This is a genomic window from Streptomyces sp. LS1784 (assembly GCF_020103755.1).
Classification (GTDB): Bacteria; Actinomycetota; Actinomycetes; order Streptomycetales; family Streptomycetaceae; genus Kitasatospora.
The window spans coordinates 1-57,671 of sequence record NZ_JAHSQD010000003.1; the positions used below are offsets into that span (position 1 = coordinate 1).

Annotated in this window: 40 protein-coding genes (1 of these 40 running past the window's edge); 16 read left to right on the forward strand and 24 right to left on the reverse strand. The window is 72.0% G+C overall.

Annotation, left to right across the window (positions count from 1 at the left end; genetic code table 11):
• The 6 genes from KS423_RS00765 to KS423_RS00790 form a co-directional block, all read right to left on the reverse strand.
• Positions 1 to 402: hypothetical protein (locus KS423_RS00765; RefSeq protein WP_224273557.1), on the reverse strand; the 402-nt coding region annotated here is incomplete at its 3' end.
• 178 nt (positions 403 to 580) lie between these two features.
• Positions 581 to 1,351 carry a sigma 54 modulation/S30EA ribosomal C-terminal domain-containing protein gene (locus tag KS423_RS00770; RefSeq protein WP_224273559.1) on the reverse strand — a complete coding sequence of 257 codons (771 nt, stop codon included), beginning with the start codon at positions 1,349 to 1,351 and terminating at the stop codon, positions 581 to 583.
• A 21-nt stretch (positions 1,352 to 1,372) separates the two neighbouring features.
• On the reverse strand, positions 1,373 to 2,368 hold the full coding sequence (locus tag KS423_RS00775) for a carbamate kinase (RefSeq protein ID WP_224273561.1): 996 nt from the start codon (positions 2,366 to 2,368) through the stop codon (positions 1,373 to 1,375).
• 2 nt (positions 2,369 to 2,370) lie between these two features.
• Positions 2,371 to 3,375, reverse strand: a complete 1,005-nt coding sequence (gene argF / locus KS423_RS00780) for an ornithine carbamoyltransferase (protein WP_224273564.1) — start codon at positions 3,373 to 3,375, stop codon at positions 2,371 to 2,373.
• A gap of 19 nt (positions 3,376 to 3,394) precedes the next feature.
• On the reverse strand, positions 3,395 to 4,618 hold the full coding sequence (locus KS423_RS00785; protein ID WP_224273566.1) for an arginine deiminase: 1,224 nt from the start codon (positions 4,616 to 4,618) through the stop codon (positions 3,395 to 3,397).
• A 19-nt stretch (positions 4,619 to 4,637) separates the two neighbouring features.
• Positions 4,638 to 6,050, reverse strand: coding sequence for an APC family permease (locus KS423_RS00790; protein ID WP_374119886.1), 1,413 nt, complete (start codon positions 6,048 to 6,050; stop codon positions 4,638 to 4,640).
• Positions 6,051 to 6,511: 461 nt separating this feature from the next.
• Between KS423_RS00790 and KS423_RS00795 the strand changes: the two genes are divergently transcribed.
• Positions 6,512 to 7,393, forward strand: a complete 882-nt coding sequence (locus KS423_RS00795) for a universal stress protein (RefSeq protein WP_224273570.1) — start codon at positions 6,512 to 6,514, stop codon at positions 7,391 to 7,393.
• Between the two features lie 53 nt (positions 7,394 to 7,446).
• Entirely contained in the window at positions 7,447 to 8,082 is a 636-nt protein-coding gene (locus KS423_RS00800; RefSeq protein ID WP_224273578.1) for a hypothetical protein, read from the forward strand.
• Between the two features lie 199 nt (positions 8,083 to 8,281).
• On the opposite strand, the gene KS423_RS00805 is transcribed toward KS423_RS00800, so the two are convergent.
• From KS423_RS00805 to KS423_RS00825, 5 genes are all read right to left on the reverse strand, one after another.
• On the reverse strand, positions 8,282 to 8,728 hold the full coding sequence (locus KS423_RS00805) for a pyridoxamine 5'-phosphate oxidase family protein (RefSeq protein ID WP_224273728.1): 447 nt from the start codon (positions 8,726 to 8,728) through the stop codon (positions 8,282 to 8,284).
• Positions 8,729 to 8,796: 68 nt separating this feature from the next.
• Entirely contained in the window at positions 8,797 to 9,516 is a 720-nt protein-coding gene (locus KS423_RS00810) for a sigma 54 modulation/S30EA ribosomal C-terminal domain-containing protein (RefSeq protein ID WP_224273580.1), read from the reverse strand.
• A gap of 217 nt (positions 9,517 to 9,733) precedes the next feature.
• Entirely contained in the window at positions 9,734 to 10,447 is a 714-nt protein-coding gene (locus KS423_RS00815) for a VIT1/CCC1 transporter family protein (RefSeq protein ID WP_224273589.1), read from the reverse strand.
• 137 nt (positions 10,448 to 10,584) lie between these two features.
• Complete coding sequence (locus KS423_RS00820) at positions 10,585 to 13,347, reverse strand: HAD-IC family P-type ATPase (protein WP_224273591.1); 2,763 nt, start codon at positions 13,345 to 13,347, stop codon at positions 10,585 to 10,587.
• Between the two features lie 68 nt (positions 13,348 to 13,415).
• The gene (locus KS423_RS00825; RefSeq protein WP_374119885.1) at positions 13,416 to 14,333 is read right to left on the reverse strand and encodes a polyphosphate kinase 2 family protein; all 918 of its coding nucleotides are present in this window, start codon (positions 14,331 to 14,333) and stop codon (positions 13,416 to 13,418) included.
• A gap of 412 nt (positions 14,334 to 14,745) precedes the next feature.
• Between KS423_RS00825 and KS423_RS00830 the strand changes: the two genes are divergently transcribed.
• The 3 genes from KS423_RS00830 (at position 14,746) to KS423_RS00840 (ending at position 17,084) form a co-directional block, all read left to right on the forward strand.
• Positions 14,746 to 15,735 (forward strand): ATP-binding cassette domain-containing protein, encoded by a 990-nt coding sequence (locus tag KS423_RS00830; RefSeq protein ID WP_224273594.1) that lies wholly within the window; start codon positions 14,746 to 14,748, stop codon positions 15,733 to 15,735.
• 2 nt (positions 15,736 to 15,737) lie between these two features.
• Positions 15,738 to 16,505, forward strand: coding sequence for an ABC transporter permease (locus KS423_RS00835; RefSeq protein WP_263454333.1), 768 nt, complete (start codon positions 15,738 to 15,740; stop codon positions 16,503 to 16,505).
• A gap of 141 nt (positions 16,506 to 16,646) precedes the next feature.
• Positions 16,647 to 17,084, forward strand: a complete 438-nt coding sequence (locus KS423_RS00840; protein ID WP_224273598.1) for a MarR family winged helix-turn-helix transcriptional regulator — start codon at positions 16,647 to 16,649, stop codon at positions 17,082 to 17,084.
• Positions 17,085 to 17,236: 152 nt separating this feature from the next.
• Here the strand turns inward: KS423_RS00840 and KS423_RS00845 are convergent, their stop codons facing one another.
• The 10 genes from KS423_RS00845 to KS423_RS00890 form a co-directional block, all read right to left on the reverse strand.
• The gene (locus tag KS423_RS00845; protein ID WP_308020117.1) at positions 17,237 to 18,928 is read right to left on the reverse strand and encodes an ABC transporter ATP-binding protein; all 1,692 of its coding nucleotides are present in this window, start codon (positions 18,926 to 18,928) and stop codon (positions 17,237 to 17,239) included.
• A gap of 41 nt (positions 18,929 to 18,969) precedes the next feature.
• Positions 18,970 to 19,959: an ABC transporter permease gene (locus KS423_RS00850; RefSeq protein ID WP_224273600.1), complete on the reverse strand. Its 990-nt coding sequence runs from the start codon at positions 19,957 to 19,959 to the stop codon at positions 18,970 to 18,972.
• Positions 19,956 to 20,996, reverse strand: coding sequence for an ABC transporter permease (locus KS423_RS00855; protein ID WP_224273602.1), 1,041 nt, complete (start codon positions 20,994 to 20,996; stop codon positions 19,956 to 19,958). The genes KS423_RS00850 and KS423_RS00855 overlap by 4 nt, the downstream gene beginning before the upstream one ends.
• Before the next feature lie 32 nt (positions 20,997 to 21,028).
• On the reverse strand, positions 21,029 to 22,747 hold the full coding sequence (locus KS423_RS00860) for an ABC transporter substrate-binding protein (protein WP_224273604.1): 1,719 nt from the start codon (positions 22,745 to 22,747) through the stop codon (positions 21,029 to 21,031).
• 146 nt (positions 22,748 to 22,893) lie between these two features.
• On the reverse strand, positions 22,894 to 23,124 hold the full coding sequence (locus KS423_RS00865) for a hypothetical protein (RefSeq protein ID WP_224273606.1): 231 nt from the start codon (positions 23,122 to 23,124) through the stop codon (positions 22,894 to 22,896).
• A 264-nt stretch (positions 23,125 to 23,388) separates the two neighbouring features.
• A complete protein-coding gene (locus KS423_RS00870) occupies positions 23,389 to 24,117 on the reverse strand; it encodes a nicotinamide mononucleotide transporter family protein (protein WP_224273608.1) in 729 nt (242 codons plus the stop codon).
• Between the two features lie 187 nt (positions 24,118 to 24,304).
• Positions 24,305 to 24,730: a riboflavin kinase gene (locus KS423_RS00875; protein WP_224273610.1), complete on the reverse strand. Its 426-nt coding sequence runs from the start codon at positions 24,728 to 24,730 to the stop codon at positions 24,305 to 24,307.
• The gene (locus KS423_RS00880; RefSeq protein ID WP_224273612.1) at positions 24,723 to 25,280 is read right to left on the reverse strand and encodes a flavin reductase family protein; all 558 of its coding nucleotides are present in this window, start codon (positions 25,278 to 25,280) and stop codon (positions 24,723 to 24,725) included. The genes KS423_RS00875 and KS423_RS00880 overlap by 8 nt, the downstream gene beginning before the upstream one ends.
• A 35-nt stretch (positions 25,281 to 25,315) precedes the next feature.
• Positions 25,316 to 26,662, reverse strand: a complete 1,347-nt coding sequence (locus KS423_RS00885) for an NtaA/DmoA family FMN-dependent monooxygenase (protein ID WP_224273614.1) — start codon at positions 26,660 to 26,662, stop codon at positions 25,316 to 25,318.
• A gap of 83 nt (positions 26,663 to 26,745) precedes the next feature.
• Positions 26,746 to 27,681 carry a ribokinase gene (locus tag KS423_RS00890; protein ID WP_224273623.1) on the reverse strand — a complete coding sequence of 312 codons (936 nt, stop codon included), beginning with the start codon at positions 27,679 to 27,681 and terminating at the stop codon, positions 26,746 to 26,748.
• Between the two features lie 124 nt (positions 27,682 to 27,805).
• Here KS423_RS00890 and KS423_RS00895 point away from each other — a divergent pair, with 124 nt between their 5' ends.
• Positions 27,806 to 28,798, forward strand: coding sequence for a LacI family DNA-binding transcriptional regulator (locus KS423_RS00895; protein ID WP_224273625.1), 993 nt, complete (start codon positions 27,806 to 27,808; stop codon positions 28,796 to 28,798).
• A 164-nt stretch (positions 28,799 to 28,962) separates the two neighbouring features.
• Here KS423_RS00895 and KS423_RS00900 read toward each other — a convergent pair whose 3' ends face one another.
• Positions 28,963 to 30,309: an MFS transporter gene (locus tag KS423_RS00900; RefSeq protein WP_224273627.1), complete on the reverse strand. Its 1,347-nt coding sequence runs from the start codon at positions 30,307 to 30,309 to the stop codon at positions 28,963 to 28,965.
• Between the two features lie 1,237 nt (positions 30,310 to 31,546).
• Here KS423_RS00900 and KS423_RS00905 point away from each other — a divergent pair.
• The 9 genes from KS423_RS00905 to KS423_RS00945 all read left to right on the forward strand — a co-directional run bounded on the left by KS423_RS00905 (position 31,547) and on the right by KS423_RS00945 (position 56,067).
• Positions 31,547 to 37,585 (forward strand): type I polyketide synthase, encoded by a 6,039-nt coding sequence (locus KS423_RS00905; protein WP_224273629.1) that lies wholly within the window; start codon positions 31,547 to 31,549, stop codon positions 37,583 to 37,585.
• Positions 37,582 to 39,402, forward strand: a complete 1,821-nt coding sequence (locus tag KS423_RS00910; protein WP_224273638.1) for an amino acid adenylation domain-containing protein — start codon at positions 37,582 to 37,584, stop codon at positions 39,400 to 39,402. Before KS423_RS00905 ends, KS423_RS00910 begins: the two co-directional genes overlap by 4 nt.
• A gap of 36 nt (positions 39,403 to 39,438) precedes the next feature.
• Positions 39,439 to 41,220, forward strand: a complete 1,782-nt coding sequence (locus KS423_RS00915; RefSeq protein WP_224273640.1) for a type I polyketide synthase — start codon at positions 39,439 to 39,441, stop codon at positions 41,218 to 41,220.
• A complete protein-coding gene (locus KS423_RS00920) occupies positions 41,217 to 42,455 on the forward strand; it encodes a cytochrome P450 (protein ID WP_224273642.1) in 1,239 nt (412 codons plus the stop codon). Before KS423_RS00915 ends, KS423_RS00920 begins: the two co-directional genes overlap by 4 nt.
• On the forward strand, positions 42,452 to 43,147 hold the full coding sequence (locus KS423_RS00925; protein WP_224273644.1) for a formyltransferase family protein: 696 nt from the start codon (positions 42,452 to 42,454) through the stop codon (positions 43,145 to 43,147). Before KS423_RS00920 ends, KS423_RS00925 begins: the two co-directional genes overlap by 4 nt.
• Before the next feature lie 575 nt (positions 43,148 to 43,722).
• Positions 43,723 to 48,120, forward strand: a complete 4,398-nt coding sequence (locus KS423_RS47835; RefSeq protein ID WP_224273646.1) for a LamG-like jellyroll fold domain-containing protein — start codon at positions 43,723 to 43,725, stop codon at positions 48,118 to 48,120.
• An 89-nt stretch (positions 48,121 to 48,209) separates the two neighbouring features.
• The gene (locus tag KS423_RS00935) at positions 48,210 to 54,668 is read left to right on the forward strand and encodes an RHS repeat domain-containing protein (protein WP_224273648.1); all 6,459 of its coding nucleotides are present in this window, start codon (positions 48,210 to 48,212) and stop codon (positions 54,666 to 54,668) included.
• Between the two features lie 23 nt (positions 54,669 to 54,691).
• Positions 54,692 to 55,333, forward strand: coding sequence for a hypothetical protein (locus tag KS423_RS00940; RefSeq protein WP_224273649.1), 642 nt, complete (start codon positions 54,692 to 54,694; stop codon positions 55,331 to 55,333).
• A gap of 140 nt (positions 55,334 to 55,473) precedes the next feature.
• Positions 55,474 to 56,067 (forward strand): DUF4291 domain-containing protein, encoded by a 594-nt coding sequence (locus tag KS423_RS00945; RefSeq protein ID WP_224273653.1) that lies wholly within the window; start codon positions 55,474 to 55,476, stop codon positions 56,065 to 56,067.
• A gap of 7 nt (positions 56,068 to 56,074) precedes the next feature.
• On the opposite strand, the gene KS423_RS47840 is transcribed toward KS423_RS00945, so the two are convergent.
• A complete protein-coding gene (locus tag KS423_RS47840; RefSeq protein WP_308020115.1) occupies positions 56,075 to 56,215 on the reverse strand; it encodes a DUF397 domain-containing protein in 141 nt (46 codons plus the stop codon).
• Positions 56,175 to 57,125 carry a helix-turn-helix transcriptional regulator gene (locus KS423_RS00955; RefSeq protein WP_308020116.1) on the reverse strand — a complete coding sequence of 317 codons (951 nt, stop codon included), beginning with the start codon at positions 57,123 to 57,125 and terminating at the stop codon, positions 56,175 to 56,177. Before KS423_RS00955 ends, KS423_RS47840 begins: the two co-directional genes overlap by 41 nt.
• Before the next feature lie 156 nt (positions 57,126 to 57,281).
• Here KS423_RS00955 and KS423_RS00960 point away from each other — a divergent pair, with 156 nt between their 5' ends.
• Positions 57,282 to 57,671, forward strand: the 5' portion of a protein-coding gene (locus KS423_RS00960; RefSeq protein WP_224273657.1) for an ATP-binding protein. It continues 39 nt past the right edge of the window; the window shows 390 of its 429 coding nt (coding positions 1–390); its start codon is at positions 57,282 to 57,284; its stop codon lies off the right edge, out of view.

Here is a 57,671-nt window from a genome sequence, read left to right on the forward strand (position 1 = left end):
GGCCGGAGCCGGGTGCGCGGCGGTGGTGCGGCGCGCGGCAGGGGCGGCGGGCGCGGTCGAGGGATCGTCACCGCCCGGCACGACCCGCTCGATCCGCAGCACCAGGTTGCGGCCCTGCCGGTCGCCCGCCCGGTCCTGGTTACGGCTGTGCACGACCTGCGTCAGCACGCCCCGGACCTCCTGCCACCGGCTCTGCACCGCACGGACGTTGGGGTACCACTCGCCCTGGTCCCGGTGCTCCAGGTCGAGCTGCCAGCTCTCCGCCTCCACGAAGTGGACGGCGCCGACCTCGCCCGGGATCTCCACCGGAGCGGCACCCCGGACGGTCACCACCGCCCGCTGCGGGAACCGCCCCTCCACCGCCGTCACCGTGATCCGGCTCGACCCCTGGTACCAGGCCATCGCTGTCCTCCTCGTCCGTTCCTCGGGCCGGCTGCCGACCGCCCTCAGCCGGTAGCACGGACGGCGCCCCCTCCGGGGTTCGACAGAACCGCGTCCGGTCTGAACCCGCCGGCCCACGGCTTCCGTTCAGCGGGGCCCGGTCGGGTCCCGCGACCGACCGGGCCCCGCCCCTCGTTCCCTACTCCGCGGGGGTGATGACGCCATAGTGGCCGTCGTACCGGTGGTACAGGACGTTGCCGCGCCCGGTCTCGCTGTTGGTGAAGAAGACGAACGGCAGGCCGCTGAGGTCGAGCCGCGACACGGCGCCGGCGACGGTCAGTTCGGGCACCGCGTCGGTGCTCACCGAGATGCCCGGCTCGGTCTCCGGCGCCGGTCCGGCCGAGGCGATCCGGTACTCCCCCGCCGCCCCGTCGTGGTGGACGACGCTGTCGCAGCCCGTCACCGCGTCGGTGTACAGGTGGAAGTCGTAGTCCATCGCGTCCAGGTCGAACACCGCCGCCCACGTGGTCTGACGCGTGAAGCTGTAGCTCTTGTGCCGCACGATGCGGCGCTCCTCGGCATCCAGCACCCGGCGCTGCGGCCGGTGTTCCTGCCCGGCGACGGGCCGCTCGGCGTGCTGGCGGTGGTGCCGGTGGTGGGTCCGGACCCGGGCGATCCTGGCGTTCAGCCGGTCCTGGAGCAGGTCGACGGCTTCCTGCATGGTGGCGGCGGCGACGTGGGCGCGCACGGGCCGGCCGTTCAGGTCGAGCGTGGCCTGGGCGGTCGACGGCTTGGCCACGGCGTGGTTGGGCTCCTGGGTGAGCTTCACCCGGACGGCGAGGACCGGTTCGTCGGTCTTCTCCAGGACGGCGAGCAGCTTCGTCCTGGCGTAGTCGGGCGCGGCCAGGGTGACCTCGCCGCGGGTCGTCACCGTGATGGCGGGGGCGGGTCGGGTCTGCAGTCGGTTCATCGTGGTTCCCTTCCTGGTGCGTCAGACCGTGGTGTGCGTTTCGGCGGGGTCGTGGGCCGGGGTTCCGGCCGGCAGGACCTCGTGCTCCGGCTTCGCTCCTCCGGGGGCGGTCCGGACGGTGGTGCCGGTGGTTCCGAGGAGCGTGCCCAGCGCGTTGTCCAGCGGGCCGATGGCGGCGATCCGGCCGGTCTGCTCGGCGAAGGTGGCGGCGGCGTCGGCCTTGGGCCGCATCGAGCCCTCGGGCAGGTCCAGTGCGCGCAGCCGCTCGGGGGTGGCGGTGACCAGCGGGCCCGGGTGGGCCGTGCCGTAGTGGGTGAACACGTGGGTGACGTCGGTGAGGATCAACAGCGCGTCGGCGTCGAGCTGTCGGGCGAGCAGGGCGGCGGTGAGGTCCTTGTCCACGACCGCTTCGACGCCGCGCAGCCGGCTGGTGTACGGGTCGCGGGTCACCGGGATGCCTCCGCCGCCGGCGGCGATCACCACGGCGCCGGTCGCCAGCAGGGTGCGGACCGCCGGTACCTCGACGATCGCCTTCGGCTGCGGGGAGGGAACCACGCGGCGCAGTCGCGCGCCGTCGCGCGCGGTGGTCCAGCCGCGCTCGGTCTCCATCGTCCTGGCCTGCTGGTCGGTGAGTTGCCCGCCGATGAACTTGCCCGGCCGTCGGAAGGCCGGATCGTGGGGGTCGACCTCGGTGTGGGTCACCAGTGCGGTGACGGCGCGGCCCGGCAGCCGGTCCATGAGCTCGCGGGCGAGCAGGGTGCCGATCATGCCCTGGGTCTGGGCTCCGAGGACGTCCAGCGGGTACGGCACGGTGAGCGCCGGGTCGGCCTCGCTCTCCGCGGCGAGCAGGCCGATCTGTGGACCGTTGCCGTGGGTGATCACCACCTCGTGCCCGGCGGTGACGAGTTCGGCGAGCGATCGGGCCGCGTCGTGGACGTGGTGCTGCTGGACGGCGGCATCGGGGTGCTCGCCCCGCTGGAGCAGGGCGTTCCCACCGAGGGCGGCGACGATGCGCATGGTCACTTCCTCCCCAGGGTGGCGACGAGGACCGCCTTGATGGTGTGCATGCGGTTCTCGGCCTGGTCGAAGACCAGCGAGGCGGGCGACTCGAAGACCTCGTCGGTGACTTCGAGGCCGTCGAGCCCGTGTTCCTCGGCGAGTTCGGCACCGAGGTCGGTGCGACGGTCGTGCAGGGCGGGCAGGCAGTGCAGGAAGGCGGTGTCCGGGTTGCCGGTCGCCGCCATCGTCTTGGCGTTGACCTGGTACGGCAGCAGCCGGGCGATCCGCTCGGGCCACTGGGCGTGGTCCTCCCCCATCGACACCCACACGTCGGTGTAGAGGTAGTCCGCGCCGCGCACGGCCTCCTCGACCTCGTCGCTGAGGGTGATCCGGGCGCCGCTGTCCCGGGCGAGCCGCCGGCATTCATCGACGAGCAGCGGGTCGGGCCACAGCTCGCGCGGAGCGGCGACGCGCACGTCCATGCCAAGCAGACTCCCCATCATGAGCAGGGAGTTGGCGGTGTTGTTGCGGGCGTCACCGAGGTAGCAGAAGGAGATCTCCTCCACCGGCTTTCCGCTGTGCTCGCGCATGGTGAAGACGTCGCACAGGCTCTGCGTGGGGTGGCAGGCGTCGGTCAGGCCGTTGTACACGGGGACGCCGGCGTGGCGGGCGAGTTCGGTGACGGCGTCCTGGTCGAAGCCGCGGTACTCGATGCCGTCGTACATCCGGCCGAGGACCCGGGCGGTGTCGGCGATGGTCTCCTTGTGGCCGATGTGCGACCCGTCCGGGCCCAGGTAGGTGGTCATGGCGCCCTGGTCGGCCGCCGCGACCTCGAAGGCGCAGCGGGTCCGGGTGGAGGCCTTCTCGAAGATCAGGGCGATCCTGCGGCCGGTCAGCCGGGGCGTTTCGGTGCCCGCGCGCCGGGCGGCCTTCAGCTCGGCGGCGAGGTCGAGGAGGTGGTGGATCTCGGCGGCGGTGAAGTCGAGTTCGCGCAGGTAGTGGCGGCCGTTCAGGTCGACGGTCATGGCAGGTTCTCCTTGCCGGTCAGTTGGCGGGGTCGCGCTGGACGGGGCAGCTCATGCAGCGCGGGCCGCCGCGGCCGCGGCCGAGCTCGGAGCCCGCGATGGTGACGATCTCGATGCCCTGCTTGCGCAGGTAGGTGTTGGTGGTGGTGTTGCGCTCGTAGCCGACGACGACGCCGGGTTCGAGGGCGAGGAAGTTGCTGCCGTCGTCCCACTGCTCGCGCTCGGCGGCGCGGGCGTCCTGGTCGGCGGACAGGAAGCGGACCTTGTCCAGGCCGAGGGCCTCGGCGAGGGAGGCGGCGAGGTCGGTGTCGGGGGTGACGTCGAAGCCGGCCTGGCGCTCGGGGGCCGGGGTGAGGGTCCACGAGCGCAACTGGTCGGCCAGGCCCGGGTAGAGCGCGAAGGTGTCCCGGTCGATCATCGTCATCACCGTGTCCAGGTGCATGAACGCCCGGCTCTCCGGCAGCCGCACGGCGATCAGCCGGTGCGCGGTGTTGGTCAGGAACAGTTGCCGGGCGAGGTTCTCGACTGCCGGTGCGGTGGTGCGCTCTCCCATGCCGACCATGACGACGCCCGGGGCGATCACGTGGACGTCCCCGCCCTCCACGCTGAGCCCCGGCGCGGTGGTGGTGCCGTCGAGCAGCGGGGGTGCGGTCTCGGCGAACAGCGGGTGGAAGCGGTAGATCGCGGCGGTGTGCAGGGTCTCCCGCCGGCGGGCCGGCTTCGCCATCGGGTTGAGGCTGTACCGGGCGCCGATCCAGCAGGAGTTGTCGCGCGGGAAGAGGTGGTTGGGCAGCGGCGGGAGGGCGAAGTCCTGGTCGCCGAGGGTGTTCCACACCAGGCTGTGCGGGCTCCTCAGCGGCAGGTCGTCCTTGAGGACGCCGCCGATCAGGTACTCGGCGAGCGTGGCGCCGTCGAGCTGTTCGCTCAGCTCGCGCAGCGGCTCGACCAGGGCGGGGCCGACGATGGCCGGGGTGGCAACCTGGCCGAGCAGCCAGGACCGGGCGGGGGCCAGGTCGAGGGTCTCGGCGAGCAGGTCGGCGTAGTGGTGCACGCGCACGCCGTGGTCGCGCAGCACCTGGGCGAAGGCGTCGTGCTCCTCGCGGGCGCGCTTGGCCCACAGGATGTCGTCGAACAGCAGCTCGTCGACGTTGCGCGGGGTCAGCCGGGCCAGCTCCAGGCCCGGTCGGTGCAGGATCACCTGGTGCAGGCGGCCGGCTTCGGAATCGACACGCAGGGTGGACATCGGTGGCGCTCCTCGGAGTTCAGTGGGGGTGGCGCGGGGTCAGCGCGCGGCGGAGGATGGTCGGAAGGCCGACGGGCCGGGCGGTGCGGGCCGCCTTCAGCGGCGGCTCGTGGCGGGCCGGCCCGGTGCCGGTGGCCGGGGCGGCGGTGCCGGTGGAAGCCGCCGTGGCGGGTCGGGCGTGCGGTCGCTTGAGCCAGATGTAGACCGGGATGCCGAGCAGGACGGTGAACAGGCCGTAGTAGACGGTCTGGTAGCCGCTGCCCTGGATCGACCAGTACGAGAAGGCCAGCGCCAGGACGGTGACGGCGACGTCCCGGGCGAAGCGGCGCCGGTCCAGCTCCTCTCGACCGTGCCTCGCCAGCCAGTACAGCTGGGCGGCGGCCGAGACCAGGTACGGGATCACGGCGGTGAGCACGCTCAGCAGCACGATCTCGGTGAACACCTGGGTGAAGCGGGTGTAGCTGATCACGGTGAGCACCGACGCGAGGACCGTCGCCGAGACGATGCCGAAGACGGGTGTCTCGCCGCGGCCGCGGGTACCGGCGAAGGCTGCCGGGAACAGTCCGTCGCGTGCGGCGGCCATCGGCATCTCCGCGCAGATCATCGTCCAGCCGTTCAGCGCCCCGAGCCCGGAGACGATCGCGGCGACGGCGACCAGGTTCCCGGCCCAGCTGCCGCCCGCGATGCTGTTCATCGCGTCCGTGAACGGTGCTACGGAGGAGCCGAGTTGAGCATGCGGGACGGTGCCGAACACGGCCAGGGTGCCGAGCAGGTAGATCGCCGCACAGGCCAGCGTGCCGTACACCGTGGCCCGGGGCACGTTGCGCTTCGGGTCCCGCACCCGCCCGGCCGCCACCGAGGCGGTCTCCAGGCCGATGTAGCTGAACAGCGCGATCGCCCCGGCCGCCGAGATCGCGCCCAGTGCCGAGCCGCCACTGGCGTTGAAGGCCCCGAAGTTGCCGGACTTCACGAACAGCAGCCCGGCTGTGGCCATGAAGGCCAGCGGCAGGAACTTCAGCACCGTGGTGACCACCTGGAAGGCCCCGATGCTGCGCACGCCGGCCAGGTTCACGATCGCCGGAAGCCACAGGCCCGCCAGGGCGATCGCGATCGAAGCCCCGGTGTGGTGGCCCTTGTTGACGAACACCTCGACGTAGCCGACCCAGGCCACCGCGATGGCCGCGTTCCCAGCCCAGGCGGTGATCCAGTACGACCAGGCGGTCAGGAAGCCCGCGAACTCACCGAACGCCTCGCGGGCGTAGACGTACGGCCCGCCACTGCCCGGCACCCGCTCCGACAGCCGCCCGAAGGTCACCGCCAACGCCAGCGCCCCGACGGTCACCAGCACGAACGCCACCAGCGCGACCGGCCCGTACGGCGCGAGCGCGGACGGCAGTGCGAACACGCCGGTGCCGATGATGCTGCCCACCACCAGCGCCGTCGCCGCCGGCAACCCGAAGGACGGGCTCCGCCCCTGTGGGCCGTCTTCCGGCGTGCTCGCCGGTGGTCTTCCGCGGTCCTCTACGGACATCAGACGCTCCTTCCCCAGATGCTCAACCGGGTGGACGGGCCCCGGCCTCGCCGTGTCCCGTCGTAGAAGATCCTCGAACCGGCGAGCGGCGCGTCCCATGGGCCAACGGTCCCGCTCCCCGCACCGGCGGTCCCGGTTTCCCCGCCCGATGGTCCCGGGCCCCGGACCGCGCCGCGCACCGGCGCATGTCGTATGCCGCATGGCACTTGGCGCAGACGCGCTGCCGGATCCGTCCCGGTCGGGACCACCGGCCCACCGACAGGTTCCGTCCGGCCCTGGGGTTCCGCGAGGCCCGACGGGAGATTGGTGCTCACCGGGCGACGGTCGTGCCCGGCCCCCGGCCCGACTTCAAGGGAGCACCCGTGACGACGCGACACGTCCTGGCCGGCCTCGACGGCTCACCGCGGAGCGAGAGCGCCGCCATGTGGGCGGCGGCGCAGGCCCAGCGGCTCGGAGCGCCCCTGCGCCTCCTGCACGTCTGGCCCTGGCTGAGCGACGAGAACCTGGACCGGGCCGAGCCCGGGGACCTCCGGCCCGCCGCGCTCGACGCCCTCGCCCGTGTCGCCGACCGGATCCGCCTCGCCCACCCGGACCTGACGGTGGAGACCGCGGTGCGGCCCGACGACCCGGTGGACGGGCTGGTCGCCGAAGCTCGGGAGCAGGAGCTGCTGGTGCTCGGCTCCCGGGGCCTCGGGGGATTCGCCGGCCTGCTCGTCGGCTCGGTCTCCCTCGCCGTGGCCGCCCGCGCGACCGTTCCGACGGTCCTCGTCCGCGAGGCGGCGGCGCCCCTCCCCGTCGGGAACGCCGGAACCTCCGGTGAGGTCGTGGTCGGGCTCGACTCCTCCGAGCCCGGGGAGGCCGTCCTCGCATTCGCCTTCGCCGAGGCGGAACGCCGCGGTGCCACACTGCGCGCCGTCCACGGCTGGGAACCGCTCTCCGCCTGGTCCTACGGCAGCATGATGCCGCCCCCGATGGACATCCCCGGACAGGAGCGCACGGAGGCGGCCCTGCTCTCACAGCACCTCGCGGACCACCGCAGGAGGCATCCGGACGTGGCAATCGTCGAGGACGTCCGGCTCGGCGGCGGGGCGAAGGCCCTCCTGGACGCGGCGGCTGCCGGTGCCGAGCTGGTCGTCATCGGCCGGCGCGAGCGCCGGCATCGCCTCGGCATGCTGCTCGGACCCGTCGCCCACGCCGTGCTCCATCACTCCACGGCGCCGGTGGCCGTGGTTCCCCATCCGTGAGGACGGACCGCACCCGCCGTCGTCCACCAGGCAGTTGGAGAAGGAGTATCGACATGACCGCCGTTTCCGGGCCGCCCGGTCCGGTCCCGCGCTTGCGCAACCACCTGCGGCAGGCGTTCCGGCGGGGCGGCAACCCGCTGGTCCGCCCGATCGACCGCGCACGCAGCCGGGCCCTGCTGCTGGCCGCGCTCGGCATCGGGCTGGCCCTGCCCTGCTGCGCCGGTGCGGCGACGGCCGAGTTCGTCTCGGCCCGGCACCGGGACTCCGTGACGGCCACCCGCCTGCACGGCGTCCAGGCGGTCGCGCTCACCCCGGCACACCGGCGGATCGAGCCCGGCACCGGAAGGACGCGGTACGAGGCCGACGCCGTATGGACCTCCCCCGACGGCCGCAGCACCACCGGAACCGTCGCCGTTCCCGCCGGCACCGTCGTCGGCGCGGCCGTCGGGATCCGGGTCGACGACACCGGCCGGTCCGTCCCCGCCCCTCCCGGGACGGTCCGTGCCGCCGCCGAAGCGGCCTGCCTCGGGCTCCTCGCGTTCGGCGGCCTCGCCGCTCTCGTCATCGCCGGCCTCAGCATCCGTCTGATGGTCCTCGACCGCCGGGCCGACCAGGCCTGGCAGCACTCCTGGATGCTTCTGGAGCCCCTCTGGAGCGGCCGCACCCCACGCGACAACCGAGCGGGCTGACACCACCGGCCGCGTCCGCGGACGAACCACGCCGGCGACGCCCGGCATCCGGCACCCGGATGGGGACGGCATCATGCCCGAACAGCCGTCGGCGACGACGCCGCCGGCCACGGCCCTCAGCCGTGGCGGACCTCCGGGCGCCGCGCCCCAACAGGGCCGGGAACCGTTCCCCTTCCCGCGGTCGCGGACCGGACGGGCCCTACGTCGGACGGCCGGGCCGCTGCCGGGTGGCGCCGCCCGCCTCGGGTCCGGCGGCGAGGAGGAAGCCGGTGACGAGCTCGGGGCGGATGCGCACGACGTGGTGCATCGCGGCGTCCACCCAGGGGGTGGCCAACTCCTCGTAGCGCCGCACCTCGGCCGGGTCGGAGACGAGCTCCGCGTAGCCGGTGGCGACGACGCTCCACCCCAGGTGGGTGTCGAGGTCGATGGCGTCGGCCTCGTACGCGACGACCGGGCCGGGCGCGCCGGGTACGTCCGCGACGGAGGTCAGGGCGGCGCCCTCGTGGGTGCGGATGATGATCGCGCCGTCGGCGACGACGTGGTTGACCGGCCGGATGGCCGGCAGGGCGTCCTTGGTGAAGACGACCCGGCCGAGCGGCACGCCGGCGAGCAGACGCAGGCAGTCCTTCCGTTCCAGCGGCACCATGTGCCGGGCGGCGACGGCCGGCCGGGGCCGCAGTCGTGTCCTGAGGTGCCGGCGGACGGCTTTGTCCCTCACGGCCGGCCCGCGATCAGGCCGAGGTGGCCTTCGAAGCGGCGGTACAGGACACGGCCCCGCCCGGTGGCGGGATCGGCGTAGAACAGGAACGGCAGTTGCGCGTCCTCGATGCGGTTCACCGCCTGCTCGTCCGTCAGGTGCCGGGCGCCGACGGGGCTGAGGGTGAGCGGTGCGGTGGACCGGCGGGGCGGGGCGGCGGCAACGATACGGGCCAGGCGGTATCCGGTCGGCCCGGTGCGGTAGACGACGGCGTCGGTCTCGGTGGCCGGGTCGGTGAACAGGTGGATGTCGTAGTCCATCGCGTCCAGCGTGCGGATCGCAGCGTCCGGTGAACACCACACCAGCGACGGCGACTTGACGCGGGTGATCAGCCGGGCCCCGTCCCGGGGGGCCGTGTCCCCGGGCGGGACGGGGCGGGGCCAGGGCCGGGGTTTCCAGGTCCCGGTGACGGCCGCGATGCGTCGGCGCAGCTGCTCACCGATACGGTCCACGGCCTCGGTGAAGTCCTGCGCCGCCTCCTGGACCCGAACCCGCCGGCCGTCCACCTCGGCGTTCACCTGCGCCAGCACGCCCGATCCGGTGGCCGACAGCTTGACCTTCAGCGCCTCGACCAGCGCGTTGGCGCTCTGGGAGGCCGCCGCGATCCTCGCGCGTCCCTCCGCCAGCACCTCGCGCGGGATGCCCCCGAAGGCCACCACTGCGATCTCCGTGCTCATGCCCGTCCTTCTTCTGATGTCCGGCCCCGATCCGATGCACGCCTACGCTGCGCGCAAGCCGGACCTGCCACAAGGGTCGAACGGCCCCATCGCCCGGGGTGCTTGTCGTCGACGCCGCGTGGCATCGTCCATCGGCGACCTCACGATGTGCCTCGGCGTGACGCGGAAGGCGCCCCACGGCCCGATGTCAGAGCGCCGGCTCCTCGGCGACGGCGGTTCAGACGCCGGAGACATGGGCGATCTGGCCGACGGCGGCCGTGACCGCCATGGCGAGGCCGCCGCCGATGACAACACGGGCGGCGGGCCCCAGCACGGTGGTGCCGGCGGCGCGAGCGCCCAGTACGCCGGCGAGGGCGAGGCCGCAGAGGGTGACGACGACGATCAGCCACAGGCGGGCCGTGCTGGAGGACGCGAGGAGGCCGAGGAAGGGGAGGAGTCCGCCGACGAGGAAACTGGCGGCGGAGGCGAGGGCGGCCTGGAGGGGGTTGGCGGCGGTCTGTTCGTTGTGGCCGAGTTCGTCGCGCAGGTGGGCCTGTAGCGGGTCGGCCGCATGCAGGGCCTCGGCCACCTGGCGGGCGAGGTCGCGGGGGACGCCGCGGTTCTCGTAGATGGCGGTGAGTTCGGCGAGTTCGGCTTCGGGGGCTTCGGCGAGTTCACGGGCTTCCTTGGCGCGGTCGGCGGTCTCGACGTCGACCTGGGAGCTGACGGAGACGTACTCGCCCGCGGCCATGGACATGGCCCCTGCCGACAGGCCTGCCAGGCCTCCGGTGACCACGGTGGAGGTGCTCACGCCACTGGCGGCCAGGCCGACCATGAGGCTGGCGATGGAGACCAGGCCGTCGTTGGCGCCGAGCACGGCGGCGCGCAGCCAACCGGCCCGGGAGGCGGTGTGCGTCTCGGGGTGAGGGGCGAACCGGTCGTGTCGGGTCATCGGGCGGGATGCTCCTGCCTGCTCGTCGAGGCCGTTGTCACGAATCCGACGCGGTGATGTCCAGCTCGACGTTCGCCTGGGTGTTGGGGACGAACCACCGTACCGGCTCCGGCTGTTCGGCCGACTCCGGAACACCGTCACGGACGGGAGGCGATCGCCGCCCCGCCACGGGCGGCCGGCAGTCTGCGGGCCACGAACTTGCCCAGCTCCCACAGCAGCAGGAGCGCGACGGCGGCCAGCAGGGCCCATCCGAACTGTCGGGCGTCGATGTCGGTGGTTCCGAGGATGCGGTGGAACACGTCCATCTGGGTGACCAGCACCGCCAGGACGAACTCGCCCAGGGCCGCCAGGTTCATCTGCTTGCTGTCGAAGGTGCTGACGGTCAGCGCGGAGCCGCGCTCACTGCGGCACTCGTAGGCCGCCACGATCAGGCAGAGCGCGAAGGCGGTGAACGCGATCGAGTTGCCGACGTGCGTGCTGTGGTAGTGCGCCTCGCCCAGCTTGGTCAGCCCGAGCAGGGCGACCGTGACGGCCAGCCCGGCGAGTCCGACGGTGATCACCACGGGCCTGGTCAGCACCGTCTCGCCGCGCGGGCGCGGGGTGCGCCGCATCAGACCGGGGCTCTCCTGGTCGAAGCCCAGGGCGAAGCCGAACGGGGCGTTGACCACGAAGTGGACCCACAGGACCTGCGCCGGGGTGAACGGTTCACCCGCGGCGATGTTCAGGAGCGCGGCTCCGAGGAAGGTCAGCACGAACGTCACCAGCAGCACCAGGACGAACCGGATGTACTTGGTGAGGTTGTCGTAGAGCTTCCGGCCCTCCTCCACGGCGTAGACGATGGTGGCGAAGTCGTCGTCGGCGAGGACCATGCGGCTCGCGTTCTTCGCCGCGTCGGTGCCGCTGCCCATGGCGATGCCGATGTCGGCGGCCTTGATCGCCGGCGCGTCGTTGACGCCGTCGCCGGTCATGGCGACCACGTCGCCCTTCTGCTTGAGCGTGGCGGCGAGCAGCACCTTGTGCTCGGGCGCGACCCGGCCGACCACGCCGATGCCGTCGATCCGGGCCAGTCGCTCGTGCTCCGGCAGGGCGGCGAAGTCGGCGCCGAGGACGGCCTCACCCTCGATGCCGAGTTGGCGGGCGATGGCCGCTCCGGTGGTGACGTCGTCGCCCGTCACCATGCGGACCCGGATGTGGGCGGCCTGCGCGCTGGCGACCGCGGCCCGTGACTCCTCTCGCGGCGGGTCGACCATGGCCACCAGGCTGGTCATCCGCAGATCCTCGACGAACGCCAGCAGGTCGCCGTCCGGGTCGAAGTCCGCCGGGTCCAGGTCCCGGACGGCCCCGGCCATCACCCGCAGTCCTTCGCCGCCCATCCGCTCGGTCTGCGCCTGGGCGCGTGCGCTGAGGTCCGCGTCCCAGGGGATGACGACGCCCTCCGAGAGGGCCGAGGAGGCGCGGGCCATGACCGCGGGGGCCGCGCCCTTCACGAAGCACCGCACCACCGCCCGGCCGTCCGCGTCCTTTGCCTCGTTGAAGCTGGCCATCAGCTTGTAGCTCGGGTCGAACGGCAGCGTGGCGAGCCGGGGGAAACGCTCCCGGCTGGCCTCGATGTCCAGCCCGGCCTTGTGGCCGAGAACGAGCAGGGCGCCCTCGGTCGGGTCGCCGACGACCTCGCCGTCGACCAGTTTCGCGTCGTTGGCGACCAGGTAGGGCAGGACGGCGTCCTCGATGCTCGGGGCGGAGCCCGCCGCGTGGTGGATCCGCCCGTCGAGGCGGTAGCCGGTGCCGGAGACGGTGTAGCGGTCGGTGGGGCTGAGCACCTCCACGACCGTCATCTGGTTCATCGTCAGGGTGCCGGTCTTGTCGGAGTTGATGGCCGACGTGAAGCCGAGGGTCTCGACGGACGGCAGTTCCTTCACGATCGCGTGCCGCCTGGCCAGGTTGAGGCTGCCGACGGAGAGGATGACCTGGCTGACCGTCGGCAACGCCTCCGGGATGGCCGCGATGGCCAGCGAGACCGCACTGACGAAGAGGGCGTCCCACGCCTGGTCGCGGCTGCGGCCGAGCGCGAACATCACGACCATGGTCAGGCCGGCCGCCCCCGCGATCCACAGCGTCAGGGTGTTGAGCTCCCTGGTGAGCGGCGACTGCTCCCTCTCGGTCGCCGACAGCATCCCGGAGATCTTGCCCAGTTCGGTGTCGGCGCCCGTCGCGGTGATGACGAGCAGTCCGCTGCCGTGGGTGACCGGGGTGTTCATGAACGCCATGTTGGTCTGGTCGCCCGGGCCCAGCCGATCGGCCGGCAGTGTGCCGGCGTTCTTGGCGGCGGGGACGCTCTCGCCGGTCAGCGCCGACTCGTCGATCTGCAGCGCGCTGGCCTCGACGATCCGTCCGTCCGCCGGGACCTCGTCGCCCGCCGCGACGAGCACCACGTCGCCCACGACCAGCTGTTCGGCCGGGACCTCCGCCTCCGTCCCGTCCCGCCGCACCCGCGCGGTGGCCTTCATCATCGACCTCAGCGCGTTCATCGCGCTCTCGGCCTTGCCCTCCTGCCGCAGACCGACCACCGCGTTGAACAGCGTCAGGACGATCAGCAGGACCCCGGTGGTCCACTCCTTGATCGCCAGCGAGACCACCGCCGCCGCCACCAGGATGATCTGCATGTAGCTGCGGTACTGGTCGAGGAAGCGCAGCCAGTCGGGCCTCGGCTTCTCCTCGGGCAACGCGTTCGGCCCGTTCGCGGCGAGCAGTTCGGCCGCCCGGGCGGCGGTGAGCCCGGTCGCCGGATCCACCCCGAGCGAGGACGCGACCTCCCGGGGAGGACGCGCGTACCAGGGGTCCGGGGACTCCTGCGGGCCTGACGGCCCAACCTGCTCCGCCACCTTCACTTGCTCCGCCATCCTCACTCCTCAAGATCCGGGAACGTCCACCCGGGCGTCGGTCGGTCCGGCGCGCCTGCGCGGACGGGTCACGCGCGGCCGCCTCGGGGGGCCTCGCCCTCCAGCCGGCGCTTGGCCGCGCGCAGTTCCTTCCGGGCCTGCTCGTCGACCGTGGGGAACTGCGGATCGATCTCGATCAGCGTGTGCGCGAGCACCGCCGCCGAGCAGATGCGCGCGAACCACTTGCGGTCGGCCGGCACGACGTACCAGGGCGCCCACGGCGTGCTCGTGGCCGACAGCATGTCGGAGAACGCCTCCTGGTAGTCGTCCCAGCGCTCACGCTCGCGGATGTCGGCCTCGGAGAACTTCCAGTTCTTCTCGGGCAGGTCGATCCGCGCCAGGAAGCGGCTGCGCTGCTCCTCCTTGGAGAGGTTCAGGAAGACCTTCACCACCTTGATCCCGTTGTCGGTGAGGTAGCGCTCCCAGTCGTTGATCTCCCGGTACCTGCGGTGCCAGACCCCCGGGCCCTTCGCCTCCTCCGGCAGCTTCTGCCGGTCGAGGTTGTCCGGATGGACACGCACCACGAGGACCTCCTCGTAGTGCGACCGGTTGAAGATCCCGATGTCCCCGCGCGACGGGAGCCGCTGCGCGTACCGCCACAGGAAGTCGTGGTCGAGCTCCTCCGCGGAGGGAACCTTGAAGCTGCTCACGTGGACGCCCTGCGGATTCACCCCGCTCATGACGTGACGGATCGTTCCGTCCTTCCCGCCGGCGTCGAGCGCCTGGAGGCAGAACAGCACTCCGTAGGTGTCCTGGGCGGCCAGCCGTGCCTGGTACTCCGAGAGCAGCGACACGCCGGTGTGCAGCAGCTCCACGCCCTCGCGCTTCTTCATGCCCGCCTTGTACCGGGGGTCGAAGTCCTCCGCGAGGTTCACCCGCGACCCCGGCTTCACCCGCAGCGGCTTGATGAACTTCGCAATGCGCCTGGCCGTTCGTCCGTCCGACATCGCCTGTACCAGTTCCTCTCGGGTCCGGCGGGCATCGCGAGGCCTGCCGCGCCGCCCCGCTGCGCACCGACGTCCTCGACACGGCGGAACCGGGACCGACCAGCACGGAGAGTGCTACCTGCCACGCTGTGGCCCCCGGATGGCCGTGTCAATCCGACGGCGTCCTTCCGGGCCGGGCCCACCCGCGCTGCCCGGCGGGCGCGATTCCGGCCGGATCGCTCGTGCGGCATCCGCGTGTGGCAACGCCCGGGACTGTCAGCAGACCTGACAAAGACGTTATTGACGCTTCTAAGCTCTCAGAAGTCAAGAGCCCAGGGCCTGACTTCTCCTCCGCATGCCCGGGGCCGTTCCGGTCGGCCCGCACGGCAGCCGTGACCTCCGCACCCCCTCCATGCCCTCGTACGGGAGACTCATGATCCACACCCACGGACTCACCCGAAGGTTCCGCGTCAGAGGAGAGACCGTCGACGCGGTACGCGGTCTCGATCTCGACATCGAGGCCGGTTCCGTGGTGGCCTTCCTCGGCCCGAACGGCGCCGGGAAGACCACCAGCCTGCGGATGCTGACCACCCTGCTCGCCCCGACCGCGGGCACCGCCACCGTCGCCGGGCACGACGTCATGGCCGACCCCGCCGGGGTGCGCCGCCGGATCGGCTACCTCGGCCAGGGCAACAGCGCCGGTACCGACTTCCGGGTCGTCGACGAACTCGTCACCCAGGGCCGCGCCCACGGCCTGAGTCGCGCCGGGTCCCGCGTCCGGGCCGAACGTCTCCTGGACGCCCTCGAACTGGAAGGGCTGGCCCGGCGGACGGTGGGCACCCTCTCCGGGGGCCAGCGCCGTCGGCTCGACATCGCCATGGCCCTGGTCCACGAACCGGACCTGCTCTTCCTCGACGAGCCCACCACCGGGCTCGACCCGCACAGCCGCGCCGACATCCGGGAACACGTGCTGTGCCTGCACAAGGAGCTCGGCACCACCATCGTCTTCACCACCCACTACCTGGAGGAGGCCGACCTCTGGGCCGGGCGGGTCCTGGTCGTCGACCACGGCCGGGTGATCGCCGACGGCTCCCCCGAGCGCCTCAAGAACGATCTCGCCGGTGACCTCATCACCTTCACGACCGCCGAGCCTGCCGACACCGGCCCGGCCGCGGCCCGGGCCCGCGCCCTGCGGGCCGTCCGGGACGTGACCGTCGACGACCGGGAGGTGCGGGTGCGGGCCTGCGACGGCGACGTCCGGCTGCCGGAGCTGCTGCGTGACCTCGACGCGGCCGGGATCCGGGTGCACAGCACCCGGCTGGACCGCCCGACCCTGGACGACGTCTTCCTCGCCCTGACCGGCCGCACCCTCCCGGAGGGCGCTGGCGCCGGCATCCCGACCACCTCGCACCGGGGAGCGTGACCTTGAAGGTACTCACCGACACCCGCACCGTGTTCGCCCGCGAACTCGGGCCCGAGCTGCGCCGGCCCGCCGGTCTGCTCTTCACGATGATGCTGCCGTTCCTGCTGCTCGCCCTCTTCGCGCCGCTGCTCCCGGGCGAGGCCGGCGGACCGGCGGGTGCGGGCTCGCCCTGGCAGTGGTTCGTGCCCGGCATGCTCGTCCTGCTCGGCCTGTCCGCCACCGCGGGAGCGGGCGCCTCACTGCTCGGCGAGATGTCCTCGGGCGCCTTCGAGCGGCTGCTCGTCACGCCGCTCAACCGGGCCGCCATGCTCGTCGGACGGACCCTCAAGGAGGTCGTGGTCCTACTCGCGCAGGCCCTGCTGATCCTCCTCCTGCTCCTGCCGACCGACTTCCGGCTGCACCTGCCGGGCGCCCTGGCCGGAATGATGCTGCTGAGCGTCTTCGGCGTCGGTATCGGCGCGCTGTCCTTCACCCTGGCGCTCCACTCCCGTCGGCAGCAGACCCTGTTCTACGGGGTGCAGCAGGTGGTCTTCTTCCCCCTGCTGCTGCTCTCCGGAGTCCTGCTGCCGATCACCCGGGAGGCCGCGCCGGCCTGGCTCTACGTGCTGAGCCGGATCAACCCGGTGACGCACGTGGTCGAGGCCGAACGTGCCCTCTTCGACGGCCGTTTGACCGAGTCGGGCGTGCTGTACGGATTCGTCGCGGCCGCCGCCGTCGCGGCGCTGGGTGTCGTGGCCGGGATCCGCGGCATGCGCAGAGCCTCCCTGTGAATCCCGTCCTGCCGCACCCGTCGACCTGGCGCCGCGGTCCCGGCCTGCCCGCCGGAGAAGCCGACCACCACGTCACCAAGGGACATGACGTACCGTCGGCGACGGAATGACCACGGTCTCCCCCGGTTGAGGTGAACCGCCTTGAGGACCCACATCCCCTATCTCCTGGCCGCGGCCAGCACGGTGGCGACGCGCCGCGCGGACCAGCGCCTGCGCGACTACGATTTGACGCTTCGTCAATATGGTCTGCTCGTCCAGCTTTTCCTCGAACCCGGACTGACCATGGCCGATCTGGCCCGCCAACTCGGCATCGCCCGGCAGTCGGTGCACCGGCTCGTCGACGAGCTGGTCGAGGCCGACCACGTGCGCCGGCGCCCCGGAGCCGATGATCGCTCACGACGACTGGAGCTCACCGACACGGCGCACTACATGCTGACCCGGATCGACGGCCCGCTCGAACGGGTGGAGGCGGAACTGCTCGGCGATCTCGGCCCGGACGAGGTCGAGACCCTGCGCGGGCTCCTCCAGCGCGTGCTGGCACATGCCACCGACGACGAGGCCTGGCTGCCCTCCCGATGACGCCGTCGCACGGATGCCCGCCGCGCTGCCGGGAACGGGCGTTGAGGGGCGAGGCCCACGTCTTCGTACCGGCGCCCCGGGTCCTGACAAGCCCGACGGGTGGAGCCTCCGACGTGCGTCGGAGGCTCCACCCGTGATGGCGCGGGGGCCGGTCAGGCGCCGGCGGACGCCAGTCGGGCGTGCCGGCGGGCGGTCGCCTCGGCGGGGTCGAGCACCGGGACGGCGGCCAGCAGGCCCTTGGTGTAGTCGTGCCGGGGTGAGTCGTACACGGCGTCGGCGTCGCCCTGTTCCACGATCCGCCCGGCCCGCATGACCGCGACGCGGTCGCTCACCTGCCGGACCACGGCGAGGTCGTGGGCGATGAAGACCAGCGCGAGGCCGAGGTCGCGCTGCAGCTCGCCCAGCAGCTCGACCACCTGAGCCTGGGTGGTGACGTCCAGCGCGGAGACCGGCTCGTCGCAGACGATCAGTCGCGGCCGGGGCGCCAGCGCCCGGGCGATGCCGACCCGCTGCCGCTGCCCGCCGGAGAACTCGTGCGGGTAGCGGTGGTACCAGTCGGCGTCGAGCCCGACGCGTTCGAGGAGATCGCCGACCCGGGTGCGGATGCGGCGCTCGTCGCTCTCGCCCGCGACGCGCAGCGGGTCGGCGACGGACTCCCCGATGCTGCGGCGCGGGTTGAGCGAGGAGACCGGGTCCTGGAAGACCATCTGCAACTCCCGTCGGATCGGGCGCAGTTCCTTCTCCCCGAGCGCTCCGATGTCCCGGCCGCGATAGTGGAGCCGTCCGCCGGTCGGCTCCAGCAGCCGGACGAGCATCCGTCCGAGCGTGGTCTTCCCGGAGCCGGACTCGCCCACGATGCCCAGCGTCTCGCCGGCCCGCACGGTGAGCGATACCCCGTCCACGGCGGTCACGGGGGCGGCGCGCCGGGCGAGGCCGCCGCGGGTGGCGAACTCCCGGCGCAGGTCGACGGCTTCGAGCAGGACGTCGCCCTCGACGGGCCCGGTGGAACCGGCAGGCCCGGCGAGGGCCTCCGGGGCGTCGACCCGCGGCACCGCCGACAGCAGCGCGCGGGTGTACGGCTCGCGCGGAGCGCCCAACACCTCGGTGACCGGGCCGTGTTCCACCGCCCGGCCGTCCTTCATCACCAGCACCCGGTCGACGCTCCCGGCGACCACGCCCAGGTCGTGGGTGACCAGGACCAGCCCGGCCCCGGTCTCGGCGCGCAACTCGTGCAGCAGGTCGAGGATCTGGGCCTGGACGGTGACGTCCAGCGCGGTCGTCGGCTCGTCGGCGACCAGCAGCCGCGGCTCGCAGGCCAGCGCCATCGCGATCAGCACCCGCTGGCGCATGCCGCCGCTGAACTCGTGCGGACGCGACCGCGAGCGGCGTGCCGCGTCGGCGATGCCGACGCGGTCGAGCACCTCGACGGCCCGGGCCCTGGCATCCCGGCGGGAGACGTCCCGGTGCACCCGTACGACCTCGGCGATCTGGTCCCCCACCGCGTAGTACGGGTCGAGGGCGGAGAGCGGGTCCTGGAACACCATGGCCGCCAACCCGCCGCGCAGGCGCCGGAGTTCCTCGCCCTCGGCGGTGACGGCGTCGACGCCGGCGACCCGGACCGAGCCGCCGATCCGGGCGCCGGTCCCGCGGTGCAGGCCGAGCAGTCCGTAGGCGACGGTGCTCTTGCCGGAGCCGGACTCGCCGACGATGCCCAGCGCCTGCCCGGCCTCCAGGGTGAAGCCCACGCCGTCGACGGCGCGGACGTGGCCGTCGCCGACCGGGAAGTCGACGACCAGGTCCCGGACGTCGACCAGGGGTCCGGCGCTCGGCGGTCCGGCGACCAGGCGTGCGGCGCTCAGGGGTTCGGCACTCAGGGGCACGGCGCTCACGTCAGGACCACCCTTCGGTCGGACACCGCGTAGAGCACGTCCGCGATGACGTTGGCGAGGACCACGCAGAACCCGGTGACGAGGGTGAGGCCCACGACGGTCGGCAGGTCGATCAGTCCGACCGAGGTGACCAGCAGCTTGCCGAGCCCCGGGAGGCCGAAGAGCGACTCGGTCAGCACGGCGGACCCGAACATCGTCCCGAGGTCGATGGCGGTGAGCGCGATCACCGGGGTGAGCGCGCCGCGCAGCGCGTGCCTGGTCACCAGGCTCCGTTCGCTGACGCCGTACGCCCTGAAGGTCCGGATGTGGTCGTCGGCGAGGGCCTCCAGCATGGACGAGCGGGTCAGCCGGGCGTACTTGGCGGACTCGATGAGGGCGAGCGAGACCCAGGGCAGCAGCAGGCCCCAGAACCACTGCTGCGGGTCCTCGGTGAGCGGCACGTAGCTCGGGAACGGCAGCCACTGGAGCTGGGCGCACAGGACGATGAGCAGCACCAGGCCGATGATGAACACCGGGACGGAGCTGCCGGCCAGCGTCAGCCCGGTCAGCAGGCGCTCGCCGAGCCGGCCCCGGCGCAGCGCGGAGACCAGCCCGGCGCCGACCCCGAGGACCAGCCAGACCACCATCGCGCCGAGCGCCAGCGAGGCCGTGACCGGGAGCCGGGCGGAGATCATGTCGGTGACCTGCTCGCCGCTGCGGTAGGAGACGCCGAGGCAGGGCGCCGGGCAGTGCAGCAGGCCCGTTCCGGCGCTGAAGTCGCGGCCGGCGACGATGCCCTGGAGGAAGTGGGCGTACTGCAGGTGGACGGGCGCGTCGAGGCCAAGGCGTTCGCGCACCTGGGCGACCTGGGCGGGGCTGCACTTCTCGCCGCAGGCCAGCTGGGCGGGGTCGCCGGGGGCGATGTAGAAGACCGCGTAGACGATCAGGGAGAGCGCGAGCAGGACGCCGAGCATGCCGACGGCCTTGCGGAGCAGGAAGCGGGTCATGCGGTGGCCTCCTCGGTGGTGCTCGAAGGACGGGCGTCCGAGGCGGGCCGGTCCGCCGGCGAACCGGCGCTGCCGCGCGCCGTACCGACCCGCAGCCGGGAGGCCGCGCGGGGGTCGAGCTCGGTGCGGACGGCATCGCCGAGCACGGTGAAGGCGAGCACGGTGACGAACAGCAGCGCCGACGGGAGCAGCACGTACATCGGGTCCGCACGGAACCAGGTGGTCGCGCCGGAGAGCATCTGGCCCCACGACGAGGTCGGCGGCTTGACGCCCACACCGAGGAAGGACAGCCCGGCCTCGGCCATCACGTTGGACGGCAGCAGGACCGCCGCGTAGGTGATGACCGGCGCGGCCAGGGAGGGCAGCAGCTCCCGGCGGGCGATCCGCCACCGGGTGGCGCCGGCCAGCCGGGCCGCGGCCACGTAGTCGAGCTGCCGGAGGCTGAGCGTCTGCGCCCGGACCAGCCGGGAGGTGCCGCCCCAGCCCAGCAGCCCGATGACCAGGGTCAGCAGGAGCGGGCGGGGGAAGCCGGAGGGCACGACCGCCATCAGCGAGATGGCGAAGACCAGCGAGGGCAGCGCGAGCATCACCTCGGTGGTGTTGCCGATCAGCTGGTCGAGCACCCGGCTGCCGAGGCCCGCGGCCAGCCCGAGCAGGACGCCGATCGCGACCTGGACGAGGGTGGCGCCGACGGCGACGAGCAGCGAGATCCTGGCGCCGTCGACCAGTCGGGCGAACACGTCGCGCCCGGTGCCCGGTTCGACGCCGAGCCAGTGCTCGGCGCTGACACCGCCGAAGGAGCCGTTGGGCACCCCGCCGGCCGCCGAGTCGAGCAGGTCGTTGTGGTAGCTGGTGGGGTCCTGGCCTTCGATCGCGCCGAGCAGCGGTGCCGCCGCCGCGATCAGGACGAGCAGGACGATGACGAGGCCGGCGGCGAGGACGGCGCGCCGCGCGAGCAGCCGCCGCCACACCTGTCGCCCCCCGGCGGCCGGGGAGGCCGCGAGGCCCTCCCCGGCTCTGGGTTCCTGTGGAGCCATGGTTGTCCGATCGATCCGTCCGTCGCCGTCCGCTACTTGACCGCGACCTGGGAGATGTCGAGCACGCCGGTCCAGTCGCTGATGACGATGTTGCGGACGTCCTTGCCGGACAGCCGCTTGTAGACGGGGTGGAACAGCGGGACGGTGAGGGCCTGCTCGCCGATCCGCTTGTCCAGGGCGCCCCAGCGCTTGGCGGCCTCGGCGTGGTCGGTGATCTTGTTGATCTGGTCGATCTCGTCGTTCACCGACGGGTCGTCCAGCTGCGCGGAGTTGAAGTTGTAGCCGTCGGTGACGATCTGCCGGCCGTCGAAGATCGGCGCGAGGAAGGGGCCGCCGGACGGCCAGTCGGCGCCCCAGCCGGAGAGGAAGAGGCCGGGCTCGGTGCTGACGGTGTGGATCGTCTTGGAGTACCTGGTGGAGTCCAGGGCCTCCAGCTGGACGGTGATCCCCGCCGCCTTCAGGCCGTCCTGGACGGCGGTGGCCAGGTCCGGGCCGTAGCCCTTGCCCGTGGCGCTGGAGTGGGTGAGCGTGATGGTCAGACCGTCCGGGTAACCGGCCTCCTTCAGCAGCTCCTTGGCCTTCTCCGGGTTGCCGGTGGCGCCGGCCGGGAACGGGTCGTACGGCGTGTACCCGAACGTCTCCTGGTTGGGCAGGTAGGTGGTGGCGGCCTCGGCGAGCGAGGAGCCGCCGGCGGCGTTGACGACCGAGGTGCGGTTGATCGCGTAGGCGACGGCCTGCCGGACCCTGGGGTTGTCGAAGGGCTTGACCTTGGGGTTGAACGCCAGGTAGTTGACGTAGCCGAAGTGGCCGGTGCCCACGCGTGCGGCGAGGGCCTTGTCGTCCTTCACCTGGGCGAGTTCGGAGGGGCCGAGGTTGGTGTCGGTGGTGACGGCGGCCGCGTCGGCGCCGGTGCCGGCGGAGAGCCGCTGGTTGATCACCGCCGGGTCGAGCCCGGACTGCACGTCGATGGTGTCCGGGTACGCCTTGCGCTGGTCGTCCGTCGCCGCAGACCAGTTGGGGTTGCGCGTGAGGACGAGGTGGGCACCGTCGTTCTCGTTCTTGACGACCTGGTAGGGGCCGGAGGAGACGGGGTGCTCCTGGTACTTCGTCCCGGTGTCCTTCGCCTTCGGGACGGGTGCGAACTGCGTCTGGGTGGCCAGGTACGGGAAGTCGCCCTCGGGCTTGGCGAGATGGAAGACGATGGTCTTCTCGTCCGGGGTCTCGATGGCGCTCAGACCGCCACCGTCCTTGTACGGACCCTGGTAGTCCGCGGCGCCGACCAGCCAGTCCCTCAGGAACGGTGCGCCACCGGAGAGTTCGGGAGCGAACGACCTCTCGATGCCGTACTTGATGTCGGCGGTGGTGATCGGCGAGCCGTCCTCGTACGTGAGGCCGTCCTTGAGCCGGTAGGTCCACACCGTCGCACCCTCCGACGGGGTGCCGGTGTCGGTGGCGAGGTCCGGGACCACCTTGGTGCCGGCCGCGCCGTCGGCCCGGTTGCGGGTGGTGAGGGTGCGGAAGACCAGGGAGGGCACGTTGCCGCCGCCGGAGGTGTAGAGCCGTGCGGGGTCGAACTGGTCCTGCGGGTTCTGGTTGAGGACGGTGAGGGTGCCGCCCTGCTGCGGCGCGGCGCCCTTGTCGGCGCCTCCACCGCCGTCGGCCTTCGGTCCGCACGCCGCCACTCCGACGACCAGGGCGACGGTGACGGTCGCCGCGGCGAGGCGGCGGGGGGTGAAGGTGGTTCGAGACATCGGAAAGGGGGCCTTTCGCTACCGATGGTGCACGGAGGAAGGCGGGCGACAGTGAGGCCTTGGGAAGAGTGAGCGGCACCGCGCCCGCAGGAAGGGGCGACGCCCCGACGCGGCGATCACCGCAAAACGCGTCGGGACAGGCGGATTCAGCGACAGAGATTGTCGGAAACGCAGTGCGCGGCCACGCCGATCAGCGCCAGCTCGATGGCGGCGCACTCGATCGGGTGGCGGTCAGACATGCCGAGAAGACTGTATGAATTTAAGTGGGATGTCAAAATCCCCGACACCATCCGGCCTTCGCCGGCGCGTTTCGGAACGGCGGCTCGCGGCCGTGCGGTAAACACCGCCCCCACCGCCCGGGTGAGTTCCGTGAACACCGCGCCGCCCCCACACGGGCGCCACCCGCCTCCTTCGACAGGACGCCGGTCAGCGCGCCCTGCCCCCACCGCGCGCCGTGCCGGCCCGGGAGCCGAGGAGGGACGAGAGCACGGCAGCGGCGTGCGGATTCTGCTGCCGGGACCGCTGGAGCTGCGACCCGCCGAGGGCACGGCCGTCCACGCCGGAGGCGCCGGCGCGGGCCGGGCCCCGGAGAAGGGGTCCGGCCCGCGGGCGGAGTGCGGTGCGCTTGTGGTGACTTACCGTCAGTCGGCCGCCCCGGCCCGGGAAACGGGGCTGCCGCCCGTGCGGGCGTCGTCCCGGCCCTCGACCAGGACGGCGGGCTCCAGCGGCGAGGCGATCTCCTGCGGTCTGCTGCGGGACGCCCAGTCGCGGATGCCGAGCAGCACCATCACGAAGAAGATCCCGTAGACGATGCCGGAGAAGTACAGCTCGGAGTGGACCGCGAGCGGCACGCCCACCAGGTCGACGGCCAGCCAGACGAACCAGAACTCCACGTAGCGGCGGGCCTGGCTGTACATGGCGAGGATCGAACCGACGAAGATCCAGGCGTCCGCGAGCACCATCCACCACGGCGCCCCGGGGTAGAACGAGGCGTCCGTCCCCTTCAGCACCGCACCGAACGCGGCCGTCCCCAGCACCATCGCGGCCATCAGCACCGCGCGTTCCCGCCCGGACGCCCAGCGGACGTTGATGGTGCCTTCCTGCTCCCGGCTGCGCTTCCAGGTCGCCCAGCCCCAGGAGGCCGAGACGATGATGACGATCTGCCGGGCGGCGTTGCCGCCGAGGTGCACGTTCAGGCTGGCGATCAGCAGCAGCACCGAGCCGAGGATCTGCACCGGCCAGGCCACCAGCGAGCGCCGCAGGGCCAGCCAGACGGTGGCGAGCGCCAGGATGTTGCCCAGGAAGTCGGACCAGTAGACGGGGAGGCCGAAGAAGTCGAACTGCTCGTTCAGCCAGTGGAACGCGCTCATGACTCACACCTTTGTTCGTGCGGAGCGAGGTGGGGGAAGGGGCGGTCGGCCCCGCCGAAGCGGGGTGCGGGGCCGACCGGGCTCGGGGCGCGGGGCGCGCGCAGTCGTGAGGGGGGCGGGTGTGCGCGCCGGCAGGTGAAGGGTGGTGGTGCCGGTGGATCAGGAGGGGAAGGGCGGCACCGGTGGATCAGGAGAGGGCGGCGAGGACGTGCCGTCCGTGCTCGGAGTCCAGCAGGGTCTCGGAGCGGCGGACGTCCTCCCGGGCGGCGAGCAGCAGCTCGTCGACGGAGGCGAACCTCTCGGTGTCCCGGATCCGGGCGACGAACCACAGGTCGACGCGCTCGCCGTACAGGTCGCCCGGGGCGTCGTGGCAGTACACCTCGGTGTGGATCTCGGAGGTGTCGCAGAAGGTGGGGTTGGTGCCGATGCTGATCGTCGCGCGGTGCACGGTGCCCGTCGCGCGGCGGGCCAGCCAGCCGCTGTAGATCGCGGGCGGCGGGACGGGCGCACCGGGGTCGGAGGCGATGTTGGCGGTGGGGAAGCCCAGCCCCCGCCCCCGGCCGGCACCGTGCACCACGGTGCCGGACAGGGGGGTCGTCGGAGCGTCAGCCATGGGGGGTGAGCTCACGGAACTGGCTGGTGTGGAAGACCAGCGGCTCCACCCCGGGGAACAGCTCGACGGTGAGCAGCTCCATCAGGACGATCTCGTGGTCGCCGCCGTCGTACACCGCGTTCACCCGGGCGGTCTGCCACAGCGCCGCGTCGTGGATCAGCACAGCGCCGTCCGGCGTCGCCTGCCACCCGGTGCCGTCGAAGCGGTCGCCCTCGCGGGAGGCGAGCCGTCGGCAGAGCGCGCCCTGGCCACGGCTGAGCACGCTCAGCCCCAGGACCGGCGCCTCCGTCAGCCTCGGCCAGGTGGTCGAGGTGCGGGCCACGCTGACGGCGACCATCGGCGGCTCCAGCGAGATCGACACGAAGGAGCTCACCGCGAGCCCGACCGGTTCGCCGTCGCGCAGCGCGCCGAGCGCGACCACCCCGGTGGGGTAGGCCCCGAACGCCTGGCGCAGCGCCGCGGCGTTCAGCTCCGCCGTGTGCGGTACGACCGCGTTCGGTTCCGCGGACGCGGCGGCGGGCGGGTTCGGATGGTGGGCGGGAGTGACCATGGTCGTCGCCGTCCTCTCGTCGCGAGTGGGGTGGTTCAGTGCCGGTACTGCGCGGCCGGGTGGCTGGCCGGCAGCGCCCGGTCGGACGCGCCGGTGAGCCGCTCGCGCAGCGACTCGCCGGCCGCGTACTCGCCGCGGAAGACGCCGCGGGCGCGCAGGATCGGCAGCACCGACTCGACGAACTCCGTGGTGGAGGCCGGCTGCACGGTCGGGGAGAGCAGGAAGCCGTCCAGGTCGGCGCCCTCCGCCAGGGCACAGATCTCGTCGGCGATCTCCTCGGCGGTGCCGACCACCGGACGGGCGCCGACGCCGTGGGTGTGCCAGTCGGCGAGGACGTCACCGACGGTCTTGCCGGCGAACCGGGCGACCTGGGTCTGCGACATCTCGGTGGACAGCTCCGACATCGGGGTGTCCGGCGCGTACGAGGACAGGTCGAGGCCGGTGAACATGGCGTAGCTGGCGACGGTGACCTCCGGACGCTGGGCGTCCAGGACACGCTGCCAACGGCGTTCGGCGTCCGCGGTGGTGGCGCCGACCACGCAGGAGAACGCCGACATCACCTTGACCTCGTCGGCCCGGCGGCCCGCCCGTACGGCCTCCTCGCGGATCGCCGCGGTGTGCCCGGCGAGCTGCTGCACCGAGCCGCTGCCGACGAACATGCACTCCCCGTGCCGCCCGCCGACCCGGCGGCCTGCCGGGGAGGCGCCGGCCTGGAACAGCACCGGGGTGCCCTGCGGGGAACGGGCGGTGTTGCCGTAGCCGTGCGAGCGGAAGTACGGACCCTCGTGCTCGACCAGGTGCACCTTGGCCGGGTCGGCGAACCGGCCGTCCTTGTCCTTCTCCAGGGCGTCCGGCTCCCAGGCGCCCTCCCAGTACTTGTAGACCAGGTCGAGGAAGTCCTCGGCCATCGTGTACCGGTCGTCGTGCGCCACCATGTCCATGCCGAAGGCCTTGACCGCGGTGTCGGCCGTGCCCGTGGTCACGATGTTCCAGCCGAGCCGGCCGCCGGACAACTGGTCCAGGGTGGCCAGCCTGCGGGCGAACGCGTACGGCGGCTCCACCAGCACCGAGCCGGTCACCACCAGTCCCAGGTCGGTGGTGCCGGCCAGCAGCGCCGAGGCGACCACGAACGGGTCCAGGCGCGGCAGGTCCAGGGTCTCCTCGGTGGCGATCGGCGGGCGCACCCCGTTGATCTCCGACCAACCCCAGGCGTCGGCCAGGAACAGGAAGTCAAGCTTGGCGTCCTCGCAGATCTGCGCGATCTCGCGCCAGTACCCGAGGGTGTCGAACAGGTGCCGGCGGCTGTCGGGGTGGCGCCAGGTGGCGGTGCCGCTCGCGTTGGTCTGGGCGTTCTCGAACAGTCCGAGCTTGAGGTTGCGCATGGGTGTTCTCCGTTGAACCGATGGTGCGGGGGGGAGGTGGGGAAGCCGAAGGTGCGTCAGGACGCCGGGGAACCGAAAGTACGTCAGGACGCGGCGGGAACCGCGGGAACGCCGGGGGCGGCGGCCGCGTCGAGCTGTGCCGCGGACGGCATGGAGGACTGGGCGCCGAGACCGGTCACGGCCAGCGAGGCCGCGCGGACGGCGCGGCGGGCGGCGGCCGGCAGGTCGGAGCCCCGGGCGAGGGAGTCGGCGAGGGCTCCGCAGAAGGTGTCGCCGGCGCCGACGGTGTCGACGGCGTCCACGACGGGGGCCGGCAGGTGCACGGCGGGGCGGCCGGGCTGCTTGATCAGCGCCCCGTCCGCGCCGAGCGTCACCACCACGGCCCGGCAGGGCAGCGCGGCCCGTTCCAGCAGCTCACGCGCCCCGTCCGGGCCGGCGGGCGGCTCCGCGCCGAGCAGGGTGGCGAGTTCGCCGAGGTTGGGGACGAGGACGTCGACGGCGGACAGCACCTCCGGGGCGACCGGCCGGGCCGGGGCCGGGTTGAGGACGACCGTGCCGCCCTGCTCCCGGGCCCGCAGCACGGCCGCGGCGACCACCTCGGCGGCGATCTCGTGCTGCACCAGGACCACCTCGCCCGCCGACCGGGCCAGCCGCTCCGGCAGGTCCGCGACCGACAGCGCGGCGTTGGCGCCGGGGTTGACCACGATGGTGTTCTCGCCGCCCCGGTCGACCACCACCGAGGCGATCCCGGTGGTGCTCTCCGGCTCCGGGCGCACCGCCTCGACGTCCACCCCTTCGGCGGCGAGCGCCCGCAGGATGGTGTCGGCGTCCGCGCCGACCCTGGCGACCAGGCGCACCTGCGACCCGAGCCGGGCCGCCGCGACGGCCTGGTTGGCGCCCTTGCCGCCGACGCCCTCCACGAAGCCCCGCGCGAGCACGGTCTCGCCGGGGCGCGGCAGGTCCTCGACGGTGAGGACGAGGTCGCGGTTGACCGAACCGACGACGGTGATGGGCGGCATCTGCACTCCTTGGGAGATCGATCTCCCACACTGTGGACCAGCCCCCGGAAACCGTCAAGTACCCTCGTGCTGCGCATTCCGCCAGCTCAGCCGAGCCCGATTCCGACCGCGAAGGACCGCCCACGTGACAGCGCCCCGACTCCTCGACGTGGCCGCGGCCGCCGGCGTCTCCCGCGCGACCGCCTCACGCGTCCTGGCCGGCACCCCGCGCAACGTCGACCCCGAACTCGCCCGCCGCGTCGAGGAGGCCGCCCAGCGCCTCGGCTACCGCACCAACCACTCCGCCCGGGCGCTGCGCACCGGCACCACGGGCACCATCGGCGTGGTCGTCCCCTCGCTCGCCAACCCGTACTTCGTCCAGCTCGCCGACGCCATCGCCCAGCAAGTCCGCGCCGCCGGCGGGCAGTTGGTGGTCTCCGACGCCGCCAACGACACCGCCGTCGAGGCCGAGCAGATCGAGACCCTGCTCGGCGGCCGCGTCGACGGCCTGCTCGTCGTCCCCGTCTCCGCCGGCGCGTCCGGCCCCGCCGTCCGGGCCGCCGCCAAGCGCGCCCCCGTCGTCCTCTTCGACCGCTGGGCCACCGGCTCCGGCACCGTCGCCGTCACCCTCGACAACACCGCCGCGATGCGGCTGCTCCTCGACCACCTCGAAGGCCTCGGCCGCCACCGGATCGCCCTGGTCGCCGCCGACCAGGCCTCCTCCTCCGGCGCGGAACGCCTCGCCGCCTTCACCGAGGCCCGCGGGGCCGACGCCACCACCGTCCTGCTGCCCAGCTTCACCACCGACGCCGGCCGCACCGCGGGCCGCCGCATCGCCGAACGGCACGCCGAGATCGACGCCGTCGTCTGCGGCGCGGACGTCCTCGCGGTGGGGCTGGTCAGCACCCTGCAGCGCTCGGCGGTCCCCGTCCCCGGCCGGATCGCCGTCACCGGCTTCGACGACACCGAGATACTCGAACTCCTCGACCCGCCCATCACCTCCATCCGCCACCCGCTCACCACCATGGCCGAACGCGCCCTGACGCTCCTTCAGGCCCCTGACCGTGAAAGGACGGAGCGCGTGGAGCGCTTCGCTCCGCAGCTGGTGGTGCGCTCCTCCACGGACGCGAACGCCTGACCCCGAGCAGCCGGCCACGCCCGCCGGACCGGGCCCCACGCCGCACCGCCTGCACGACCGACGGACACGTCGAACGGTCCGAGCAACCACGACGTGGTACCGGTGCGCGGCGAACCGCACACCGGTACCACTTCCCGGCCATCGGCCTCGACCGGCCGGGACGCTCAGGCCTGCCGCCGCACGGCGATGACCACCGCGCCCAGGACGCACGCGACGGCGGCGGTGACGTAGGCGAGGTGGTAGCCGGCGAGCTGGTCCCCGCTGGTCGCCGCGACCAGAACCATCACCGCCACGCCCGCACTGGCGCCGATCTGCTGCGTCACGACGTTCACCGCGCCGGCGACGGCGTGCTGCCGCTCCGGGACACCGGAGAGGCCGGCGGACGTCATCGAGGGGAAGTTCAGCCCCTGGCCGATGCCGCTGACCACCAGACCGGGCAGCACGTGCAGCACGTAGCTGCCGTCCTGCGGCGTGCCCAGCCACAGCCCCGTACCCACACCGATCAGGACGAGGCCGACGGCCATCAGCGTTCGCGGGGAGTACGCGGCCAGCAGGCGACCGGTGGCGAAGTTGGCGGTGAGGAACACGGCCAGGGACATGGGCACCAGCGCGACACCGGACTCGAAGGGCGAGTAGTGCAGCATGCCCTGCAGGTACAGCGGCGCGAAGAACAGCATCCCGACCGAGCCCATGTACTGGAGGAACGCCGCCAGGCTCGCCTCCCGGACCGAGCCGATCCGGAAGAGGCCGAGCGGAAGCACCGGGTCGGCGGTGCGGTGCTCCCGCACGACGAACAGCACCAGGGAGACCACCGCGGCGCAGAGGATGATCCACGCCGTCGCGCCGCCGCTGCTCACGCCGACGACGAGCAGCGTGAGGCCGAGCGTGCCCGTGATCGCGCCGGGCAGGTCCAGCCGACCGCGGTGCCCGGCACCGTCGGGCAGTCCGATGCGCGTCGCGGCCAGTACGCCGAGTCCCAGCAGCACCGAGAACCACAGCACCGAACGCCAGCCGAAGAACTCGGTCAGGACGCCGCCCAGCAGGACCCCGCCGCTGAAGCTCGCGGCGCCGACGGCCGCGTACACCCCGAAGGCCCGGTTGCGCGCCGGGCCGGCCGGGAACGTGTCGGTGAGCAGGGCCAGCGCGGCCGGCCCGGACAGGGCGGCGCCGATGCCCTGGACGGCGCGCGCCCCCAGCAGCGTCGCGGCGTTCGGGGCCACCGCCCCGACCAGCGCGGACACGGTGAACAGGGCGACACCGACCTCGAACACCCGCCGCCGCCCGAGCACATCGGCCAGCCGGCCACCCACCAGCAGGAAGCCGGCGAACGTGACGGCGTAGGCGGTCATGACCCACTGGAGCGTGGTTTCGTCGAGGTGGAAGCGCTCTCCGACGGACGGCAGGGCGGCGTTGAGCACTCCGAGACCGCTCACGTCCAGTGCGAGCGCCCCGGCCAGCACCCCGAGCGCCAGCCCCGGCCGGCTGACCCGCTCGATCGCGGTGTCGGTCATGCGGGCCTGCCCGCGAGGTCGCGGCCGGCGAGTGCCCGGCCAGGGGGGTCGCTTCGCCGCGGCCGGGTGGACGGCACACGGCACTGCGGGAAACGCCCGGCTAAGGAGCTGTCGGCATTGTCCGATGCTGCATCAAGTTTCTCAACTGCCATGCGGCCAGCTTGCATTGGTCGCTCATCCGCTGTCCACCCCGCCCGGCGCGCATGATACCGGCAGTGCTCGCTCCGCGGAATCATTCGCCCACCATCGACCGGAGCCCGACGGCAGCGGGCGAGGCGCCGCCGAGCCGGGGCGCCTTCACCCCGGGTGCGGACCGCCGCGGTCGGGGCGGCTGATTTCGGCCGCGGGGCCGGCGATTCCGCACATCCGTCCCACCCGAGGAGATCGAATCGGACACTTTGGCGATCAAATCCCGCCACCGCTTCAACCGGCCCTCGAAGTGCGCAATCCTGTAGTCGATGCACTCGTAGTCGATACACCTCTGCGCACCACGGGCGGATGACAGAGACCAGCGCTGCGCAATCCCCGGCAGCGGAATTGCCTGGCAGGCCGATCGGCAGGAGCCGCACGCGTCGGCGAGAATTCCACAGTGAGCCGCTGATTGGTGAGTCGCCGATGTGCGATCACTCGAACAACCCCGAAGCCCCTGACCCTCACCCTGCATTGCCGCGTCGCGCGGTCGGCACTTCGAGCCCTTCTTCCTGCCACGAGAGGAGCAGCACTGCCCGACCGCAAGCCCATTCATGACATGTCCAGGCCCAGGGTCTCGCCGGCCGGACGCCCGGCGCCCCAGACGCGCATCCAGGCGGCCCAGGGACGGTTCGACCACGACATTGACCGCGCGCACCCCGGCCCCGAACTGCCGAAGAAGGCTGCGAGCGCGCACCGGATCCGGCCTCCCGGTCCTTGACGGGAACGACGCACAGAACCAATCATCGAGGGGTTCATCGCCGGCAGCCGGAACGAGCCGTGCCGGCAGGGTGAAACGGCGTCGCCCGAACCGTGGTTCCCGCCCGCTTCACCGGATTTCCCGTTCGCTCTGAACGCGGAGACCGAAAACGCCGCTCCCGTCCTCACGCCGCCCGCCGGCTCCACCGCGACAATCGGTGCGGCGAGAGGTCCTTCCACGCCTCGATCCATCCCTTTTCGGCTGCCCGGACATCAACCTACCCCCCCCCCCGCTGGCCTGCCGTGAAGCTCCACCGTCCTTTCCATCCGCCCTGCTGAGGGAGTCGCCATGCCCCAAGAGCGCGCAGCGCGAGACATATCCGCCGTAACGGATTTCCTGCTATCCCGTTTTGCCGAGCTGATGGACCTGTCCGCGAACTCGGTGGACCGCTGGGCGCCGATGCACCGGTACGGGCTGGACTCGTTGAAGTCGGTGAACCTCGCGGCCTCCCTGTCCGAGTTCCTCGGCTGGCAGGTCCCGGCCACCTGGATGTGGCAGTACCCGACCGTCGACGGGCTGGCCCGCGCCCTCGTCGACGGTCCGCGTGCCGCGGAGCCCGCCCCGGGCGCCGAGCGCCGCAAGCCCTCGCACGAGCCCGTCGCGATCGTGGGCATCGGCTGCCGGTTCCCCGGAGGACCGGACCCGTCCTCGTTCTGGCGGCTGCTGGTCGAGGGCGGCGACGCCGTCGGGCCGGTGCCGGCCGCGCGCCGCGATCTCCTGAACGACCGGGTGCGCTGGGGCGGGTTCATCGACGGCATCGACCGGTTCGATCCGCTGTTCTTCGGCATCTCGCCCCGCGAAGCCGTCCAGATGGACCCTCAGCAGCGCCTGATCCTGGAGTTGTCCTGGGAGGCCCTGGAGGACGCGGGCATCGCGCCGCACAGCCTCGTCGGCAGCGACACCGGCGTGTTCATGGCCTCCTGTTGGGGCGACTACGCCGCCCTGGCGCACTACCGCGGCCCCGACAGCCAGATCACCCCGCACACCGCGACCGGCATGCACGACGGGATCATCGCCAACCGCGTCTCCTACATCCTCGGCCTGCAGGGGCCGAGCATGGCCATCGACGCCGCCTGCGCCGGATCGCTGGTGTCGGTGCACGTGGGATGCCAGTCGATCCAGCTGGGCGAGAGCGACCTGGTACTGGCCGGTGGCGTGAACCTGAGCTTCGTCTCCGACTACTACACCGCCATGGACCAGATGGGCGCACTCGCCCCGGACGGCCGCTGCAAGTCGTTCGACGCCCGCGCCAACGGCTACGTCCGCGGTGAGGGCGCCGGCGTGGTCGTGCTCGCTCCGCTGAGCGTGGCGCTGGAGCGCGACCTTCCGGTGTACTGCCTGATCAAGGGCAGCTCCTCCAACAACGACGGTCTGAGCAACGGCATGACGGCGCCCAACCCCCAGGCGCAGGAGAAGATGCTCCGCACCGCGTACCAGCGGGCGGGCATCGCACCGCACCTCGTGGACTACGTCGAGTGCCACGGCTCCGCGACGCCGCTCGGCGACCCGATCGAGGCCAACGCCATCGGCGCGGTCCTGGGCGGCGACCGCGCGGAGCCGCTGCGGCTCGGCTCCGTCAAGTCCAACGTCGGGCACCTGGAGGCGGCCGCCGGCATCGTCGGCCTGGTCAAGATCGCGATGTCGATGCGCAACGGCGTGCTGCCGCCGAGCCTGCACTACAGCGCGCCGAACCCGCAGATCATGTTCGACGAGTACAACCTGACCGTCCAGGACCGGCTGACGCCGTGGCCGCGGCGGTCCGACGCCCGCCGCGGTGGCGTCAGCTCGTTCGGGTTCGGCGGCGCGATCTGTCACGTGGCCGTCGAGGAACTGCCGCGCCCCGAGGCCTCGCTCCTCCTGCTGGCCGCGGACTCCCCCGAGGCGCTGGCCGAGCAGGCCCGGGCGCTGCGCGACGGGAACGACCTGCGCGCGCTCTGCCGCCGGACGCCCGGCGACGGCCCGTTCCGGCTCGCGGCCACGGCCCGCGACATGGCCGAACTCCGCACCGGTCTCGACGCGTTCGGCAGCGGCACGCCCGCCCCCGGACTGAGCGTCGGGGAGAAGACCGACGGCAGGCCGCGGGTGGCGTTCCTGTTCTCCGGCAACGGCTCGCAGTGGGTGGGCATGGGCCGGCAACTGCTCGCCGGCCTGCCCGTGTTCCGCCGGTCCATGATGAAGTCCGACCGGCGGATGCGAGAGCTGCTGGGCTTCTCGCTCGTCGAGCAGCTGCTGTCCCCCGAGGGCCGCCTCGACGACATGGACGTGTTCCAGCCGCTGCTGTTCTCCATCCAGGTCGCGCTGGCCGAGACCTGGCGCTCGCTGGGGGTGGAACCGGACGTCGTCCTGGGACAGAGCGTCGGCGAGTTCGCCGCCTCCCACGTCGCCGGCGCGCTCGACTTCGACGACGCCTCCCGCCTGGCCGCCCACCACGGCCGGCTCCTCCAGCAGCTGGCCGTGGGACGCGGCGAGGGCATCGTGGTGATGACCCCCGCGGACGAGGTCCGGCCCCATCTGACCGGCGGGCTCACCGTCTCCGGCTACAACGGCCTGAACTCCACCCTGGTCACCGGCACACCGCAGGAGATCGACGACCTCGTCCGGCGGCTGACCGAAGCGGGCGTCACCAACCACCGGGTGCGGATGGGCCACGCCCCGCACTCGTCGCTGGTCGACCACGTCCTCGCCCCGCTGAAGGTCGAACTGGAGGGCATCCGGCCGCGGACCACCCGCATCCCGATGATCTCGACGGTCACCGGCGAACTCGTCGACGGCGCGGAGCTCGGGCCGGACTACTGGGCGGACAACCTGCGCCGCGAGATCCGGGTGGTCGACGCCCTGACGAACCTGCGCGACCACGACATCGACGCGGTGATCGAGCTCAGCCCGCACCCCGTCCTGCTCAAGTCGGTGTCGGAGATCCTGCCGGCGGCCACCCTGCCCTCGCTCCGGCGCGGCGCCGACGAAGCCTCGACCCTGCTCGGCTCACTCGGTGCCCTGTACACCGCCGGGTTTCCCGTCGCGGCCCACCCCTTCCTGGCCGGCGACCGGGGACGGCACGTCGCGCCGAGCCCGGGCGACGCCGCGGCCGGCGAGCAGCTGCACCTCGTGCCCGTCACGGCCCGCACCACGGGCGCGCTGGCCGACACCTGCCGCGAGCTGTCCAACCACGTCGAACGCGACCCGGGCCTGCGGGTCTGCGACCTCGCCTACACCCTCGCCGCCAGGCGCACCCATCACAGCCACCGGATCGCGCTGTTCGCCCGCAACCGGCAGGACGTCCTGGACGGGCTCGCCCGGGTCGCCGCCGGCCAGTCACACCCCGACGTCGTCACCGGCACGGTCTCCGGCAGCACCGACCGCCGGGTGGCGCTGGTGTTCTCCGGCGGCGGCACCCAGTGGGTCGGCATGGGCCGGGAGCTGCTGCGCTCGCACGCCGGCTTCCGCACCTGGATGAACGCCTGCGACGCCGCCGTGCGCGCGGCCGGCGGTTTCTCGGTGCTCGACCACCTCGCCGCCCCCGCGGAGGAGGCCAGGTACGAGGAGATGGACTTCCAGCAGCCGGTGCTGTTCGCCCTCCAGGTCTCGCTGGCGAAGGTCTGGCTCGAACTGGGCATCGAGCCGGCGGCCGTCGTCGGGCACAGCCTGGGCGAGGTCGCGGCCGCCTGCGTGGCCGGGGCGCTGTCCCTGGAGGACGCCGCCCGCGTCGTGGTCGCCCGCTCGCACCTGCTGGAGCGCAAGGCCGACGAGGGCGCCATGATCTCGGTCGACCTGCCGGAGGAGGAACTGCAGCCGCGGCTCGCCCCCTACGCGCAGCACGCCGCCATCGCCGTGGTCAACAGCCCCACCAGCGCGGCGGTCTCCGGCTCGCCCGAGGCCGTCGACGCCCTGGAGGCGGACCTCCGGCGGGACGGGATCTCGGTCCGGAGGATCCGGGTCGAACGGCCGGTGCACAGCCCCGGCATGGACCCGCTGATCCGGCCGCTGCGCGAGAGCATCGAGGGCATCACCCCGCTGACGCCGGCCATCCCCTTCCACTCCACGGCGCTGGCCGACACGGTGAACCCGGTCGCCGACGTCGACTACTGGGTGCACAACCTGCGCAACCAGGTCCGGTTCGCCGAGACGATCGGTGCGCTGGTCGACCGGGGCGTCTCCACCTTCATCGAGATCGGCCCGCACGAGACGCTGCGCGGCGCGGTCGAGGAGATCGGGCTGTCCCGCGGTGCCCAGGTGCACGCGGTCAACTCGCTGCGGCGCGAGGAGAGCGACGTCCGCTGCCTGCTGGGCGCCGCCGCCTCGCTGTACGTCAGGGGCCTGCCGCTGACCTTCGACCCGCTGTTCGCCGACGACGTCGAGGTCGTGGAGACCCCGCTCGTCCAGTGGCAGAAGGACCGCTACTGGATCGACACCGAGCCCCGCCGCGAACCCGCACCGGCCCCGGCCCCCGTCGAAACCGTGCCCGTGGCCGCGGCCGTGGCCGTGGCCGCGGCCGCTCCGGTGGAGACGCAGCCGGTGGCGCAGCGGCCGGTGGCGGAGGTCGTCCTCGCCGAACTCGCCGACGCGCTGGGCGTGCCGGTGAGCAGGTTCGACACGGCCGCCGGCCTGCGGGACTTCGGCCTCGACTCGATGCTGGCGATCCGCCTCGTCAACAAGATGCAGGCACTGTTCGGGCACCGGGTGTCGCCGGTGGTGTTCCTGGACGGCCGCTCGATCTCCGAGGTCGTCGGTCACTTCGTCGAGATCACCGGTGGACCGGCCGCGCCCGCGACAGCCACCCAGGCACCCCAGGCACCGGTCACGGCGGCCCGGCCCGCCCCGGCCCCGGCCCTCGGGGCCGAGCCGATCCGGTCGTTCCTGGAGGACCTGTCCGAACTGGACGCCGAGGAGCTGGTCGAGGAACTGGACGCGCGCGGGCTGCTGGAAGCCACCGACGCACCGGCGTTGGAGCAGCTCCGGGCCGAGGGCCTCGGTCTCCGGGTGGCGCCGGCCTCGCACGGCCAGGCCTCGCTGTGGTTCATGCAGATGGTCGCGCCGGACGCCGTGCCCTACAACTTCATGGTGACCGCCCGGATCCGCACCGCGGTCGACGAGGACGCGCTGGAGCGCGCCGTCCAGGCCGTGCTGGACCGACACCCCGCACTGCGCACCGTCTTCGTCGAGGCGGGCGGCAGCCCGTACCAGGTCATCCTGGACGAACCGGTGTACGAGTTCCTCGTGGTGGACACCTCCGGCCTGGACGACGAACAGGCCCGCGAGGAACTGGCCCAGTACGGGCACGAGCCGCTCGACATGGACAACGGGCCGCTCGTGCGGATCGTCCTCATGAGGCGCGGGCCGGCGGACCACTACCTGCTGGTGCTCGTCCACCACATCGCGTCGGACGCGGCGTCGGCCGACGTCATGATCCGCGAACTCCAGGAGTACTACGAAGGCGCCGACCCCGCCCGCAGCGCGCCGGTCGCCCCGTACACCGAGTTCGTCGAGTGGGAGCGGCAGTGGCTGGCCGGACCGGCGGCCGACGCGGCCCTGGAGTGGTGGTCGCGGAAGCTGGCCGACCCGCCCGCCCACCTCGACCTCTCCAGCAAGGAGCGGCCGCCGGGCGTCACCTACGAGGGCCGCGACATCGCGTTCCGCTGGAGCGCCGAGGAGACGCGCCTGCTGCGCGAGTTCGCGGTGCGCGAGGGCGTGTCGATCAGCACCGTCGTCCTGGCCGGGTTCTTCGCCACGCTCAACCGCGCGGCCGGGACCGAGGACTCGGTGCTGGCCACCGCCATCGCCCAACGGGCCGAGCCCGGCTGGGAATCCGCCATCGGCTACTACCTCAACACCGTGCTGGTACGCGCGAACCCCGCCGGCGACCGCAGCTTCCGCGAACTGCTGCACGAGGTCCACGCCTTCTCGCTCGGCCTCCTGGAGCACATGAACTACCCCCTCGACCTGCTGGCCTCCCAGCTGAAGCCGCCGCGGGCCGAGGGCCGCTCCCCGTGGTTCGACGTGGTGGTGAACTGGCTGTCCTCGGACGCGTTCCCCCGCTCCGTCAAGCTCTTCCACGGCGTCGGCGAAACCCTCACGCCGGACGGCGCACTGCCGCTCGAACCGCTTCAGGTGCGCAGGCACCTCGCCAAGTTCGACCTCGAAATCTCGATGGCCGACATCGACGGCAGGGTGGCCGGCCACGTCCAGTTCAAACCGAGCTACCTGGAAAGGCAGACCGTGACGGCACTGCTCGCGCTGTACCGCACCGTGCTCTTCGACTCGATCGCCCGACCCGACCTGGCCCTCGGCGACATCGCGTCGACCGGCCTCCCCGAGGAGACGGACCGGTGACCGAAACCCTGCACTCCGAGTTCATCGCCCAGGCGGTCAAGAACCCCGACGCGACCGCCGTCTACTCCGACGCCGGCGTCCTGACCTACGGCGAACTGAATGAGCGGTCCCGGGTGCTGGCCGAGCGGCTCGTCGCCGACGGCGCGGGCCCCGGCGTCCCCGTCGGCATCTGCGTCGAGCGCACCCCCGACCTGCTCGTCGCCGTCCTGGCGGCCCTGCGCGCCGGGTCCTGCTACCTGCCGCTGGACCCGAACTACCCCGCCGACCGGCTGACCTTCATGGTCCAGGACAGCGGGACCCGCCTGCTGCTCACCACGCCCGCGTCCCGGGCCGGTTGCCCGACCGGCCCGACCGTGGTCGTGCTCGGGGAGGGCGTGACGACCGAGCCCGGCGCGAAGCCGGTGGCGGTCGTGCCCGAGGACACCGCGTACGTCATCTACACCTCCGGCTCCACCGGCAGGCCCAAGGGCGTGGCCGTCCGGCACGCCGGCGCGGTGGCGATGCTCGCCGAGATGGACCGCGTCCTGGAGGGCTGCGACCTGAGCGGAGTCTCGGCGGCGAGCTCGGTCTGCTTCGACCTGTCCGTGATGGAGATCTTCAACGCGCTGTGCCGCGGCGGCGCCGTCGTGCTCGTCGAGAGCGCCGTGCACCTGCCGGAGAGCCGGTACGTGGACCGGATCACCCATCTGAGCGTCGTTCCCTCCGTCATGAACGGCCTGCTCGATGCCGGCGCCCTGCCCCCGAACGTGCGCTCCATCGTGTTCGGCGGCGAGGCGCTGCGCCGCAAGCTGGTGGACCGGGCCTACCGGGAGACCGGCGCCACCCGGGTGTTCAACGCCTACGGCCCCACCGAGGGCACCGTCTTCTGCTCGTTCGGGCTGGTGCCCGAACACGGGACCGACGAGCCGACGATCGGCCCGCCGACCACCACCGACCTGGTCTACGTGCTCGACGGGAACCTGCGGCCGCTCCCGCCCGGCGAGTCCGGCGAGCTCTACCTCGGCGGCGTCGGCCTCGCGCACGGCTACGTCAACCGGCCGCGCACCACGGCCGAGCGGTTCGTGCCGGACCCGTTCCGCAGCGGCGAGCGGATGTACCGCACCGGGGACGTCGTCCGGTTCACCGAGGACGGCGAACTCCGGTTCCTCGGCCGCTCCGACCACCAGGTCAAGCTGCGCGGCTACCGGATCGAACTGGAGGAGGTCGAGGCCCGGCTGACCGGGTGCCCCGAGGTCCGGGAGGCCGCCGCCGCCGTCCAGGGCAACCGGCTGGTCGGCTACGTCGTGCCCGCGGGCGACGACGCGCCGCAGGACGGGCCCCGGCTGGACCCCGCGCTCCAGAGCGCCATCACCGGCAGGCTCGCCGTCGAACTGCCCGACTACATGGTGCCCGCGACGCTCGTCTTCCTGCCCGCCCTCCCGCTGGGCCCGGGCGGCAAGCTCGACCGCAACGCGCTGCCCGAGCCGCCGGCCGCCGACACCGACGGGCCGCTGACGGCCGCCAGTACGCCGACCGAGGTCGCGCTGTCGGAGATCTGGGGCCAGCTGCTCGACCTCGAACCGTCCACCATCGACGTGCAGTCCGCCTTCTACGACCTCGGCGGCGACTCGCTGCTGCTCGTCCGCCTCGCCCGGCTGATGACCCGGCGCTTCGACCGCCGCGTCCGGGTGCCCGACCTCTTCAGCTTCCGCGACATCGCCTCCCTCGCCCGCTGGCTCGACGACGACAGCGGCGCCACCCCCGAGGTGGTCCAGTCGGCCCGCGAGCGCGCCGGCGCCCGGCGTGCCGCGCTGCGCGGCCGCGGCACCGGCCGCTGAGTCACCCTCCACCCGACACGAAGCAGGAGCTTCCCCATGACCGACAGCCCCGAGCAGGAGTACGACCCGGGTGACGTGGCCGTCATCGGCATGTCCCTACGGGCTCCCGGAGCCCGCACCAAGGAACAGTTCTGGGACGTCCTCGTCAACGGCCGGGAGACCGTGTCCTTCCTGGCCAAGGACGACATCCACGTCGACGAGACCCTGATCCACAGCCCGTTCTACGTGCGGGCCTGCGGCGTGCTCGACACGTACGACAAGTTCGACCCGTCGGTGTTCGGCATCAGCGACCGGATGGCGGCCGCGATGACCCCGGAGAACCGGCTGTTCCTGGAGAGCGCCTGGGAGTCGTTGGAGGACGGCGGCTACGACCCGGACCGGCTCAAGGCCGAGATCGGCATGTACGGCGCCAACAACCCGCAGACCGCCGCGCTCTACAGCTCCCCGCCGGACCGGGTGTCGGTCGGCCCCGAGGCGATCGAGGCCAGCCTGGCGTGGTCGCCGGACACCATGACCTCCAACGCGCTGTACTACATGGGGCTCACCGGCGAGGCCGTCACCGTCGCCACCGCCTGTGCGGGCTTCCACTACGCGGTGCACCTGGCCTGTCAGTCGCTCCTGCTCGGCCAGAGCGACATGGCGATCGCCGGCGGCGCGATGGTCCGCCTGCCGCACCCCCGCGGTCACCTGTGGGAGGAGAACCGCATCCTGTCGAAGGACGGCCACTGCCGCCCGTTCGACGCCAACGGCACCGGCACGGCGCTGTCCAGCGGTGTCGTCACCGTGCTGTTGAAGCCGCTGGGCCGGGCCGTCGCCGACCGCGACCACGTCTACGCCGTGGTCAGGGGCTCGGCCGTCAACAACAACGGCGTCAGCGCGATGGCGTACGGCCTGGCCCAGCCCGAGCGGCTGAGCGCGTGCATCGCCGCCGCCATGGAGGTGGGCGGCGTCACCCCGGACACCGTCTCCATGTACGAGGCCAACGGTCTCGGCCTGCCGATGACCGACGAGCTCGAAGTGCACGCGGCGACCATGGCCTTCGGGAAGCAGACCGCGACCACCTCGATCGGCGGGGTCAAGGGCAACGTCGGCCACGGCGGCGTGGTGTCGGGCGGCTTCGGTGCGATCAAGGCCGCGCTGGCCCTGTACCACAAGACGCTCCCGGCGACGATCAACCTCACGGAGGTCAACCAGGACCTCGACTTCCCCAGCACCCCCTTCGTGCCGCAGATCGAAGGCGCGCACTGGGAGCCGGAGGCCGGCATCCGCCGCGCCGGCATCACCTCGATCGGCGGCGGCGGCTACAACGCGCACCTGCTGCTGGAGGAGGCGCCGGCCGTCGCCGAGCGCGCCCCCGAGGACGAGGGCAGGCCGCGGCTGGCGACCCTGTCCGCCCTGGACGACGACGCGCTGGCCCGTCAGCGCACCCGGCTCCGGGACTGGCTGGAGGCCGACCCCGGCCTGCGCCTGGACGACGTCTGCTTCACCCTCAACCTGGGCCGCAAGGTGATGGGCCGCCGGTGGGCGGCCGTGGTCCGCAGCCGCGAGGAGCTGATCGCGGCACTGGCCGACGACGCCCGCGGCCCGGTCACCACGACCGTCGCCGCCCCGCAGACGGACCCGGGTTCCTTCTCGCTCGACGACAACGGGATCGTGCCGTCCGGCCGGGACGTGCGGGCGCTGTCCGACCTGGCCGCCGCCTGGGTGACCGGCCGGCAGGTGGACTTCGACGCCCTGCACCTCGGGGAGGCCAGCCGCCGCGTGCCGCTGCCCACCTACCCGTTCCAGCCCCGCCGGTTCTGGCGTACGGACTGGTGACCATGAGCACTCCGGCACTGGACACCCTGGACCTGGGCGACCCGGCCACGTTCGCGGACCACGACCTCGACGGGTTCTGGCGCACCCTGCGGGACACCGCGCCGATGCACTGGAACCCTCCGGCCGGCGGCCGCCGCGGCTTCTGGGTGCTCTCCCGCTACGACGACATCATGGCCACCTACCGGGACAACGTGAACTTCACGTCCGAGCGCGGCAACGTGCTCGTCACCCTCCTGGAGGGCGGCGACGCCGGGGCCGGCCGGATGCTGGCCGTCACCGACGGGCCCCGGCACCTGGAGCTGCGCAAGATCCTCCAGCGGGTGCTCTCACCGAGGGTGCTCGACGAGGTCGCGCAGGCGGTCCGGCTCAACACCCGGCAGTGGATCCGCGAGGCCGTCGAGTCCGGCGGCTGCGACTTCGCGGAGCAGATCGCCGGCCGGATCCCGATGACCACGATCTCGAACCTGCTCGGCGTGCCCGAACGGGACCGGGACTACCTGCTCTCCCTGACCAAGACCGCGCTGTCGGCCGACGACGAGGACGTCGACGAGGTCGACTCCGAGATGGCCCGCAACGAGATCCTGATGTACTTCATGGACATCGTCGAGGAGCGGCGCGAGTCGCCCGGCGACGACGTGATCAGCATGCTGATCGCCAGCTCCATCGACGGTGTGCCGCTGTCCGACGAGGACGTCGTGCTCAACTGCTACAGCCTGATCATCGGCGGCGACGAGACCAGCCGGCTGACGATGATCGACTGCGTCCGCACGCTCGCGGCCCGGCCCGAGCAGTGGCGGCGGCTCAAGCACGGCGAGGTCGCGGTCGAGACCGCCGTGGAGGAGGTGCTGCGCTGGGCATCGCCCACGATGCACTTCGGGCGCAGCGTCGAACGGGAGACCGAACTGCACGGCGTACGGCTGCGGCCGGGCGACATCGTCACGCTCTGGCACGCCTCCGGCAACCGGGACGAACGGGTCTTCGCGCGGCCCGAGGTGTTCGACCTCGGCCGCACCCCCAACAAGCACCTGGCCTTCGGCTACGGCCCGCACTTCTGTGTGGGCTCGTACCTGGCCAAGGTGGAGATCGCCGAACTCCTCAAGGCCCTGCGGGACTTCACCCTCGGCTTCGAGCAGACCGCCGCGGCGCTGCCGATCCGGTCCAACTTCCTGACCGGGTTCTCCACCATGCCGGTGCGCTTCCGACCCGACCACTCCGGACTGAAGGAGTGCGGATGAACATCTACATGTCAGGACAAGGGGCGTTCGCGGTGCAGGTCGCGGAAGCCCTCCTGGACAAGGGGCACAAGATCGCCGGTGCGGCCGCGCCTCGGCTGCGCAAGGGCAAGTCCGACGAGAGCGACGCGATGTCCTGGGACCGCCTGCGCGCCTGGGCGTTCCCCCGGGACATCCCCTGGACGGACTCGGCCGAACTGCGCGCGATGCACATCCCGGACGGGGTGGACGTCATCGTCGCCGCGCACTCGCACGCCTTCCTCGGCCGCCAGACCCGCGCCAGGGCCGGCATCGCCACCATCGGCTACCACCCCAGCCTGCTGCCGCTGCACCGCGGCCGGGACGCGATCCGGTGGACGATCCGCGACGGCGACAAGGTGACGGGCGGGAGCGTCTACCACCTGACCGAGCGAACCGACGGCGGCCCGCTCGCCGCCCAGGAGCACCTGTTCGTGCCCCCGGGCTCGACCGCGCAGAGCCTGTGGCGCGACCACCTGGCGCCGCTCGGCGTGCGGCTGTTGCTGAAGGTGGTCGACGACCTCGCCGCGGACCGGCGGATCGAGGTCCCCCAGGACGAGAAGCTCGCGACCTGGGAGCCCGCGATGGACACCCAGCCGCTGTTCAAGCCCGAACTCATCGCCCTGCCCGGGTCGGTGCAGGTCGAGAGCCACACGTGGGCACTTCACGAAGAGTGACGGCCGCGCGGTGAAAGCCGCATGGTGACGGCCGTCGCGGCGGTCGCGCGGTGACGGCCTTCCGACCCGCGAACACCGGTTCCCCGCACACAACTCGTGTGCGGGGAACCGGTGTTTGTGCCGCCACACGCGTGTCGGCCAGGCCCGAAACCCGCGGGAACCGTGCACCCCTCCCCTGGCGTCCCGTACTCGGGGCACGGCAGTGGCTCACCGCGATCCGCGCCGCCACCCCGGCCGAGCCGCCCCAGCCCGCGACACCCCCGGTGACCAGCACCGACGTCCCGGAGGCGCGGCGTTCACCGCTCGCCCCGGCAGCGCGCCGACCGCTCTCGGTCACCGTTCGCCACTACCGGCCGGGACCGGAACCGCCCCCGAGGCGGCCCCCCATGGCGTGTTTTCCGTCACAGACCATCAGACATTTTATCCGGTTTTACCTGGACTACTCCCGATCTGACGATACGTCGACAAGGAAATACCTCCTCACCGCTTTCTCATGAGCCTTTGACACTTCGTTTAGGTGTCCATGAAGATCCGCTCGCACTTCGCCCATATACCTGAGTCGGAGCTTACGCACAGTGAGAACATCAGCAAGACGGTCGGGCAGCCTGCTCGCCGCGGCACTCGCCGCGGTCGCGCTGGCCGCGACCGCGGTGGTGCCGGCCGCCGCCACCGGAGGGACACCTCCGCCCGGCGTGACGGATGCCCAGGACACCGCCGAGAGCCTGGCCGTCCACGAGGCCGCCCGCACCGGCAAGCCGGTCGAGGTGCTCGCCAAGCGCAGCGAGACCAGCGACACCGTCGCCCAGCCCGACGGCAAGCTGAAGACCACCACCTACGTCCAGCCCAGGCGGGTGCGCAAGAACGGCGCCTGGGTGGAGCTCGACCCGACGCTGCAGTCGCTGCCCGGCGGCGCCGTCGCCCCCAAGGGGTCCACCGCGGACCTGCAGTTCTCCGGCGGCGGCAGCGCGCCGCTGGTCACGATGGCCCGGGCCGGCAAGGAGCTGAAGCTCAGCTGGCCGAAGCCGCTGCCCAAGCCGGCGGTCAACGGCGCGACCGCCGAGTACGCGTCGATCCTGCCGGACGTGGACCTGCGGCTGTCCGCCACCAAGACCGGGTTCACCCAGGTCATCGTGGTGCACACCGCCGAAGCCGCGAAGAACCCCGAGCTGGACCAGCTCCGGCTCGGCCTGCACGGCAACGGCCTGACGTTCAGCCAGGAGGCGGACGGCACCCTCTCCGCGAAGGACCCGTCCGGCGGCGGCACCGTCTTCGAGGCGCCCGTCCCGGTCATGTGGGACTCCTCCAAGCCGGCCACCGCCACGCCGAGCGCCCCGGCGAACGCCCCGGCCGCCGCCCCCAAGGCTCTCAAGGCCGCCCCGCAGGCGGCTCCGCAGGCCGAGGCCGCCGCCCCCGCGCAGAACGCTCCCGCCGCCGGCCAGGACGACCCCGCCGCCGCCGGCTACGGCGACCTGCCCGGCGAGGGCGCCAAGATGACCCGGCTCAAGGTCGACCTGCCCAAGGACAGCCTGGTGCTGTCGCCCGACCAGGCCATGCTGGACGCCCCTGACACCGTCTACCCGGTGATGATCGACCCGGCGTGGAACACCCCGCACGCCGGCGACTGGGCGGGTGTCTCGCGCACCTACCCGAACCAGGCCTACTGGCACTTCACGTACAACAGCAGCTACGTCCACGACTGGGGCGTCGGCTACTGCGGCGACACCTCGCGGTGCGCGCCGACCGACGTGAAGCGGGCGTTCTTCCAGGTGCCCAACCCGTTCGCGGGCAAGCAGATCCTCAGCGCCACCTTCGGCACCTACGAGAGCTGGTCGTACTCCTGCGACGCCCGGCCCGTCGAGCTGTGGAACACCGGCTACATCGCCCCCGGCCTGACCTGGAACGGCCAGAACTCCTCCGGGTTCTGGGGCCGCTACCTGCAGACCATCAACACCGCGAAGGGCTGGGGCGGCAACTGCCCCGGCGGCTGGCTGGAGTACGGCGAAGACGGCGCGGTGCGCAACCTCGTCCAGGACGCCGCGAACTGGGGCTGGCCGACCATCACCTTCGGTCTGAAGGCCCAGAACGAGGGCGACACCCTCGCCTGGAAGCGCTTCACCGACGACGCCTACCTGTCGGTGTACTACAACCTGCGGCCCAACCAGATCCCGATGTCCGACATGACGATGTCGCCGGGCTCGGTCTGCCAGTACCCGGGCATCAAGATCAACAAGATGCCGCAGGTCACCACCCGGGCCACCGACCCGGACGGCGAGGCCATCGGCGTCCAGTTCGCGGTCGGCTGGGACGACGGCACCGGCCTGCGCCGGCGCTGGTGGTCCACCGGTTCGGAGGACGCCGCACCGGGGTGGGACACCTTCAAGGCCTCCGGCTCGATCTTCTCCTGGCCGCTGCCGACCAACCTGCCGCAGAACCTCCAGCTCGACTGGGAGGCCCGCGCGTGGGACGGCGCGCAGTGGGGGCCGTGGTCCTCCGACGGTGACCCGACCGGCTGCTACTTCATCGTCGACACCTCCGCACCGGACGGCCCGGCGATCACCTCGGACGCCTACCCGGGCTCCAAGGACGCCACCGCGGCGCTCCCGTGGACCGACGGCGTCGGCAGGAGCGGCTACTTCACCATGAAGTCGGCCGCCACCGACGTGGTCAAGTACCAGTGGGGCCTCGACACCTCACCGTCCGCGGCGAACGAGATCGCCACCAGCGGCGGCGCCGGCCAGAGCGTGCGCATCCAGCCGCAGACCGCCGGCGTGCACTTCCTCTCCGCCCGGGCCGTCGACGGCGCGGGCAACGCCTCGCAGCCCGAGACGTACTACTTCAACGTGCTCTCGGGCCAGACCCAGCGCGCCGCCTGGTCGATGGACGACCCGAGCGGCACCAGCGTCACCGGCGCCGGCGGCAACGTCGAGGCCGCGCTCGGGTCCGGCGCCACCCCGGGGGCGCCCGGCCACCTCAAGGAAGCCCTCGCCCTGAACGGCACTGCCAACGGCTACGCCGAGACCCAGGGCGCGGTGCTGGACACCACCCGCAGCTTCACCGTCTCCTCCTGGGTCCGGTTCGACGGCACCACCGGAACCCGCGCGGCGGTCAGCCAGGGCGGCCCGGACTACTACGCCTTCCACCTCGGCATCGAGAACGTCGCCGGCGTCCCCAAGTGGGGCTTCAAGGTCCAGACCGCGGCCGGCAACCAGGACGCGAGCACGATCGGCCTGCAGTCCACCGACCCCGCGACGACTGGCGTGTGGACCCACCTGACCGGCGTCTGGAACGCGGACACGCGCACCATCCAGCTGTACGTCAACGGCACCCTCGCCAAGTCGGCCACCGCGAACGCGGTCTGGGACGGACACGGCCCGCTGGAGATCGGCCGCACCCGCTGGAAGGGCCAGTGGGTCGACTTCTGGCCCGGCGCCATCGACGAGGTCAGGATCTGGGACCGCTCCCTGAGCCAGGCCGAGGTCACCGACGTGGCCGCCGACAAGCAACTCGCCATCGGCCGACCCGCCAAGGCGGTCTGGCACCTGGACGGCAGCGACGCCAAGCCGGCCGGCACCGCCGAGACCGACAACCTCACCGCCTACAACGGCGTCGCGCTCGGCCGGCCCGGCATCGCCGACAAGGCGATCCACCTGGACGGCGTGGACGACTACCTGCGCGGCACCCGCCCGCAGGTGGACGGCAGCCGGGACTTCTCGGTCTCCGCGTGGGTCAAGCTGCCCGCGCCGACCCCGGGTGACACCACCGCGAAGATCGCGGTCAGCCAGATCGGCCAGCACAACAGCGAGTTCTCGCTGTACTACTCCACCTACTGGAAGCGCTGGGCCTTCGGCCGCTACAAGGAGGACACCTCCGCCGACACCCTGGTCCGCACCTGGCAGCCCGACTGCACCCCGGGCACCCAGATCAACGGCGCGCCGTGCTTCGCCGGCACCACCGGCGAGTGGACCCACCTGCTGGGCGTCTCCGACACCGCCGCCAAGAAGCTGCGCTTCTACATCAACGGCTTCCTGGTCGGCGAGTCGGATTACACCCAGAACGCGCCGTGGGCCAACCCCGGCCCGCTGCAGATCGGTGCCGTCAACCGCGAGGGCGCCAACGGCGAGTTCTTCGGCGGCGACATCGACGACGTGCGGCTCTACGACCGCGTCGTCACCGGCCCGGAGGCCAGCGCCATGGTGCAGCAGCGCCCGCAGCTGGCCGGCCGCTGGAAGCTCGCCTCGACCACCGGCACCCCGGCCGTCACCCCGGACGAGGGCCCGGCCAAGGCCGGCGCCCAGCTCGGCGGCGGCGCCTCGATCAAGGCCGACGGCGGCGTGCTGCCCGTCCCCGGCACCCTGCTGCTGGACGGCTCCACCGGCTACGCGGCCACCGGCTCCGTCCCGCTGCACACCGGCCAGAGCTTCACCCTGGCCGGCTGGGCGAACACGGCGGGCGTCCCGACCCGGAAGATGACCGCCCTGTCCATTGCCGGCGCCAACAGCAGCGCGGTCACCGTGCGTTGGGTCCCCCTGGGCAACGACCCCGTCACCGGGCAGCCGTCCGGCCAGTGGGAGGCCGAGGTGCGCGACACCGATGCCAACACCGGTGGGACGCGCACCAGGACGGCGCACACCTCGGCCATCTCCGTCATGGAGAACTGGACCCACCTGGCGGTCAGCTACGACGCCTTCTCGGACCGGCTCGCCCTGTACGTCAACGGCCAGGTGGAGAACCAGGGCTGCGCGGACAACTCCACCGGATGCACCCCGCACATCTCCTGGGCCGCCGGTGTCCCGCAGCCCTACGAGGCCGGCGGGGGCGTGCAGTTCGGCCGGAGCAAGGACGCCGGCGCCTGGGGCGAGTACTTCTCCGGTGAGCTGGACGACGTCTGGCTCTACCAGGGCGTGCTGAGCCCGGCGCAGATCGGCAAGCTCGCCAACTACAACGTCGAGCTGGACACCTCCACCGGGGTCTGACCCCTCATCCTTCCGCGGGCCGGGCGGCTACCTGCCGCCCGGCCCGTGGTCTGCCATATCCACTTCCCTTTCGAGGAGTTGTTCCACCCATGAGTAGGAAGAGGTCGGTGCCTCGGCCGGCCCGGTCCAGGGTGTCCGCGATCATCGCGGGCACGCTGGTCGGGTCGCTGCTGCCGGCACTGCCACTGGCCGCCGTCGCGGCGGCCGCGGAACCGTACGCCAAGCCCTCCGCGGTCTCACCCGAGAAGCCGGTCAAGGGCTCGGACGCCAAGACCAAGGGCCGCAAGGCCGACACCACCGTCAGCAAGACGGACGGCAAGCACGGCGCGCTGCCCGGCGCGGGCAGCGCCACCGTCGACGTGCCCGGCGAGAAGGGCAAGGCGGTCAAGGCCGGCCAGCTGCCGGTCGCGCTCTCGTCCTCGGGCACGGCGGGCAAGGCCAAGGTCGAGCTGCTCGGCCAGGACGCCGCCGCCAAGGCCGGGATCAACGGCGTACTGCTGATCGTCTCCGGCGCCGACGAGAACAGCGGCCTGGCCGTCGACTACTCGTCCTTCGCCCAGGCCGCGGGCTCCGGCTTCGGCTCTCGTCTGAAGCTGGTCCGCCTGCCCGAGTGCGCGCTCACCACGCCCGACCTGCCCGAGTGCCGGGTGCAGACCCCGCTGCCGGGCGGCAACGACCCCGCGAAGCAGACCGTGGCGGCGGACACGCTGACCACGGCCCCGGCCGGGTCGATGCGCCTGCAGTCCGCGCCGGGCGCGATGGTGCTGGCCGCCACGGCCGGTACGGCTGGCCCGAGCGGCGACTACAAGGCGACGCCGCTGTCCAGCGCGTCGAGTTGGTCGACCGCGCTGAACAGCGGATCGTTCACCTGGTCGTACGACATGCCGATCACCGCGATGCCCGGCGGGCTGACCCCGAAGGTCGGTCTGAGCTACAACTCCGGTGCGATCGACGGCCGCACGGCCAACAGCAACAACCAGGCGTCCTGGGTCGGTGACGGCTTCGACCTGTCGCCCGGCTTCGTCGAGCGCAGCTACAAGGCCTGTGCCGACGACGGCGCACCGAAGACCGGCACCTCCAATCCGGGTGACCTGTGCTGGGGCACGGACAACGCGACCATCAGCTTCGCCGGGCACTCCGGTGAGCTGATCCCGGTCTCCGGCGACGAGTGGCGGCTCAAGAACGACGACGCGACGAAGATCGTGCGCGTCCGCGACACCGCCCGGGGCAACGGCGACAACGACGGCGAGTACTTCCGCGCCACCACGCCCGACGGCACCAACTACTACTTCGGCTACAACCGCCTGCCGAACTGGTCGGCGGGCAAGCCGGAGACCAAGTCCGTCTACACCGTGCCGGTCTACGGCAACAACGCCGGCGAGCCGTGCAACGGCGCCGACTTCGCCTCGTCCTGGTGTCAGCAGGGCTGGCGGTGGAACCTGGACCTGGTGGTCGACGCCCACGGCAACGACATCACGTACTGGTACACGCCCGAGACCAACAACTACGGCCGCAACCTGAAGGCCACCGACCGCACCCCCTACATACGCGGCGGGCGCCTGGACCACATCGAGTACGGCCAGCAGCAGGGCGACCTGTACTCGGCCACCGTCAAGCCGATGGGCCGGGTCGAGTTCGGCACCGCCGAGCGCTGCCTGGAGACCGCGGCCGGCGTGTGCGACCCGGCGAAGATCGACGCCAACCGGCAGTACTGGTACGACACCCCGTGGGACCAGAACTGCGCCGACGGCACCGACTGCACCGGCAAGTACTCCCCCACCTACTTCACCCGCACCCGGCTCACCCAGGTCGTCGCCAAGACCCTGCAGGCCGACGGCAGCTACGCTGCCATCGACACCTGGGACCTGAAGCACAAGTGGGGCACCGCCGACTTCGACTACCAGCTCCTGCTGGACTCGATCCAGCACACCGGCACCTCCGCCACCCCGTCCGTCTCGCTGCCGAAGACCACCTTTGCCTACAAGCAGCTGGCCAACCGGCTCGACAAGGTCGGCGACGGCCGCATGCCGTTCATCAAGCAGCGCCTGGGCACCATCACCGACGAGTTCGGCGGCCAGATCGACGTCAACTACTCGGCGCCGGCCTGTGACTGGAACGCCCTGCCGACCCCGCAGAACAACACCACCCGCTGCTTCCCGCAGATGTACCAGGCCTCGCTGGAGAGCCCGGTGACCACGGAGTGGTTCAACAAGTACGTCGTCGAGTCGGTCATCGGCACCGACCGCACCGGCGGCGCACCCGACATGGTCACCCGCTACAGCTACCTCGGCGACGCGGCCTGGCACTTCGACGACGAGGACGGCCTGACCAAGGACAAGCTCAAGACCTGGTCCCAGTGGCGCGGCTACGCCCGCACCCGGGTGCAGACCGGCGGCGTCGCCGCCATGTCCACCCAGTCCGACCACTACTACCTGCGCGGCATGGACGGCGACCGCTCCGACCCCGCCGACAAGACGAAGAAGCGCACCGTCACCGTCGACGACGGCCAGGGCACCACGATCACCGACGACAACGCCTGGGCAGGCTTCGAGTACCGCACCGAGCAGTACGACAAGCCCGGCGGCGCGGTCCTCGGCAAGACCGTCAACACCCCCTGGAAGAAGGAGACCGCCAAGCGGGTCCGCGACTGGGGCACCACCACCGCCAACATCACCGGCATCGCCGTCACCCGCGCCTTCACCTCGCTCGACAAGGGCGCGGGCAACACCTGGCGCGAGACCAGGAGCAACACCACCCGCGACGACTACGGCCGCTCCACGGTAGTGGAGGACCTCGGCGACGTGGCGGTCGCGGGCGACGAGAAGTGCACCCGCACCACCTACGCCGACAACACGGCCGCCTGGCTGCTGTCCAGCATCATGCGCGTCGAGACCGTGGCCGTCGGCTGCGGGAGCGACGTCAGCCGGCAGACGCAGGCCGACGGCACCTCCGCCGTCCTGTCCGACAAGCGGGTGCGCTATGACGGTCAGGCGTACGGCGCCGCGCCCACCAAGGGTGACGTCACGCTCGCGCAATCGCTCAAGTCGCAGACCGGCAACAGCGCGACCTACCTGGACAACGCGTTCACGTACGACGTCTACGGACGTACGCTGACCTCCACCAACCTGGCCTCCATCACGATCTACGACACCACCGGCGCCACCGGGCCGGTCACGTCGGCCTCGCCGGACGCCCGGACCACCACCACGGCCTACACCCCGGCCACCGGCCGGCCCGCCAAGTCCGTGGTGACCAGCCCGCCCGCCAAGGCCGGCGACACCACCACCACCCAGGTCACCACGACCGACTACGAGCCGGTACGCGGCCTGACGAACGACACCGTCGACGCCAACAACCGCCGCACCGACATCCAGTACGACGCGCTCGGCCGCACCCTCAAGGTCTGGCAGCCCAACCGCTCGAAGGGCACCGGGCAGAGCCCCAACCACGAGTTCGAGTACGCTGTCACGGACGGCAAGATCATCGCGATCTCCGCCAAGACGCTGAACAGCGACGGAACCCAGCAGACCGGGTACACGCTCTACGACGGCTTCGCCCGCGTGCGGCAGACCCAGGACCCGGCGGACAACGGCGGCCGCGTGCTGACCGACACCTTCTACGACGACCGCGGCCAGGCCGCCCTCGCCTACGCCCCGTACTACGCCACCGGCGCGCCCTCGACAACGTTGCGCAACGTCGACGACACCACCGGGGTGGAGAGCCAGACCGCCACCGCCTACGACGGCCTCGGGCGGGTCGTCAGCGTCACGGCCCTCGCCGGCAACGGCGTCGGCACCCCGCTCTCCAGCACGCTCACCGAGTACGGCGGCGACCGGGTCACCATAACCCCGCCCACCGGCGGCACCCCGACCACCACCATCTCCGATGCGGCCGGCCACACCACCGAGCTGCGCCAGTACAAGTCGGCGACCCCGACCGGCGCCTACGACGCGACCAGCTACGGCTACGACCCGGCGGGCAACCTCACCAAGCTGACCGACCCGTCCGGAACGGCCTGGACCTGGCTCTACGACCAGCTCGGCCGGCAGACCAAGGCGGTCGACCCGGACAGCGGAACCACTGTCAAGGCGTACGGCAGCCGCGGCGAGCTGGCCAGCACCACCGACGGCCGCGGCAAGACGATCGCCAGCGTCTACGACAACCTCGGCCGCCTGATCGAGACCCACGAGGGCTCGGCCACCGGTCCGCTGCTGACCTCGCAGGCGTGGGACCCGTCCGGCAACAAGGGCGTGCTGTCCTCCAGCACCCGCTACAGCACCGTCGGCGGCACCACCTACCAGTACAAGACCGCCTACTCGCTGTTCGACACCCTCGGCCGGTCCACCCGGACCACCGTCACCGTCCCGTCCGTCCCCGGCCAGGAGGCCCTCGCCGGCAGCTACGTCAGCGGGAGCATCTACCGCCTCGACGGCCTGCCGCAGAGCATGACCTACCCGGCGGCCGGCAACCTGCCCGCGGAGTCCGTCTCGTTCACCTACGACGCGCTGCGCCGGCAGACCGCCGTCGAAGGCATCGGCAAGTACCTGACCAACCAGACCTTCAGCCTCACCGGCAAGCCGTTGCAGTCCACACTCAGCAACGGCACTGCCGGCAAGGAGCTGTACGTCACCAACTCCTACGAGTGGGGCACCCAGCGCCTCGCCTCCAGCCGCACCGACCAGTACGGCGTCACCGGAGCCGTTCGCGCCGCCGCCTACACCTACGACCAGGCCGGCAACGTCACCTCGGTCACGGACACCTCGCGCTCCGGCACCGACCGGCAGTGCTTCCGGTACGACTACCTGGCCCGCCTGACCGAGGCGTTCACCCCGAACGGCGCCGGCTGCCCGGACAGCCCGAACGGCGCCGCCCTCGGAGGCCCGGCCCCGTACTGGACCAGCTGGACCTACAACACCAACGGCACCCGGGCCACCGAGACCCGGCACGACGCCACCGGCAACACCGCCCAGGACGCCACCACGACCTACACCTACCCCGCCGCCACCGCGGCCCGCCCGCACACCCTGACCGGCACCAGCACCGTCACCGGTGCCAACGGCACCCCCGTACCGGAGAGCTACGACTACGACGACGCCGGCAACACCACGGGCCGGCACCTCAAGCCGTCGGGCAACCAGACCAGCGACCAGGCCCTGACCTGGGACGTGGAGGGCCGGCTCGGCAAGGTCGTCGACACCGTCACGACCACGACCGGCTCCACCACGACCGCCACCCGGAGCACCGACTACCTCTACGACGCCGGCGGCAACCGCCTGCTCGGCCACACCCTCGACTCCGCCAACCCCGCCGCCGAGAACTGGACCCTGTACCTCGGCGGCACCGAGCTCAACCTCGTCAAGGGCGCGGCGAAGCCCACCGCCACCCGCTACTACGCGCTGGGCGGTGCCACGGCCGTCCGCACCGACGACAACCGGGTGACCTTCCAGGTCGCCGACCACCACGGCACCGCCGAGGTCGGCGTCGACGCCACCACCGGCGCCGTCGCCCAGCGCCGCACCAACCCCTTCGGTGGCATCCGCGGCACCGCCCCGTCCACCTGGGCCGGCACCCGGGGCTTCCTCGGCGGCACCAGCGACACCACCGGGCTCACCCACCTCGGCGCCCGCGAGTACGACCCGGCCACCGGACGGTTCATCAGCGTCGACCCGGTGATGACCATGTCGGACCCGCAGTCGCTGGCGGCGTACACCTACGGCGACAACAACCCGCTGACCCTCAGCGACCCGACCGGGCGCAACATCCTTGAGGGCCTGTTCAACTCCATCACGGCGCTCCTGAAGGCCATCCGGGCGACCAAGAAGGAACTCGGGATCAAGCACCCGATGGACAGGACGAGCGCGCACAACAACGCGCAGGAGGTCGCCGCCGGGGAGATCAAGAAGCAGGCGTCCAAGATGGGGGCGAACAAGTTCGAGGTCCTGCAGGGCGCCTCGGTTCCCCGGGCCACTAAGAAGTGCATGGACGACCCCTCGCTGACGGACTGCAACAACGGCTTCGTCGACATCCTCGGCCACGACCCCAAGAGCGACGTCTACTACGTGTGGGAGGTCAAGTCCGCCGGTGAGGCGTCCAAGGCCGTGCCGGAGGCCGAGTGGTACGTGAAGAAGCTGCAGGAGGACGGCAAGCAGGCGGTCCTCGGGTGGAGCATCGCCGGCCCCTACGACGTGCCCGACGGCAACATCGTGGTCGGCCCGGCGGAGGGTGCGGTGATCTACGGGAAGCCGGACAATCAGAAGATGAAGCAGCACATGCCCGCTTCCGGTACGGCGCAGCAGTCGCAGGCCGCACGGGTGCCCACCGCCACTCCCGGCCCGGCGCCCGGCAAGTACCCTGGCACCGCGCACCAGCCGGGTCTGGGGACCACGCCGCTGGCCGACAGCGGGGTGAGCATGGCGCCGCTGTTGATCCCGGCCGGGGTCCTCGTCATCGCGGGAGTCGTGGCAGGTGCCCCGGTGGAGGCCGGAGCCGCTGCGGGGACGGCGACGACCGTGGCCGTGACGCAGGCGCTGTTCGACCTGGCAGCATGACAATTCCGAACGGAGGAAGAGAGATGGTGTCTCTTGACGCGTGGACCCGACAGCACGTGGCGCCCGTGGCAAAGGAGGCCGGTCTGACCCGCAAGGGCCTGGTGTACCGCCTGGCCGCGGACAACGGCGACCACGCGCTGCTGGAGTTCCGGGCCCGACGCCTCGATCCGGCGATGGAGGTGTTCACGGTCAAGGCGTACATCGTGCCGGCCGCCTCCTGGGCGTGGAGCTACCGCAAGAGCTGGGAGTCCGCCAGGAAGAAGGCTCCGGACGCGTCGGCCGCCATCGTGCAGTGGGGCGTGATTCCACCGGAGCAGGCCGCCTACGAGCCCGACGACGTGAATCCGCTCAACCCGAACTGGGCGTACGGCGGACGGATCGACCCCGATGCCGCCGGCCAGGCCATGGCGGAGGTCCTTCGGGAGCACACCCTTCCGACCATGCGGCGGCTGCTCGACCGTGACGAACTGTTCACGGAGATCTGCAGTCCCAGCTTCGAGTTCCACCGCGGCCGGCCGCCCGGCTGGGCCCGGATGATCCTCCGGGTCGACGAGGCATCACCGGCCGAACTGGACGAACTGGTCAGCCAGGTCGAGACGGGATATCCGGTCGCCGACGAGTTCATCGCCTGGGCCCGGACCCGGGCCGCCGAACACGACGGATGACCAACGAGCGCCCGGCCGGAACCCCGGCCGGGCGCTCGTTCCGCATCCGGCCATCCACCGAGGGGCGGGGCTTCCGCCGGCCCCGTCGGGCCCGGAAAATCCGCTGGCGCGACACGCGCCGAACCTCGACCCTGGTCACCGTGCCAGAACCCAAGCATCGGATCCGCGCCCTCCACACCGCCACCACGGTGACCGTCTACCAGGCGTACTCGCCGGAGATCGGCCTGCCCGCCGCACGGGACGGCCGCTTCCCGGCGGCGTGGAAGAGGGACCGGATGACGTGGATCAAACCGTCGTTCCTCTGGATGATGTACCGCTGCGGATGGGCGAGAAAGGAAGGCCAGGAAACCGTCCTCGCGATCGAGATCACCCGCGAGGGCTTCGAGTGGGCCCTGGAGAACAGCTGCCTGTCCCACTACGAACACGGACTGCACCCCGACCGGGCAACGTGGAAGCGTGAGTTGAAGCGGTCCCCGGCGCGCGTGCAGTGGGATCCCGAGCGTGATCTGCGCCTGCAGCCGCTGCCCTACCGGTCGCTTCAGCTCGGCCTCGCCGGCGAGGCTGCTGCGCGCTATGCGGACGAGTGGATCGTCTCGGTGAAGGACGTCACCGCACTCGCGCACACCATCCACGCCCACGTGCGGGACGGGAACCTGGACGCCGCCCGGCAGCTCCTCCCGGCCGAAAGCGCGTACCCGTCCGGCGACACACTCCTGACCCACCTGGCCGGTTGAGTTCAAGTCAGTCCTGAACGGGGAATTCGCCGTCCTGGATCGCCGCGATGAAGGATCCCCAAGCCGCGGCGGGGAAGATCAGGGCCGGGCCATTGGGGTCCTTGGAGTCACGGACCGGGACGACGCCGGGGAGAAATCCGGGGGCCACTTCGATGCAGTCGCCGCCGTTGCCTCCGCTGTGGCTGCTCTTGCGCCAGACGGTCGCGTCGAGCTCGATCCTCGTCATCCATGAACCCTTTCAGCGCATCGGCGATCAGCGCAAGCGAGTCGGCCACTGGCAGTGCCGCCCCGTGAGCCAGATCATAGCTGCGGCGATGAGCCGCCACGATCGCCGGATCATCGCTGGCATGCCCGCGATCGAGGCTCTCGGAGTACACACAGGTCCGACCATCAGGCATCTCCAGCATCACCATGGACTTGTCGATGATGGCCTGCCGGCAACCGAATGGCGCAACCTGGATGATCACGTTCGGGAGTTCTGCGATAGCCAGCAGGTGCTGCATCTGGCGTCGCATGACTCCAGGCCCACCGAAGACAGTCCTGATGGCGCTCTCATCCAGAATCACCAGCAGAAGAGGCCCTTCCGGATCCAGGAATCGCGTCTGCCTCGCCAGTCGAGCCGCCGTTCGCTCCTCGATCACCTTTGGCTTCCCCGCCGCGTCGCTGACCGCGAAGACAGCCTCCGCATACTCGCGGCATTGCAGCAGTCCATGCATGACCGCCAGTTGGAAGATCCTCGCGGCCACCGCCTCGGCTTCCATGTCCACATGAGTCTGGAACCAGTCCGGATGCTCAACCCCAGCGTTCCAGTCCACCCGGTCCCAGAGCCGCTTCAGCGACCCGCCCGTGTCGAGCAACAGATCTGCCTGCACGACCATGTCCGGCGGCATGCGCCTCTGGCCGGACTCGTACCTTGTGATGTTCGGCCTGGTGCAGTGCAGCAGCTTCGCCAACTGCTCCTGCGTGTAGCCGGCCATCTCCCGGTAGAACCGCAGCTCTTCGCCGAAGATCCGCGCCGAACTGGCCGTCACTTCGCTCTTGAGTCGCCGGTGTGCCATGCCCGACCCCCTGACGTACCGCGTGTGCCTGGTACCCGATTTCGGCCATCACCGTATCTCCGCAGGCCGATCATTGAGACCGGAACGCAATCATCTGCATGCGTAGCGTGATTGCGCGCTCCCTTCGCACGCCCCCTCCGCCCCTGAGGTCCCCCCATGCTCACTGCCCGCCGCCCCCGCACGTTCGTCGCCCGCCTCGACTCCCGGGCCGAATCCACGCCCCTCGCACGGTACTTGCTCCGCGCCTACCTCTCCGGCCTGCCCACCGGCGAGCGCTACTGCGACACCGCCGAACTGCTCCTCGGCGAGCTGTTCGCCAACGCCGTCCAGCACTCCGACGCGCCCGCCGACCGGCACATCGAGATCCGCTTCGCCCTCGTCAACTCCCGCCTCCGGCTGGAGGTCCACGACGCCGGCAGCGGCCGTCCGTCCCTCCGGACCGCTGCGCCGGACGACGAGTACGGCCGCGGCCTGTTCCTCGTCGACGAACTCGCCGAACGCTGGGGCTGCGCCACCCGACCGGGCGGCATCGGCAAGTTCATCTGG

Coding starts and splice junctions, on each gene's coding strand:
- KS423_RS00770 (WP_224273559.1), bottom strand. CDS start 1,351: ATGAACCGACTGCAGACCCGACCCGCCCCCGCCATCACGGTGACGACC.
- KS423_RS00775 (WP_224273561.1), bottom strand. CDS start 2,368: ATGCGCATCGTCGCCGCCCTCGGTGGGAACGCCCTGCTCCAGCGGGGC.
- argF (WP_224273564.1), bottom strand. CDS start 3,375: ATGACCGTCGACCTGAACGGCCGCCACTACCTGCGCGAACTCGACTTC.
- KS423_RS00785 (WP_224273566.1), bottom strand. CDS start 4,618: ATGTCCACCCTGCGTGTCGATTCCGAAGCCGGCCGCCTGCACCAGGTG.
- KS423_RS00800 (WP_224273578.1), top strand. CDS start 7,447: ATGACCGCCGTTTCCGGGCCGCCCGGTCCGGTCCCGCGCTTGCGCAAC.
- KS423_RS00805 (WP_224273728.1), bottom strand. CDS start 8,728: ATGGTGCCGCTGGAACGGAAGGACTGCCTGCGTCTGCTCGCCGGCGTG.
- KS423_RS00810 (WP_224273580.1), bottom strand. CDS start 9,516: ATGAGCACGGAGATCGCAGTGGTGGCCTTCGGGGGCATCCCGCGCGAG.
- KS423_RS00815 (WP_224273589.1), bottom strand. CDS start 10,447: ATGACCCGACACGACCGGTTCGCCCCTCACCCCGAGACGCACACCGCC.
- KS423_RS00820 (WP_224273591.1), bottom strand. CDS start 13,347: ATGGCGGAGCAAGTGAAGGTGGCGGAGCAGGTTGGGCCGTCAGGCCCG.
- KS423_RS00825 (WP_374119885.1), bottom strand. CDS start 14,333: ATGTCGGACGGACGAACGGCCAGGCGCATTGCGAAGTTCATCAAGCCG.
- KS423_RS00830 (WP_224273594.1), top strand. CDS start 14,746: ATGATCCACACCCACGGACTCACCCGAAGGTTCCGCGTCAGAGGAGAG.
- KS423_RS00850 (WP_224273600.1), bottom strand. CDS start 19,959: ATGACCCGCTTCCTGCTCCGCAAGGCCGTCGGCATGCTCGGCGTCCTG.
- KS423_RS00855 (WP_224273602.1), bottom strand. CDS start 20,996: ATGGCTCCACAGGAACCCAGAGCCGGGGAGGGCCTCGCGGCCTCCCCG.
- KS423_RS00860 (WP_224273604.1), bottom strand. CDS start 22,747: ATGTCTCGAACCACCTTCACCCCCCGCCGCCTCGCCGCGGCGACCGTC.
- KS423_RS00870 (WP_224273608.1), bottom strand. CDS start 24,117: ATGAGCGCGTTCCACTGGCTGAACGAGCAGTTCGACTTCTTCGGCCTC.
- KS423_RS00875 (WP_224273610.1), bottom strand. CDS start 24,730: ATGGCTGACGCTCCGACGACCCCCCTGTCCGGCACCGTGGTGCACGGT.
- KS423_RS00880 (WP_224273612.1), bottom strand. CDS start 25,280: ATGGTCACTCCCGCCCACCATCCGAACCCGCCCGCCGCCGCGTCCGCG.
- KS423_RS00885 (WP_224273614.1), bottom strand. CDS start 26,662: ATGCGCAACCTCAAGCTCGGACTGTTCGAGAACGCCCAGACCAACGCG.
- KS423_RS00890 (WP_224273623.1), bottom strand. CDS start 27,681: ATGCCGCCCATCACCGTCGTCGGTTCGGTCAACCGCGACCTCGTCCTC.
- KS423_RS00900 (WP_224273627.1), bottom strand. CDS start 30,309: ATGACCGACACCGCGATCGAGCGGGTCAGCCGGCCGGGGCTGGCGCTC.
- KS423_RS00905 (WP_224273629.1), top strand. CDS start 31,547: ATGCCCCAAGAGCGCGCAGCGCGAGACATATCCGCCGTAACGGATTTC.
- KS423_RS00915 (WP_224273640.1), top strand. CDS start 39,439: ATGACCGACAGCCCCGAGCAGGAGTACGACCCGGGTGACGTGGCCGTC.
- KS423_RS00925 (WP_224273644.1), top strand. CDS start 42,452: ATGAACATCTACATGTCAGGACAAGGGGCGTTCGCGGTGCAGGTCGCG.
- KS423_RS00935 (WP_224273648.1), top strand. CDS start 48,210: ATGAGTAGGAAGAGGTCGGTGCCTCGGCCGGCCCGGTCCAGGGTGTCC.
- KS423_RS00940 (WP_224273649.1), top strand. CDS start 54,692: ATGGTGTCTCTTGACGCGTGGACCCGACAGCACGTGGCGCCCGTGGCA.
- KS423_RS00955 (WP_308020116.1), bottom strand. CDS start 57,125: ATGGCACACCGGCGACTCAAGAGCGAAGTGACGGCCAGTTCGGCGCGG.